This is a genomic window from Streptomyces sp. NPDC048258, from assembly GCF_043201995.1.
Taxonomy (GTDB): domain Bacteria; phylum Actinomycetota; class Actinomycetes; order Streptomycetales; family Streptomycetaceae; genus Streptomyces.
The window spans coordinates 55,181-111,400 of sequence record NZ_JBICZH010000020.1 but is presented as its reverse complement, the minus strand read 5'-3'; the positions used below and the strand labels follow the sequence as shown (position 1 = coordinate 111,400).

Genomic DNA, 56,220 nt, shown 5'->3' with positions numbered 1-56,220 from the left:
GGCTCAACTCCTGGTGTGACGCCCTGCCTTGCGCGAGGTGCGCGGCAGGTAGACGAGGGCCTCGGTGGCCGCGTACCGAAGGACGAAGGTGGTGACCAGCGCGAGGGCGGTGGCCGGCAGCACGGCCATGCCGAACTTCGCGACGAACACCGCGATCAGCGGTATCCGCAGCAGCAGATCGGCGTTGGCGAGCAGCGCGAAGCGGCCCACCCGGTCCGCCCAGTGGCGGTGGCGGCGGCGGTCCCGGAAGAGCAGGGTCTCGATGAGGACGAAGTTCCACAGGACCCCGGCCTGGTTGGCGACGATCTCCGCCGGGAGGTAGTGCATCCCGGCGTGCGTGAGCAGCCAGAGCGCGGCCAGGTTCGGTACGAAGCCGGAGAGCCCGATCAGGCCGAAGCCGATCAGCCGGGCCAGCGGGGTCGCCGAGCGCAGCGAGGCGAGGTGCGCGAGGAAGCGCATGCCCTCGCGGGCGGTGGACTTGGACTCGCCCGAGAAGCGGTCCTGGAAGACGAAGGGCACCTCGGCGACCTTCGCAGGCCGGCAGCGCACCGCCAGCTCCAGCAGGATCTTGTAGCCCAGCGGCTTCAGGGCGTCCGCGGTGACCACGGAGCGGCGCATCGCGAAGAATCCGCTCATCGGGTCGCTGATCCCGCGCAGGGCGCGCGGGAAGAGCCCCTTGGTGAGCCAGGTCGCGCCGCGCGAGACGGCGATGCGGTAGCTGCCGGCGAGTCCGGCCCGGCTGCCGCCGCTGATGTAGCGGGAGGCGACGACGAGGTCGGCGCCGGTGCGCTCGCCCTCGCCGACGAGTTCGGGCACCAGGTGGGGCGGGTGCTGGAGGTCGGCGTCCATGACGACGATCCAGTCGGTGTCCGCCCGCCTCACCCCCTCGACGACGGCGCCGCCCAGGCCGCCGTCGGCGCTCTCGCGGTGCAGGACGGCCACCGGGAAGGGGTGCTCCAGGGCGGCCTTCTCGATGACGGCCGGGGTGTCGTCCGTGGAGTCGTCCACGAACAGCACCTGGCACGGCAGGTGCTCGGGCAGCGCGTCTCCGAGCCGGCGCAGCAACTCGTCGATGTTCCCCGACTCGTTGAAGGTCGGGATGATGAGGGTGACACTGCCGGTGACCGTCTGCGGAGCGGCGAGCTCCGCATCGATCGGGGCATGGAGGGACCACAGGTCCTCGCTCATGGTGGCTCAGCTCCCACTCTGACGGTCGGCGCTGTCAGCGCGGTCGGCGCTGTCGGCCCGGTCGGTCCGGCGGATCTCGATGCGGTCCTCGCCCGAGCCGAAGACGGCGACCACCGTCGAATGCTCCAGCGCGGCCTTCACGTTCGGCAGGTCCACCGCGTCGCGGCGCACCGTCGGCGAGGAGACGACGTAGTCGATGTCCCGCCAGCCGCGCGGCAGGGTCTTGGTGACGGCGGGGTCGAGGTCGGCCTTGTAGAACCAGATCGCGCCGAGCCCCGGCTCGAAGCCTCGGTGCACGGCGTCCAGCCACAGCGCGTCGTCCAGCAGCACCCGGGTGCGCGCCGGATCCTCCACCTCGCTGCCGAGCCAGGCCGCGGCCTGCCGGTACGGGGCGTTCGCGTCGACCGTGAGCGCCGTGCGGTTGCCGTCGTACCAGCGCGGCAGGACGTACACCGCGGCGGCCGCGGCGAGTACGCCGAGCAGCGCCCAGCGCGCGTACACCAGCCGCCTGCGCTCCCCCGGGGCCCGGCGGCGGCGCAGCACGGCGTGCGTGACGCTGGCCGCGCCGCCCGCGAGGACCAGGGCCAGGAACGGCAGCGCCTGGATCACGTACATCGCCGGGAGGTAGCCGGAGGGCCGCAGCGCGACGAGGGCGAGGATGACGGCGGCGAGCGCGGGACCGGCGAGCGCGCGGGCGGTGACCGACCAGCGCAGGGTGGCCAGCAGCAGGACGGCGCCGGCCAGCCCGCCGAGCGGCAGCACGGTGTCGTAGTAGAGCCAGGAGCGGAAGACGCCGTTCGAGCCGGAGCCGGCGTCGAGGATGAAGCCGGAGCCCTCGCGGCCCATCTGGTACGTGATGCCGTCGATGAGCGAGACGTGGCCGGAGCCGGGCAGCAGCTCGCCGTTGAGCAGGGCGTACAGCGGATAGGCCAGCCCTATGAGCACGCAGGCGGTGACGGCTCCGGTGACGGCGAACTTGCGGGTGTCGCGGTGGCTGTGGCGCCACATCGTCACCAGCAGCGCCGGGAGCACCACCAGCATCGTCTCCTTGGTCAGGACGGCGGTGGCGGCCGCGAGCCCGGACCCGAAGTGGTGCCACAGGTGGCGGCTGGGCGACGCGGCGAGGCAGAAGGCGAGCAGGATCCACATCACCGCGAGGTTGTCGAGGAAGATCTCGCGCTGGAGCACGACGGAGAGCGGGGACAGCCCGAAGAGGCCCATCGCGAGCCCGGCGGCCCAGCGCGGCAGCCACAGCCGGCGCGCGAGGACGTAGATCAGCACCGAGCTCGCGGCGGAGACGACGAGCATCGAGAACCGCATGGTCGCGACGGTCATCGACTCGGGCACGAAGAGGGAGGGGACGTACGTCAGGCCCGCGACCTGGATCCAGCCGAGCGGCGGATGGTCGTACCAGTACGTGTAGTGGGCGAGGCCGTCGCCCTGCTGGACGGCCCACGCCTGGGCGAGGTAGGTGCCCTCGTCGTCGCTGAGGGTCGGGAAGTCGGTGATGTTCCAGCCCTGGACGAGGACGATCACCAGCAGCAGGGCCCCGCAGAGCAGCAGGTCGGGGCGGGAGGAGCGGAAGCGCACGAGCGGGCGGGCGGGCGCGGGCGGCTTGACGCCGAGCCCGCCGAGACCGCCGCGACCGTTGCGCTGGGCGGGGACGCGGGGCTCGGTGGCGGTGGCGGTGGCGCCGGCGGTCGCGGCAGGCTGGGGATCAGTGGCCGTGGGCACGGTGGCGGTCACTGGCGGCTGTCCTCTCGGATCGCGGTGTTCGCAATGGACGCGGTGGACGCGGTGGACGCGCTGTACGTGGGCACGGCGGAGGCAGCGGCAGGCTCCGTGGCGGTGGCGGTGGCGGGCGCCTCGCCGAGGTGGGCGCCGGTGTGGCTGGTCAGTTCCCACTCGTTGCGGCCGCGCTGCTCGCGCCAGACCGCGCGGATCGCGGCGCCCGCGAGCATCACCTGGTAGAACGGGCCGCCGACGACGAGCTTGACGTAGTGCGAGAAGCGGACGCGCAGTCCGTACTGGCGGCCGAAGTCGTGCAGGCCGACGATCTCGAAGACGAACGTCACCATCGCCGTGATCATGGGGAGGAAGGTGATGATCGCGATGCCGACCGGTACGTCGAGGAAGACCGCGACGGCGAAGTTGAGCGGGATGATCACGCCGGACGCGGCCTGCATGAAGGGCGTCATCAGCGTGTAGCGGGCCAGCCAGCGCTGACCGCGCCCGGGCAGCTGCTGCCAGTCCTTCTTCCGGTACACCTGGAGGAAGCCCTGGTTCCAGCGGGTGCGCTGCTTGAGCAGGCTCATCAGCGAGCCCGGCGTCTCCTCGCGGGTGACCATGTCGGAGTCGTACGCGACGACCACCTTCTTGCCGACCGACGAGAGCCGCACCCCCAGGTCGCAGTCCTCGGCGAGGCAGTCCGGGTCCCAGCCGCCGGCCTCGCGCAGCACTTCGGTGCGTACGAAGACGGTGTTGCCGCCGAGCGGGATGAAGCCCTTCTCGGCGTGCAGGTGCAGCCGGGAGCGGAACCAGAAGAAGTACTCCAGGCAGTTGCGCAGGCTGTACCAGCTGGAGTGGAAGTTGATGAGCTGGACCCCGCCCTGGACCACGTCGGCGCCGGTGGAGCGGAAGGCGTGGTCGACGTGGGAGAGCAGCTCGGGGTGGACCTGGTCCTCGGCGTCGAAGACCCCGACGATGTCGCCCCGGCAGGACGGGAGCGCTGTGTTGAGGGCCTTCGGCTTGTTCTTGGTCTCGTGGTGGTCGACGACGACCCGGACGATGCCCGGTGCCCGGGCGGCGGCCCGCTCGGCGACGGCGGCGGTCTCGGGGTCGTCGTGACCGACGATCACGATGATCTCGTAGTCGGTGTGGCTCGATTCCAGGAGCCGGTCGATGGTGTGCTCCAGCACCGCCTGCTCGTGACGGGCCGGCAGCAGCAGCGAGAAGGCCAGCCGGCCGCCCCCGTCGGGGCGGTCGAAACGGGTGGAGGCGAGCACCTCGGGCGTCCGCCAGGCGTGCATCTGCCACCAGAGCGTGAAGGCAGCTATCCCGAAGAGTGAAAGCGAAACGACAGAAATGAACACAGAGGTGTACAAATTGTCCCCCCAGACATGCCGCAACCCCAGGCGGCGATCGTCAAACCCCCCGGAGGCTCACGGCGGGCCCCCCGGCCCGCCGTCCCCCGTTTCCCCCCTCGCACGCACCCCCCGGTGCGGCGTCTCGGTACCTCCCGAATGGCACGAGATTAGTCAGTGAACATGACACCCAGGAGCAGTTCAGATAAAAAGCGCGTTTCTGAACTCATATGAGAGCAACCGGAATTGACGGTACTCCGGGTACTTCAGGGACGAACCGTCCCCAATTGCTCGGCCAGTTCGACCGGGTCCGTCGTAGGCCGCGCGCAGACGAAATGTCGACACACATACGCCGTCGGACGGTCGTGTACGAGTGTGCGCTCGGCCAGCAGGGGGAACTCACCCCCACCGCCGTCCGCCGAACGCGGCATTCCGGTCGCCACCACCGCCCCGGGAGCCGTCCCCAGCAACGCCGTCCGGTGCAGCGCCGCCCGAGCCGGATCCTCCAGGTGACCCACGACCGCCACCTCGCGCGGCCCGTCCAGCAGCGCCTCGGCGACCGCCAGCCCGTGCCCGATGAAGCGCGGAGCGCGCGGCCCCAGGGCGTGCACCACCCCGAGCGCCCTCTCGGCCGCCGTGCGGTGGGCCTCCGAACCGGTGTGCGCGGCATACGACAGCAACGCCCCGGCGGCGGCCGTCCAGCCGGACGGCGCGGCCGTGTCGGTGGGGTCCTGCGGCCGCCTGATCAGCGGCTCCGCGTCGTGCGCGGTGTCGTAGAGCGAACCGTCCTCGGCCGTGAACTGGTCCAGGACCAGGTCGACGAGGAACCCGGCGAACTCCAGCCAGACCCCCTCACCGGTGACGCCGGCCAGCGCCAGGAACCCCTCCGCCACATCGCCGTAGTCCTCCAGCACCCCGGCGTTGGCGCCCACGTGACCGTCCTTGCTCGTCCTGGCGAGCCGGGCCCGTCCGTCCATGTGCACGCGCACCAGCAGGTCGGCGGCCTCGGTGGCCCGCTCGATCAGGTCCGGCCGCTCGAAGTACGCCCCGCACTCGGCGAGCGCGGCGATGGCGAGCCCGTTCCAGGCGGCGACGACCTTGTCGTCGCGCCCGGGCGCGGGCCGCGTCTCGCGCTCGGCGAACAGCCGTGCCCGGATCGAGGCGATCCGCTCGGCATCCGCCGCCGGCCCGTCCTGGGGCAGCTGGAGCACGGACGTGCCGTGCTCGAAGGTACCCTCCTCGGTCACCCCGAAATAGGCGACGGCCAGCGCCCCGTCGTCCTCCCCCAGCACTTCCCTCAACTGGGCGGGCGTCCAGGCGTAGTACGCCCCTTCCACGTGCTTCCCGCTGAGCGGGTCCTCGCTGTCGGCGTCGAGCGCGGAGGCGAAGCCGCCCTGGTCGGTGCGCAGTTCCCGGACCGTGAAGTCGGCGGTCTCCAGGGCGACGCGGCGCGCCAGATCCGATCCCGTGGCGCGCCACAGATGCGCGTAGACCCGACAGAGCAGAGCATTGTCGTACAGCATCTTCTCGAAGTGCGGCACGACCCACTCCCGGTCCACGGAGTACCGCGCGAACCCGCCGCCGAGCTGGTCGTAGATGCCGCCCCGGGCCATGGCCTCACAGGTGTCGGCGGCCATCTGGAGCGCGCCCTCGGACCCGGTGCGGGCGTGGTGGCGCAGCAGGAACTCCAGCACCATGGACGGCGGGAACTTCGGCGCCCCGCCGAACCCGCCGCGCGTCGCGTCGTACTCCCGCGTCAGCCCGAGCAGCGCCTGCGCCAGCTCCTCGGGCCCCGGGGTGCCGGCCTTCCCGTAGTCCAACTGCCGCCCGGCCAGGTCCCGTACGATCCGCTGCGCGACGTCGGCAACCTCCTCGGGCCGCCCCACCCAGGCGGTCCGCACGCCTTCGAGGACCTGCATGAAGGAGGGCATCCCGTGCCGCGGCTCGGGCGGGAAGTAGGTCCCGAAGTAGAACGGCTCGGCGTCCGGGGTGAGGAACACGGTCATGGGCCAGCCACCCTGCCCGGTGGCGGCCTGCACGGCCTCCATGTAGACGGCGTCGACATCGGGCCGCTCCTCGCGGTCCACCTTGATGTTGACGAAGTGCTCGTTCATGTAGACGGCGGTCAGCTCGTCCTCGAAGGATTCGTTGGCCATGACATGACACCAATGGCAAGAGCTGTACCCAACGCTTAGCAGAACGGGTACACCGCGCTCCCTGGCCTCCGCGAAGGCCTCCGGCGCCCAGGGCCACCAGTCGACCGGGTTGTCGGCGTGCTGGAGCAGGTACGGCGAGGTCTCGTTCGCGAGGTGGTTCGGCATGGGGCCATCCTGCCGCACGAGATCACGTCAGTGACGAAGGAACGGGGCCAGGTCGTGGGTCCAGGCGTCGCGGGTGCGGGTCCAGGTGGCCGTGCAGTCCGCGCGGGCCGGGGTGGCGAGGTCCTGGTGGCGGGCGGGGGCGGCGCCGTAGACCGCGCAGCGGTGGGATTCGGCGCGGGCGGCGGGCGGGGCGTGTTCGTCCCCGGGGTCGGGGGCGGGGTCGGCCGCGGCCGCGGCCGCGAGGTCGTAGGAGCGGGCGGCGGTGAGGAGCGTCTGCTCGCCCTCGGGGTGGCCGCGCAGCAGCATCACCTGTGCGAAGTGGTCGGCGGCGTCCTCCTCGGCGCGGTCGTCGGGGGTGAGGTGCAGTGCATCCACGAGGGCGTGGCCCGCCTCGTGGTGGAGCGTCTCGCGGACGACCTCGGAGAGGTCCTCGTCCGGCCGTGGGGAGCCGGACCGCTCGATGAGCTCGCGTTCCTCGGTCAGGTCGTCGTAGCAGAGCTCGATGCGGTGTTCCTCCGGGTCGTAGCCCGTGCCTTCGCCCGCGCAGGAACGGGCGAGGACGGTGACGCGGTACGGGAGGGCGAGGTATGCGTTGAGGTCGGCGGTGACCGTCTCGGTGAGCTTCCGCCGCTTCAGGAAACGGGCACTGTCGCGGTCGGCTTCCGCCGGATTCTCATATCGCGGTACGAATCCCCTTGTGGGCCCTGCCTGTGCGCAGGCTGCCAGGCCCGGCATCAGCATGGCCGCGCACAGGACCGCGGCCGTGCGGCGCAAGGCGGTCACGCCCGGGTGCAGACGTGGGTGGTGGTGCTGCCGCTGCTCTCGATGTGGCGGATGCGGAGGGTGTTCTTCGCGTACTCGACGGACAGCTTCTGGCCGTCGTTCGTGTCGGGGTGGCCCGGAGGCCTCCACGGGAGGGTGAGGGAGACGGTCTCGCCGACCGTCGCGGGGACGGTGAGGGCCTCGCCGCCGGTCAGGCGCTGCACTCCCTTGGGGGCTTCGTAGACGTCCAGCACGAGGTGGCCGCCGCGCAGCAGGAAGCCGCCGCGCCAGGTGCCAGCGCCGCCGTCCCATTCGATGGTCCAGCCGCCGTTGCCGCCGCCGTCCGCCTCGACCGTGGCCTTGCCGCGCCCCGTGTGACCGCCGGGGGTGGTCGACTCGATGGTCCAGCCGCCCTTGATGAAGGCGTCGAAGGCGCGACCGACCACCGTGGGGGTGGCGGTGGGGGTGGACGTGACGGCTGGGGCCGGGGTGGAGGACGCGGGGGCGGTGGTGGCGGGCGCGGTGGCGGCGCCGGTGCTCGGTGCCTCCGGTCCGGGCGCCGCGGGCTCGGCCGGGTCTTTGCCGGCGCAGGCGGCGAGGAACGAGGTGCCCACGCCGATGGCCAGGTAGCGCAGCGCGTTGCGCCGCCCTATGAGGCGTGCCGCCGTGCGAATCTCTCGTACCGTCACCGGGTCTCCCGTCCTACACGTCGGATCGACAAGGGATGACTATAGGACGGTTGCGTTCCCGGTCTCCCAGGACCAACTCCCTCTGAACTAGCTCAGATTCCCTCGCGCTCGCGAGCGTCCCGACGGACACTTGTGGCACGTTGCCGGAGCTCTCTGAGGGGGATGCCGATGCGGGACAGCCATCGCGGTGAGGCCGAGCGGCTGTTGGGGCGGGCCGTGGACGAGGAGGCCCGGCGGACCGCGGCGGGCACACCGGTCGACAAGGCGGCGCTGCTGGCCCGCGCCCGGGAGGCGCTGGACGCGCTCGCGGCGAGTGCGGCTCCGGAGTACGAGGCGTACGTACGGGCCCTGGACGAGGCGGCGGCCGGGGAGCAGTCGCTCGGCGAGGCGTTCCGGCGCGGCAGTACCTCAACGGCCTTGCTCGTCACGGCGGTTGCGGCGGCGGCGGCCGTCGGGGCGGACCTGACGCTCGGTGTCGCGGCCGGTACGGCCCTGACCGCGGGGGCCGTCGCGGGCGTCGCGGGGGCGGTCGCGACGGTGGCGAAGGTGACGGCGCTGCACCTTCCGGCGGCGAACCGGCGGGCCGGTGAGCGGGGCCGGCCGGGCGGGCCGGAACAGCTGAGGCTGCAGTGGCTGTCGGCGCTGGAGGTACGCGGGATACGGCCCTTCCTGGAACAGCAGCGGGCGGTGGCCGCGGCGGCGCGGGCGCCCCGGCCGGCCTCCCGGACCGGCGCGCCGCAGCTGCGCGGGACGGACCGCAGCGCGGAGGCGCGGCGGCGCAGTGTGCTGGAGCAGTCCTTCGGGCAGCTCCCCGATCCGGCCGGGCCGTTCGCGGGCCGGCGGGCGGAGCTGACGCGGATCGCGCAGTGGGTGCAGGCGGCCCGGGCCAGTACGGAGACCCGCCCGGTGGTCGTGGTGCTGCACGGCGAGCCGGGGGTGGGCCGGACGACGCTGGCGCTGCGGGCGGCGCACGGGCTGCGGGACCAGTTCCGGGGCGCGTGCGTGGTGGATCTGCGGGGCGGCGACCCGGGCGCCCCGCTGTCGACGCGGGAGGCTCTGCTGCACCTGCTGAACCGGCTGGGCGCGCCGCGCGAGCAGCTGTTGTTCCGCGAGGGGGCTTCGGCGGAGCAGCAGGTGCGGCGGCTGGGCGAGCTGTACCACCAGCACTTGCAGGGCCTGCCGGTGACGGTGGTCCTCGATGACGCGGTGGACGCGGCGCAGGTCCGGATGCTGGTGCCGGAGCGGTCCGAGAGCCTGGTGCTGGTGACGGCGCGGGAGCCGCTGGAGCTGCCGGCGGACCTGGCGGCGTGGGTGCACCAGCTGCCGGTGGAGCGGCTGGCGGAGGCGGATGCGGCGGAGCTGGTCCGGTCGGCCGCGCCGGCGGGTACGGCCGGGGCGACGGGTATGGCCGGGGCGGCTGGGACGGCCGGGACGGCGGGTACGGCCGGGACGGCGGGTACGGCCGGGGCGGCGCCGGAGACGGACGCCGGTGCGGACGCCGACGCCGACGCCAAGGCCCGGGCCCGGGCGGACGAGGCGCTCGCCGCCGTGGTGGAGCTGAGCGGCGGGCTCCCGCTGGCGCTGCGGATGCTGGCCCCGCTGGCCCGCGCGGGCCTGACGCCCCCCGGCCCCGTCCTCACCCCGGAACCCGCCGGCGGCCACCCGGTGGAGCGCGCCCTCCGGGCCGCCGACGCCCGGCTCGCCGAGCCCGCCCGGCAGCTGCTGCGGTGGCTGCCGCTGGCCGGGCGGGCCTCCCTCGGCGGCGCGGCCGCGGCTGCGCTGGCCGACGTACCGGAGCAGGCGGCGCTGCGCACGCTGGAGGAGCTGTGGGAGGCCGGGCTGATCGAACGGGTGCGCGGGCAGCGGTTCCGGATGCACGACGCGGTACGCGCGTACGCCGCGGCCCGGCTGGCGGCGGAGGAGGACCGGGACCGGTCCTCGGCGGCCCACGAGCGGCTGATCCGCAATTACGCGCAGCTCGCGGACTCGGTGATCCGGATGGTCGACGGGAAGATGTCGACGCGGGCGAACCACTTCGGCAACCACGGTTTCACCTCGCTGGACGCGGCGCTGCGCTGGCTGGACGACGAGTCGAGCTTCATCACGGCGGCGCTGCGGCATTCGGAGGGGGTGGACCAGCAGGCGGTACTGGACCTGCTGGGGGCGCTGTGCGACTTCTGCCTGCTGCGCGGGGACCTGTACCGGCTCGGTGAGATCGACGAGCTGACGCAGGCGGTGGCGCTGGCGGCGGGCCACTCGGGCGGTTCGGGCGGGCAGCAGGGGCGGCTGGTGCGGTCGGTGCAGTGGCGTACGGGTATCGCTGCGCGCCAGCTGGGCGAGCTGGACAAGGCCCGCACCACGCTGACCTCGGTGGTGGACCAGTACATGGAGGCCCACCAGGAGGCGGGGGCGGCGATGGCCCTGGTCTCGCTCGGGATCACGCTGCACCACCAGGGCAACCTGCCGGAGGCCGCGGCCCGCATCCGCGAGGCGCTGGTGCTCCAGGAGCCGGCGGAGCTGGCGGGCGACCGGGCTTGGGGCCTGCACGCGCTGGCGGCGGTGGAGCGGGACCTGGCGCACCTGGCGGAGGCGATGCAGCTGCTGGAGCGGTCCCTCGTCCTCCACCGGGAGAACGAGAGCGTGCACGGCGAGGCGTGGGCGCACTTCCAGCTGGGACAGGTCTACCTGCGGGTCGGGGACGTGGGGCGGGCGGAGGCGGAGCTGCGGGAGGCGCTCGACCTGTACGGGCGTACGCGCGACGACCGTGGTCAGGCGTGGGCCCTGACCCAGCTGGGCCGGGCCCGGGTGGTGGACGGGGATCCGGGGCCGGCCCTGGAGAAGCTGCGGGAGGCGCTGGCCCGGCACCGGGAGGCGGAGGACGCGCGCGGCGAGGCGTGGACGCTGTACTACCTCGGGCAGGCGCTGGAGGAGGGCGGCGAGCGCGATCAGGCGGTACGGGAGCTGGAGCGGGCCCGGACGATGTTCTCGCGGATGCGGGACGTGTACGGGCTGGCGCACGCCCGGCACCACTCGGGCCGGGTGACGCGGGACCAGCGGGCGGCGCAGACGGGGAACCTGAGGAATTCCGGCTTCGCCCGTCAGCTGCTGGTGGACGCGCGGGCGGATTTCCGGCGGATCGGGCTGGCGCACGGCGAGGCGTGGACCTGCCTGGAGCTGGCCGTGGTGGACGCGGGCAACGGCAAGATCGCGCAGGCGCTCGGCCTGTGCGAGGAGGCGGTGCGGCTGTTCATCTCGTACGGGGACCGGCGCGGGGAGGACTGGGCGCGGTTCCTGCGGTGCACGATGCTGCCATACACCGACTTCACGGACCTGACGGTGCCCGGGGCTCCGGAGGAGGCACGGGCGGAGCTGGCCCGGCTGACGGCGGCGCCGCATCCGGCGCGGGACGGGCGGCTGGAGGACTGCCTGGAGTCGTACGGGGTGATCCTGGGCCGCGGGGTGGACCCGGCGGAGGGCTGGCAGGCGTGGCGGCTCGGCCTGGTCCCGAACCTGCACTCGCGGGAGATCATGGGCGTCCCGCTGCCGCCCGCGGACCCGGCTCAGGCCCCGGCGCCTGCCGTGTGACGCGCGGAGACCGCCCCCGGCCGGTCGGGCGGGAGCGGTCACACACGGCGGAGTCGGCCGGTCCGGTCAGCCGGTCCGCGGGCGGGTCTCAGCCGGTCCGCGGGCGGGTTCTCAGCCGGTCCGCGGGCGGGTTCTCAGCCCGTCCGGTCCGGGGCGGGGGCCGCGGTGCCCGGCTCGGGGGCCTCCTGGAAGTCCACCCGGCCCATGTGGCGGCTCATCGACTTCATCAGGCCCCACACGCCGAGGGCGAGGGCCGCGAACACGATGAACCCGAGGATTCCGGGGGTCACCTTGTTCTTGTCGAAGGTGTCGGCTGCCAGCGGGAGGAACTGGGTCAGTGCTGCCTGCGTAGCGCTCATAGCTACGCATTCTCCCGGATGCCCGCGAAGAGGTCGGACTCGGGGAGGGAAGTGTCGACGAGCGACTTCGCCAGCTCGTACTCCTCCGTGGGCCAGACCTCCTTCTGGATCTCCATCGGGACGTGGAACCAGCCGCCGTCCGGGTCGATCTGCGTGGCGTGCGCGACGAGCGCCTTGTCACGGATCTCGAAGAACTCGGCGCAGGGCACGTGGGTGGTCAGGGTCCGCTCCTTGCGCTCGAACTCCTTCCACCGCTCCAGCCACTCCCCGTACGGGGATTCCATGCCGCGCGAGAGCAGTGCCTCGTGCAGGGCGATGGTGCGCGGCTTGTTGAAGCCCTGGTTGTAGTAGAGCTTCTGCGGCTGGTACGCCGGGCCGAACTCGGCCTCCGGGTACTTCTCGGTGTCGGCCGCGCCGTCGAAGGCGACCATCGAGATCTTGTGGGTCATGATGTGGTCGGGGTGCGGGTAGCCGCCGTTCTCGTCGTACGTGGTGACGACGTGCGGCTTGAAGGCGCGGATCTTCTTCACCAGGCGGCCGGCCGCCTCGTCCACGTCCTCCAGCGCGAAGCAGCCCTGGGGCAGCGGGGGCAGCGGGTCGCCCTCGGGCAGGCCGGAGTCGACGTATCCGAGCCACTCCTGCTCGACGCCGAGGATCTCGCGGGCCTCGTCCATCTCCTTGCGGCGCACCTCGTGGATGTTGTCCTCGATGTACTTGTCGCCCTGGAGCTTGGGGTTCAGGATCGAGCCGCGCTCGCCGCCGGTGCAGGTCACGACCAGCACGGGCACCCCCTCGGACACGTACTTGGCCATGGTGGCCGCGCCCTTGCTGGACTCGTCGTCGGGGTGGGCGTGGACGGCCATCAGTCGAAGCTGCTCGGTCAAGACGGGATCCTCTGCGATTCGGCGCGACGGTCGACCTCTATATTGACCGAATCGGGGGATGGAAAATTCCGGGGGTGGGCCTGTGCGGCCCGGCCCCGCCCTGTCGGAAGGAACGATCGATGAGCACGGTGCGCGGAGGGCTGCCCGAGGGCCGTTACGGCCGTTCGGCGGACGAGCGTGCGGACCGGAAGCTCAAGATCGTCGGGGCGGCGCTCGGTGCCGTGCTGCTGGGCGTGATCGGCTGGATCGGCTGGGACTACGTCTCGGGGCAGAGCGTCAGCGCCGAGGTGATCAAGTTCCAGGTGGTCTCGGACACCGAGATCGAGGCGCACCTGGAGATCCGCAAGGACGCCTCGGTCACCGGGGTCTGCACCCTCAGCTCGCAGGACGAGGAGCACAATGAGGTGGGCCGCGCGGACTTCACGTTCGCCCAGCCCGAGGCGCGGGTGGACGAGGTCGTCACCTTGAGGACGACGGGCCGCGCCACGATGATCGAGCTGGTCGGCTGCCAGCAGGCGGCGTCCGCGACGCGCTGAGGCCCGGGCCGTGACACGGTCGGCGGGCAATCCGGCACGTGGGTCCTCCCCCTTTTCTTCCCGAATTGTTAGGCTCGTGGTTTCGTCCGCCGCTGGCGGCTTTGTAGTCCCCTGTACCGACGAGGAGCACCCGTGACCCAGACGAGCGAAAGCGTCACCTGGCTGACCCAGGCGGCGTACGACCAGCTGAAGGCGGAGCTGGACTACCTCTCTGGTCCCGCCCGCACGGAGATCGCCACGAAGATCGCAGCCGCCCGTGAAGAGGGCGACCTGCGCGAGAACGGCGGTTACCACGCGGCCAAGGAGGAGCAGGGCAAGCAGGAGCTCCGTGTGCGCCAGCTGACGCAGCTCCTGGAGAATGCCAAGGTCGGGACCGCGCCCGCGTCCGACGGCGTGGTGGCGCCCGGCACTCTCGTCAAGATCGCCTTCGACGGCGACGAGGACGACACCATGGAGTTCCTGCTGGCCTCGCGCGAGTACGCGTCCTCGGACTTCGAGACGTACTCGCCCCAGTCCCCGCTGGGCAGCGGTGTGCTGGGCAAGGCGATCGGCGAGGACGCCGAGTACGAGCTGCCGAACGGCAAGAAGGCCTCCGTCAAGATCCTCGACGTCAAGCCCTTCACCGGCTGATCACCCTTCTTCGTACGCCGATGCCCGGCCGGGTTCTCCCGGCCGGGCATCGGTGCGCGGAGGGGCGGTCGTACGGGCCTACGCGGTCGCCGAGCGGTACTTGCGGACCGCCAGGGTCCGGAAGACCACGATGATCAGCAGCGACCAGAGCACGGACGCCGGCACCGGGTTCTGCATCGGCCAGGCATCCGGGACCGGGTAGCCCTCCGGGAGGTTGCCGAAGAGCTCGCGGGCCGCCAGGACGGTGGCGCTGAAGGGGTTCCACTCCGCGATGTGCCGCAGGAAGGTCGGCATGTTGTCGGAGGGGACGAAGGCGATCGAGATGAAGGTCAGCGGGAACAGCCAGATCAGCCCGCCCGAGGTGGCCGCCTCCGGGGTGCGCACCGACAGGCCGATCAGGGCGCCGATCCAGGAGAAGGCGTAGCCGAGCAGGAGGAGCAGGCCGAAGCCGGCGAGCACCTCGCCGAAGCTCGTGTGGGTGCGCCAGCCGACGATCAGGGCGACGATCGCGAGGACGAAGAGGGTCAGCGTGGTCTGGACGAGGTCGGCGAGGGTGCGGCCGGTGAGCACCGCGCCGCGGGCCATGGGCAGCGAGCGGAAGCGGTCGATCAGGCCCTTGTGCATGTCGTCCGCGATGCCCGCGCCCGCGCCGGCGGTGGCGAAGGTGACGGTCTGGGCGAAGATGCCGGCCATCAGGAACTCGCGGTAGGCGGCGGGCGAGGTGTTGCCGCCGACGCTGATGGAGCCGCCGAAGACGTAGCTGAAGAGCACGACGAACATGACCGGCTGGATCACGCCGAAGATGATCATCTCGGGGATGCGGGACATGCGGATCAGATTCCGCTTGGCGATCACCAGGGAGTCCTTGACGCCCTGGACGAGGCCGCCGCGCGGGCGCGGTGCCGCGAGTTCCCGGATCGGGGTCGGGGAGGTGGTGGTCACTTCGCCGCCTCCTTCCGCGCCGCCTTGCGGCCCTTGGCATCGGTGGGGACGTCGGCCGCGCCGTCGCCGTTCTCGTCCGTCGTCAGCTCGGCCGCGTGGCCGGTCAGGGATATGAACACGTCGTCGAGGGTGGGGCGGCGCAGCCCGATGTCGTCGATCTCGATGCCCCGGCCGTCCAGTTCGCGGATGACCTCGGCGAGCAGCTTGGCGCCGCCCGACACCGGCACGGTGAGCTTGCGGGTGTGTTCCTCGACCGTGGTCTCGCCCTTGCCGAAGCCGGCGAGCACCTCGCGTGCGGTGGTGATGTGGTCGCGCTCGTGGACGACGACCTCCACGCGCTCGCCGCCCGTACGGGCCTTGAGCTGGTCGGAGGTGCCGCGGGCGATGACCTTGCCGTGGTCGACCACGCAGATGTCGTGGGCGAGGTGGTCGGCCTCCTCCAGGTACTGGGTGGTGAGCAGCAGCGTGGTGCCGCCGGCGACCAGTTCCTGGATGATCCCCCACAGCTGCTGGCGGTTGCGGGGGTCGAGGCCGGTGGTCGGCTCGTCCATGAACATCACGGGCGGGCTGACGACGAGGGCGGCCGCGAGGTCCAGGCGCCTTCGCATGCCGCCGGAGTACGTCTTGGCCGTGCGGTCGGCGGCGTCGGCGAGGTTGAAGCGCTCCAGGAGTTCATCGGCCCGGGCCTTCGCCGCCTTGGCCTTCATCTGGTAGAGCTGGCCGACCATCTGGAGGTTCTCGCGGCCGGTGAGGTATTCGTCGACAGCGGCGAACTGGCCGGACAGGCCGATGGCGCGGCGGACTTCGTTGGGGTGCTTGAGTACGTCGATGCCGGCGACGACGGCGTTGCCGCGGTCGGGCCGGAGCAGGGTGGTCAGGACGCGTACGGTCGTGGTCTTGCCCGCGCCGTTGGGGCCGAGCAGACCCAGGACGGTGCCTTCGGGGACATCGAGGTCCACGCCGTCCAGAGCCCGTACATCGCCGAAGGTCTTGACCAGGCCTTCGGCGTAGATGGCGCCTGGCATATGGATTCTCCCAGTCTGGATCGGGCCAGCAGGGTCGGGCCCAGCAGAATCGAAGCTTCCCTGGGCGAATCCTATGATCGCCGGGCAGGCCTCGCCCGGTCGGCCGAACGGATGGGACCACGCTATGGCGTCCCATCGCGTGCCGCACGGGATTTACGGGCCTGGCCGGCGCGCGCGGTCAGCCCGCGCCGAGGTACGTGACGTTCACGGTCAGCAGGCTCTCGCCCTGGCGGAGGGCGACGCCGTCCGCCTGCTTCGCGCTGCCCACCAGCAGGACCCAGTCGGTCTTCTCGTAGCTGAGGGTCGCGGTGCTGCCGACGGAGTGCGGCTGCCAGCCGAGGTGTTGCAGCTGCTCCCCGATCCTGGGCAGGGCGAAGTCCGCCTGCTGGGTGGGGAGGACGGCGGTCCAGTCGACGAGGCTCGGATTCTTCCGGCCGGTCGTCTCGGCGGTGGACTTGCCCTTGGCGGGGTCGATGCCCGCCGCGCGCAGCGCCGCCCGGACCTCCCCGTCCACGGCGTCCCGGCCGAGCGGCGCGCCCGTGCTCTTGGGGGTGGCCTTCGCGGGCGGCGACGCCGGGGCCGTGGAGGCGGCCACCGGGGCGGCGGCCGGACCGGCGGCGGTGTCGGCGGCGGCCGTGCAGCCCGCCAGGGCGAGGGCCGCCGACGCGGCCAGAGCGATGACGGCCGCTGCCTGCGGTCTGACACGTGTGTGCACCGTTGAGACTCCCACCCCATGTGAACGAGGCGGGAACCTTCACATTCCCGCCCCGAATCTGCCTCGTTCTGCCCATGAGTATCAGGTATGAGCGGGGCGGGGCCTAGAGGTGTTTCTCTTCAGCTCATCACCTTGTAACCGGCGCCGTGCAGCGTCCGGGCGACCTCCGCGCAGTGCTCGGGGCCCTTCGTCTCCAGGTGCAGCTCCACCTCCACCTCGGTGAGCCCGAGCCGCGGGTCGGTCCGTACGTGGCTCACGTCCAGTACGTTCGCGTCCACCACGGACAGCACGCCCAGGAGTCCGGCCAGGGCCCCCGGCCGGTCGGCCACCCGCAGCCGCAGCGACAGGTAGCGGCCCGCCGCCGCCATGCCGTGGCGCAGGATCCGCTGGAGCAGCAGCGGGTCGACGTTCCCGCCGGACAGGACGGCCACCACCGGACCCCCGCCGTACAGTTCGGGCTCGCTGAGCAGGGCGGCGACCGGGCTGCACCCGGCCGGCTCGACGACCAGCTTGGCCCGTTCCAGGCACAGCAGCAGGGCGCTGGAAAGCGCGTCCTCGGAGACCGTGCGCACGTCGTCGAGGAGCTCACCGATGATTCTGAACGGGATGTCGCCGGGACGGCCGACCTTGATGCCGTCCGCCATGGTGTTCGGGTTGTCGATCGACACCGGGTGCCCGACCTTGAGCGAGGGCGGGTACGCGGCCGCGCCGGCCGCCTGGACCCCGACGACCCGTACGTCCGGGCGCAGCGCCTTGACCGCGACCGCGATGCCGGCCGCGAGACCGCCGCCGCCGATGCCGACGAGGATCGTCCGCACCTCGGGGCACTGCTCCAGGATCTCCAGGCCCACCGTGCCCTGGCCCGCGATGATGTCGTGGTGGTCGAACGGGTGGATGAACACCGCCCCGGTGCGGTCCGCGTAGTCCTGGGCGGCGGCGAGGGTCTCGTCGACGACCTGCCCGTACATGCGCACCTCGGCGCCGTACTCCTGGGTCGCGGCCACCTTGGGCAGCGGCGCCCCGAGGGGCATGAACACCGTCGAGTGGACCCCGAGGAGGGAGGAGGCCAGCGCCACGCCCTGCGCGTGGTTGCCCGCGCTGGCCGCGACGACGCCGGCGGCCCGCTGCTCGGGGCGCAGGCCCGCGATGCGCACGTACGCCCCGCGCAGCTTGAAGGATCCGGTGCGCTGGAGGTTCTCGCACTTGAAGTGGACCGGGGAGCCGGTGAGCGCGGAAAGGTGCCGGCTGCCCTCCATCGCGGTGACCCGCGAGACGCCGGACAGCATCTTCTGAGCCCCCCGGATGTCGTCGAGGATGACCTGCGGGACGGGCTGCGGCACGCGGTAGTTCATGCCGCCAGTCTCGCAGCCCGCGAGGGCCCCGGCGCAGCGCGACGGCAGGGGCGAAATCTCGCCATCCGGGACGGCGGTGCGGCAGCCGTGGGGACGGGCCGTACCAGTTCTCGTACGAGGCGTACGAGCCGCCGCACGGCCGCGTACTCTGTCCCCCATCCTTGTCGGACCCACGCGAAGAGAGCCCACGGCCATGCCTTTCTCCCCGGCCAATTCCGATCTGCCCGCGGCGCCCGAAGCGCCCGCCGGAGCCGGTCTCCTCGACGCGCTCCAGCACCAGGTGGCGGTCTTCGCCCGCCGCGCCGAGCAGACCCGCCTGGGTGGTGTCGGCCAGGCCCGCAACTCGATGGACCGCGCCGCGTACCTGCTGCTGAACCGGCTCGACCTGGAGGGGCCGATGGGCGTCAAGGCGCTCGCCTGCGGCATGGGCATCGACTCGTCCACGGTCACCCGGCAGGTCGCGCCGCTGGTCGACAGCGGGCTGGTCAAGCGGACCTCGCACCCCGAGGACGGGCGGGCCGTGGTGCTCGCGCTGTCCCCGCGGGGGCTGGCGCGGCTGGAGGAGGTCCGCTCCTCGCGGCGCGAGCTGATGGCGCGCGTGACGGAGGGCTGGAACGAGGCGGAGCGCGAGTCCTTCACGCAGCTGCTGACGCGTTTCAACCTGTCGCTGTCGGAGCTGATGGCGGCCGTCGCCGAGGCCGGTCCGGCTTCCTGACCCGGGGCGCGGGGCGGGCCCCGGGCCGGCCGTGAGGTGCCTGCGTCCGACCTCTTGACCAGGGTGGTCCCGCTGCCCGCACTATGTGGGCTATGCGGGCGGTTGACCAACGGGCGGACCCCTACGCGGAGTTCGAGGCCTTCGTCGCGGGCGCGGCGGGGCGGCTGCTGCATGTCGCGCTGCTGCTGACCGGTGAGCCGGAGCCCGCGCGCCGGCTGCTGGCGGGCGCGCTGGCGCGTACGTACGCGAACTGGCGGCGCCTGCGCGGGGACGATCCGTACGACTTCACCCGCCAGGAGCTGTGCGGCGCGTTCGCCCGTACCGGCTGGCGGCACCACGGCGGCACGGGCGTACTGGCCCGGCTGAGCCCGCCGGAGCGGCTCGTCCTCGTCCTGCGGATCTACGAGGGGGTCGCGGAGGAGGTCACGGCCGCGCAGCTGGGGCTGTCGGCGGACCGGGTACGGGTGCTGTGCAACCGGGCGGTGGCGGCGCTGCGATCGCGGGAGGCGGCGTGAGCGGCCTCCCGGACCGGAAGCAGGACCAGGTCAGGCAGCTCCTGGAGGGCCCGTACCCGACGGTCCCGGCCGGGCTGGCGGCGGGCGCGGCGGCCCGCGGGGACCGCTTGCTGCGCCGCCGCCGGGTGCTCCGCAGGTTCGGCTGGGCGGTGCTCTTCGCGGCGGCGGTGGCCTTCACGGTCTGGGCCGCCCTGACCCACCCGTGGGCCACACCCCCGACGGGCGTCTCACCCCCACTGGAGGGCTGGTAGCCGTCCCGGCGCGGCACCGCTCCTGGGGATCCGGGGCGGAGCCCCCATCTTCAGCCCCGCCGGCGTTTGAGGCGCGGGGGTCCGGGGGCCGGCCCCCGGCAGCGGCGCCGCACACGCTGAGACGGCGGCGCGCCCCCGCCGGGCCCGGGCGGAACCGGCGGGGGTGCGGGGCGGCCTAGCCCAGGGCCTGGGTCAGGTCCGCCAGGAGGTCGTCGGCGTTCTCGATGCCCACCGACAGGCGGACCAGGTCCGCCGGGACCTCAAGCGCCGAGCCCGCCACCGACGCGTGCGTCATCCGCCCCGGGTGCTCGATCAGGGACTCGACGCCGCCGAGCGACTCCCCCAGCGTGAAGAGCTTGGCGCGGTTGCAGACCTCGACCGCCGCCTCCTCGCCACCGGTGACCCGGAAGGAGATCATCCCGCCGAAGTTGCGCATCTGCTTGGCCGCGATGTCGTGGCCCGGGTGCTCCGGCAGGCCCGGGTAGAGGACCTGGGTGACCTTGGGGTGACGGGTCAGCATCTCGGCGACCTTGGCCGCGTTCTCCGCATGCCGGTCCATCCGCACGGCCAGGGTCTTGATGCCGCGCAGCACGATCCACGAGTCGAAGGGCCCGGCCACCGCGCCCATGGCGTTCTGGTGGTAGGCCAGCTCCTCGCCCAGCGCCGCGTCACCGGTGATCAGCGCGCCGCCGACCACGTCGGAGTGGCCGCCCATGTACTTGGTCAGCGAGTGCACGACCACGTCCGCGCCCAGCGCGAGGGGCTGCTGCAGGTAAGGGGACGCGAAGGTGTTGTCCACGACCAGCTTGGCACCGGCCGTGCGCGCGATGTCGGCGACGACGGCGATGTCGGTGATGCCGAGCAGCGGGTTGGAGGGGGTCTCGACCCAGATGACCTTGGTCTTCGGGGTGAGGGCGGCGCGTACGGAGTCCGGGTCGGAGGTGTTGGCCACCGACCACTCCACGCCCCACCGGGAGACGACCTTCGCGAAGAGGCGGAAGGTGCCGCCGTACGCGTCGTTCGGGATGACCACGTGGTCGCCCGGGGAGAGCAGCGTACGCAGCAGGCAGTCCTCGGCGGCGAGCCCGGACGCGAACGCGAGCCCGCGCAGGCCGCCCTCCAGCGCCGCGAGGTTCTCCTCCAGCGCGGTGCGCGTCGGGTTGGCGCTGCGGCTGTACTCGTAGCCGCCGCGCAGTCCTCCGACGCCGTCCTGCTTGTACGTGGAGACCTGGTAGATCGGGGGTACGACCGCGCCGGTCAGCGGGTCCGCCGTATTGCCCGCGTGGATGGCGCGGGTCTCGAAGCTCTGGTGCTCGTGGCTGTCGTCGCTCATGGGCAGAGCCTAAGCCCCGCCTGGGGTCTGCCTCCCTATTGGCCTGGTGCCCACTCGGTCTGGTTCGCTTGGAGGCATGGAGATTCTGTGGTTCGTGTTCGCGGTGCTCATGATCGTGTTCGTGCTCGGCCCGTACATACGGCGCAAACGCGGCGGCGTCCGCCTGGTCGCGCCGGGCAGCCCCGACGCCGCCGACCCCTCGAACTACGGATTCGACCGGCAGGAGGACCTGGACATCCGGATTCCCGGGCCCGACCGGGATCTGATGGACGCCCTCGACAACGTGCGCCGCACCGGCCAGTGGCAGGCGGCCTCGCAGCTGCTGGCCGGGACCCCGAAGGAGGGCGAGCTGCGCTGGCAGCGCGTGCAGGCCTTCGGCGGGGCGGCCGCACTGGAGCTCGTACAGCAGCCCGGCGTGGGCGCGCAGTGGCTGAAGGCGTGGCGGCTGGAGGCCGACAAGGACGCGGGCGGCGCGCAGGTGCACGCGGAGCTGCTGGTGCAGCAGGCGTGGCGACACTCGGGCGGGGTCGGTTCCGAGGACCACCGCATCATCCTGGAGGAGGCCCGGGAGGCGTGCCGCAAGGCAGCGCTGCTGGCGCCCGGAGACCCGGTTCCGTACATCACGGAGCTGGCGATCGCGCGCGGCCTGGCCTACCCGGAGGCGGAGTTCGACGCGCTGTGGGCGAACGTGATCGACCGGGCGCCGGAGCACATGGGCGCGCATCTGGCGGCCCTGCACTACTGGTGCGAGAAGTGGCACGGCTCGCGGGAGAAGGCCGACGCGTTCGCGCACGCGGCCGCGGCGCGTGCCCCGCAGGGCTCGCTGCTGGCGGCGCTGCCGCTGTTCTCGCTGTACGAGAACCTGCCGGACGTGGTGCTGGTGAGCAGCTTCTACCAGAGCGCGGCCGTGACCCGGGCGGTGGAGGGCGCGCTGTACGCGGTGCACACGGCGCGGCAGGACGACCCGATGCTGGCGCACGTACGGCATCTGCTGCTGCTGTTCCTGGTCAACATGGAGCGCTGGGCGGAGGCGATGGAGCAGGTGCGGCACGTGGACGGCTACGTGGGCGCCCTGCCGTGGTCGGCCTCGGAGGACCCGGCGGCGCAGTACGCGGTGTACCGGGCCCTGGCGGTGGCCGGGTACGAGGCGAACGGCGGCTCCCCGGCGACCCTACCGAACTGACGCGGCGCGGGCGGGCGGGGGACGGGGGGGGCGTGACCGCCCCCGCCTCCACGCCCCGTCACCCCAGGCCCCTCACCCGGGCCCCCTCACCCACGCCCCCTCACCCAGGCCCCCTCACCAGCGGAAATCACTGGCCAATAAGGTTGCCGTAAGTGACCACCGGGCCGCATGATGCGGCGGTGGCGGCCGTCTCCGGCCTCGTTCCACAGCACCGTTTTCATCCCGTGGGGGGATCTGTTCCATATGGGCGCTTCACTGCGCGCCTTGCGCGCTCTCGTCCTGCTCGCCGGCTTCTATCTGCTCGGCGTCGTCCTGCTCGCCGTCCTCGTGGGCGCCGACTACGCCATCGTCGCCTCGGGCCACGGCGGCCCGGCCGCCGTCAAGATCGTCATCGTCTCCGTCGTCCTCGCCGTCCCGATCGTGCGCGGCCTGTTCATGCTGCGCACCCCGAAGGGCGACCCGCCGGCCGGCGTCCCCGTCACCGAGGCGCAGGAGCCCCTGCTCTGGCAGACCGTGCGCGATGTCGCGCGGCAGGTCGGCACCCGCGCCCCCGACGAGATCGTGCTGATCGACGAGGTCAACGCCGCCGTCGCCGAGGACGCGAAACTGCTGGGCCTGCGACCCGGCACCCGCCGCCTCTACCTCGGCCTGCCCCTGATGACGGGCCTGGACGAGATGCAGCTGCGCGCCGTACTCGCCCACGAGATGGGCCACTACGCCAACCTCGACACCCGTCTCACCCCGCTGATCGCCCGCGGGCGCGCCCAGCTGATCCGCACCATCGGCCACTTCCACGACCGCGCGGACAGCAAGGTGGCCAAGGAGCGCGCGAAGCAGGAGAAGAAGGCCGAGAAGCGGATCGCCAACGGCAAGAAGGCCAAGGAGATCAACACCGCGGGCGAGGGCGCGATGTACCGCGCCATGGCCAAGATCTACACGGCGTACGGCAAGTTCTACATGCGCGCCACCCTCTCCTCCGCCCGCCGCCAGGAGCTCGCCGCCGACCTCGCCTCGGTCGAGGTCGCGGGCCGCGACGCCGCCGCGTCCGCGCTGCGCGAGCTGAACGCCCTCGACTCGGCGCACGACTTCTACATGGGCTCGTACGCCACCCTCGGCGTCGGCGCCGGCCTGCTGCCCCGCCCCGGCCAGGTCTTCGGCGGCCTGCGCACCCTCCTGGAGGCCCGCTCCGCCGACCTGGACGAGCTGCGCCACGAGCTGTCCACCGAGCCCACCTCCCCGTACGACTCCCACCCCGCGCTCGCCGAGCGCGTGGCCCGCATCGAGGCACTGCCCGACGACGGCCGCGCCGGCCAGGCCGCCCGCCCCGCGCTGGAGCTCCTCTCCTCCCCGGAGGCCTCGCTGACCGCGCTGGAGCAGGCCGTGCTCACCCCGCAGGCCCTCGCGCTCAAGCGGGTGGACTGGGAGGACCTGGTCCACGAGTCGATGACCCAGTACGTCGGCCAGGGCGCGGAGGACATCCGCGAGGCCCTCACCGCCGAGGGCGCGGGCCCGGAGCTCGCCGTCCTGCTGGACGCGATCGACGCCGACCCGGCGGTGCGCTGGCGGATCGCGGACCGCCTGCCGAAGTCCGAGCAGGCGGCGTCCGCCACGGGCCGCGCGGCCCGCGAGTTCGCCCGCCCGGCCGTCCGGCGCGCCCTGAACCAGCTGGTCACCGTCGAGCTGACGGCGCGCGGCGCCGCCCGCTGGCAGCTGTCCTGGTCCGACTCGGCCACGCTGCGCTATCCGGCCGACGGTTTCGAGGACCAGCTCGACCTGGCCCTGGACGCGGCCGTCGCGGACCAGCCGGACACCGGATCCCTGCGAAAGCTGGTGCTCGCCCCGTGATCGGCCTCATCATCCTCGGCGTCATCCTGCTGGGTGGCGCGTACAAGCTCCTGCGGGGCGTGTACTTCCTCCGCAAGGCGAAGCGGCTTGAGGCGGAGGTGGCCGCCATCGAGGGGCGGACCGAGGCCACCCATGCCCGTACCGCCGCTCTCAAGGCGGAGAAGAAGGCGCGGGAGGCGGCGGAGGTCGTCGCCCTGGGCTTCGTGGCGGAGGAGGACCTCGACACCGAGCACGCACTGCCCGTTCCGCCCGAGCGCACGGCCGCGCTCGACGCGGTGCGGTCGGGCGACTGGGAGGCGGGGGCCGCCTATGTCGAGGCGGCCGGGCAGGACTGGGAGGAGCGCTGGCAGCGGGTCCGCGCGCTCGCGGACGTGGCCGCCGCCGACGACTCCTGGCTGCTGGCCTGGCGCGCGGCCCGGCCGTCCGACGCGACCGCGGCGCTGGTGAACGCCGACGCGGGCGTCAGGGTGGCGTGGGACGTGCGTGGGGGCCAGCGAGGCAGCCACACCACCCAAGAGCAGTTCCGGATCTTCCACGAACTGCTGGTCAAGGCCCAGGCGTACGCGCACGAGGCCCAGCGGCTGGCCGATCCCGCGGACCCGGTCCCGTACATGGTGGAGCAGCCCGTCGCGCAGGGCCTGGGCTATCCGCACGAGCAGTACGGCCGGCTGTGGGCCCAGATCGTCGAGCGCGACCCCAAGGTGCTCACGGCGCACACCAGCGCCCTGCAGTACTGGTGCGAGAAGTGGCGCGGCTCGCACGAACTGGCGCTCGCCTTCGCCCGGGAGTCCGCCGCCTCGGGCAAGCCGGGTGAGCTGTTGTCCCTGCTGCCGCTGGCCGCGTACGTCGAGCAGGAGCTCCACGAACCGGAGCTCAAGCCGGAGACCTTCTTCAAGGAGCCGGAGATCGCCGCGGCGGTGGACGCGGCCCTGGTGGACCTGGCCGCGGCCGACCCGGATGACTGGCGGGCGATCCGGCTGCGGCACATGCTCGCGTGGTTCCTGTTCTGGCAGGACAGGGACGCGGAGGCGGTCGAGCAGTTCCGCCACATCGACGGGTACATCGGCGCCATGCCCTGGTACTACTCGTCGAGGTCCCGGTACGTGTTCGCACGGAACTGGGCGGTGCGCGAGGTCACGCCGGGCCTGTGAGTCGTGGGGCGTGACGGGGGCGGGTCGGGAATCCCGGCCCGCCCCCGCCCGTTGTCATCGGTGACAAGGAGGGAACCCATGTTCTCGTACCGCCGTACGCCCGAGCTCCCCACCCGCGAGGAGGCCCTGACCGGCCGCGCGGAGCCTCTCTTCGGCCTGCCCGAGAAGCACACCGTGCTGGGCAACCCGCTGGCCGGCCCCTATCCCGCGCACCTCGAAGTGGCCGACTTCGGCCTCGGCTGTTTCTGGGGCGCGGAGCGCAAGTTCTGGCAGACGCCCGGGGTGTGGACCACCCTGGCCGGTTACCAGGGCGGCTACACGGAGAACCCGACGTACGAGGAGGTGTGCTCCGGCCGGACCGGTCACACCGAGGTCGTCCGTGTGGTCTTCGACCCTTCCCTCGTCTCGTACGAGACCCTGCTGAAGCTGTTCTGGGAGTCCCACGACCCCACCCAGGGCTTCCGCCAGGGCAACGACGTCGGCACCCAGTACCGCTCGGCGGTCTACACCCACTCCCCCGCCCACCAGGCGACGGCCGAAGCCTCCCGCACGGCCTACCAGCGCGTCCTCAGCGCCTCGGGCCACGGCGAGATCACCACGGCCGTCCTCCCGGCCGCGGACCGCCCGTTCTGGCCCGCGGAGGCCTACCACCAGCAGTACCTGGACCGCAATCCGGGCGGCTACTGCGGCATCGGCGGCACGGGCGTCTCCTGCCCGATCGGCGTGGCCCCGGCGGAGTGACCGGCAGGGCGGGCTCACCCTTTCGGGTGGGGGCCGCACATCGCGCTGGGTAGGCTCGCGGCGGGGCCCAGAATCTCGCCCATGGGAGCAACCGTGACCACGTCCGCCGCCGGGCAGCCGCTCATCCCGCAGCCGCCTTCCACCGTGACCGCGCTGCGGCAGGCCGTCGCGCAGGTCTCCCCGGCGGCCCTGCCCGCCTTCACCCGCGAGCTGGACCTGGCGGCGGACCAGTCCCGGCAGGGCTCCGACCTGGCGCCCTTGCAACGGTTCATCGCCCAGTGGGCGGCGTACGTCCACATCCAGCGCCAGCCGCAGCTCGCCGGGGAGCTGCGGCGCTGGGAGGACACGGCGGCCACCGGCAACGCCGCGCAGGCCCGGCGGGCCGCCACCGAGATCGGCAGAATCCTCGACGCGGCCCACACCGCCCTCGCCGCCCGACGGCCGTGAGCCACGACTGGCGCTGACGCCGCCGACGGCTGGTTCTACTTCCTCTCCGCTCCCCGGGACCAGCTGATCGTCGTGGTCCGGATCGTTCCGCCGTTCGACGCCCTGTGACCGCAGGGCACAGCACGGGGATCAAGTCCCAGCAGTGGTACGTCTCTCAGCCCCACTCGGACAGCGGGTGCGGCGGGCGCCGGTGGCCCGCTCCGCTTGACCTTGTCACTGGCGGCAGGGTTGTTGGCTCTCCCCATGGACACCATGGACACCCCGGACACCGTCGACACCGCCCGCCGCGTCATCCTCGTCACCGGCGCCGGCACCGGCATCGGGCGCGCCACCGCCAGGGCCTTCGCCGCCGGCGGCGACCTCGTGGTCGCCGTGGGCCGGCGGCCCGAGCCCCTCGCCGCAACCGCCGCAGGCCACCCCGGCATCCATCCCCTGACCGGCGACGTGACCGCTCCCGACGGCCCGGAGCGGATCGTCCGGGCCGTCCAGGATGCCCACGGCAGGCTCGACGTGCTCGTGAACAACGCCGGGATCGTACGCAGCGGCCCCCTCGGCGGTCTGGCCGCCCAGGACATCGGCGACCAGCTGGCCACCAATCTGGTCGCGCCGGTCCTCCTCACCCAGGCCGCCCTCCCCGCCCTGGAGGCCGCCCCGGCCGGGGTCGTCGTCAACGTCACCACCACCATCGGGCAGCGCGGCTGGCCCGGCAACTCCCTCTACGCCGCCACCAAGGCCGCCCTCGACACCCTCACCCGCAGCTGGGCCGTGGAGCTCGCCCCGCGCGGCATCCGGGTCGTGGCGGTCGCGCCCGGCGCCGTGGACACACCGATCGCCGAGCACCAGGGGCTGAGCCCCGAGCGGGCCGGGCAGGTGCGGGCGTGGCAGGTGGCGCGGACCCCGCTGGGGCGGGTGGGCCGGCCGGAGGAGGTCGCCTGGGCGGTGTGCCGGCTCGCGGACTCGGCGGCGTCGTTCGTGACCGGAGTCGTACTCCCCGTCGACGGGGGCGCGTTGGTGGCGTAGTGCCGGCCTTGGCACCATGGCCCCATGCTGATCGGGGAACTCGCTGAAGCCACCGGGACCACCCCGCGCGCCCTGCGCCACTACGAGCAGGCCGGGCTGATCTCCTCCGAGCGGGCGCCGAACGGCTACCGGGACTACGGCGAGCCGGCCGCCGTTCGGGTCCGCAACATCCGGGCGCTGCTGGACGCGGGGCTCACGCTGGCCGACGTACAGGTGTTCCTGCCGTGCCTGGACGGCGACGTGGCCGCCGGGCCACCGTCCCCGAAGGGGCTGGCGGTGGCCCGGGAGCGGCTCGCCGTCCTGGAGGCGCGGATCGCCGTACAGACCGAGACCCGCGACCGGCTCCGTACAGCGCTGGGCCGGCTCGACGAGATCGATCGGCTCGATCAGCTGGATCAGATCGTCGACGCGTCGATCACGAAGCGGTAGCGGACGTCGCTCGACAGCACCCGCTCGTACGCCTCGTTGATCTGCTCGGCGCGGATCAGCTCGATCTCGGAGCCCAGCCCGTGCTCGGCGCAGAAGTCCAGCATCTCCTGGGTCTCGGCGATCCCGCCGATCATCGATCCGGCGAGGGTCTTGCGGCCGCCGATGACGGAGAAGAGGTTCAGCTCGACCGGCTCCTCCGGGGCGCCGACGTTCACCAGCGCGCCGTCGACCTTCAGCAGCGTGAGGTACCGGTCCAGGCCGAGCGGCGCCGACACGGTGGACAGGATCAGGTCGAAGCTGCCGGCCAGCTCCTCGAAGGTGGCCTCGTCGTCGGTGGCGTAGTAGTGGGAGGCGCCCAGCTTCAGGCCGTCCTCCTTCTTGCGCAGGGACTGGGACAGGACGGTCACTTCCGCGCCCAGGGCCGCCGCGATCTTCACGCCCATGTGACCGAGCCCGCCGAGACCGACGATCGCGACCTTCTTGCCGGGGCCCGCCTGCCAGTGCCTGAGCGGCGAGTAGAGGGTGATGCCGGCGCACAGCAGCGGCGCGGCGACGTCGAGGGAGAGGCCGTCGGGGATGCGGACGGTGTAGTTCTCGTCGACGACGAGGTGGGTGGAGTAACCGCCGTACGTGGGCTCGCCGTTCTTGTCGAGCGCGTTGTACGTGCCGGTCATGCCCTTGGCGCAGAACTGCTCCTGGCCGCGCAGGCAGTACTCGCACTCACGGCAGGAGTCGACGAAGCAGCCGACGCCCACACGGTCCCCGACGGCGAACTTGGTGACGCCCGGGCCGACCTCGGTGACGACTCCGGCGATCTCGTGCCCGGGGACCATGGGGTAGATGCCCTTGCCCCAGCCGTCGCGGACCTGGTGGATGTCGGAGTGGCAGATGCCGGCGTACTTGATGTCGATGAGGACGTCGTGCTCGCCGACGGGGCGGCGCGGGACGGTGGTGCGCTCCAGCGGGGCCTTGGGCGCGGGGGCGGCGTAGGCGGCGACCTGGGTGACGGACATGGGGTGCTCCTCGGCGGTGGCGCTGGCGGTGTGCCGCCGCAGCCCTGTGCGCTGCGGTGACGTGCTCCAGCCTGCCGTGCCGCCGCGCGCCCACCCAGCCCCCTGTCCTGCCTAGGACTGCCGGACCTACCCCTGGTGGGGTCAGGCTCAGGCCCGCGGCGCGACCGGCCGCCCGGGATACTGGCTGTATGGACCAGCGTGACCAGCGCGCCGAGCTCGGCGAATTCCTCCGCTCCCGCCGCGCCCGGTTGCGCCCGGACGACGTGGGCCTGCCCGACTACGGGCGCCACAGGCGCGTCCCCGGCCTGCGCCGCGAGGAGCTGGCGCAGCTCGCGGGGGTGTCGGTCGCGTACTACACGCGCTTGGAGCAGGGTGCCGGGCACAACGTGTCGGCGGAGGTCCTGGACGCGATCGCGCGGGCGCTGCGCCTGGACGGGTCGGAGCGGGCGCACCTGACGCACCTGGCCCGCCCGAAGGCGCGCAGGCGCCGCCAGAGCCACCGCCCGCAGCAAGTGCGGCCGGAGCTGCGGACGCTGATGGACGCGATGGAGGGCGTGCCGGCGTACCTCGTGGGGCACCGGCAGGACGTCATCGGCTGGAACCGGCTCGCGGCGGCGGTCTTCGGGGACTTCGGGGGGCTGCCGGCGGCGGAGCGGAACCTGGTGCGGCTGGTGTTCCTGGACCCGGCGACGGCGGAGCTGTACGCGGACTGGGAGTGCCGGGCCTGCGAGGTGGTCAGCAACCTGCGGATGTACGCCGGCCAGAACCCGGACGACGAGCAGCTGTCGGCGCTGGTCGGGGAGCTGTCGGTGAAGAACGAGGAGTTCCGGCGGCTGTGGGCGGCGCACACGGTGGCGGACAAGACACACGGGGTGAAGCGGCTGCGGCACCCGCTGGTGGGTGAGATGCACTTGTCGTTCGAGACCCTGAGGCTCCCGGACGACCCGGCGCAGTCCCTGGTCACCTTCCACGCGGCGCCGGGCTCCCCGTCCGCGGACGCGCTGCGCCTGCTGTCGTCGTGGTCGGTCCCGTCCGCCCCTTCGACCCCTCCGACCCCCTCTACCCCCTCGGCCCGGTCGACGCCGTCCGCCCCGCCGGCCCCGTCGGCCCCCTCTACGAAGGAGGCCGACGGCCGGAATCCGTCGGCTACAGCTTGACCTGGAAGTACGCCGTGCCGCGTTCGCGGCGGTAGCCCAGGGCCTCGTTCACGGCGCGCATCGGGGTGTTCTCGTCCGCCACCGTCGTGGCGATCTGCTGCGCGGCCAGCGCCAGCATCCGCCGCTTCACCGCGCGGCCGAGGCCGTGGCCCCGGTGGGCGGGGACGACCACCGTGTCGTACTGGAGGGCGCGCGCGCCGTCCGGGTCCGGCAGGACGAGCTCCGTGTACGCCGCCACCTCGCCGGCCTCGGTCACCGCCGCGACCGTGGTCAGCTCGCCGCCCCGGTCGAGGATCAGCTGGTGCGCCGCGTGGAGCCGCTCCGGCGTCCAGGCCTCGATCTCCTGGTCCACGTCCCCCATGGGCGCGTCGTCCATCGCCCCGTGGGCGTGGGCCACCGCCGCCGCCCAGTCGTCGTCCACCAGGCCGTGCCAGGCCCGCAGTTCGTATCCGGGCGTGGTCGGCTCCTCGGCCGGCTGCTCCGTCACTTCCTGCACGTACCAGGCCATGGGCAGGACGTTCTCGAACCCGAGCGACTCGGCGAACGCCTGGCCCGGGCCTCCCAGATCCACCGTCGTCGCGACGGAGGTCCGCCCCTGCGCGAGCAGTTCCTCCCTGACCCGCTGCCACAGGGCCCTGCCGACGCCCCGCCGGCGCGCCTCGGGACGTACCGCCAGCACGTCGAGGTACGCGGTGTGCCGGTTGGCCTCGTCCGTGAACAGGAGCAGGCCCGCCACACCGTCGACCGTGCCCTCGCCCCCGTCCCCGTCCCCGTCCGCCGCCCAGAGCGCGGCGCGGCCCCGCGCCGGCGCCACGCACAGCCGCCCGCCGACCTCCACCCGGGAGGGCGGCGGCAGGTGCGGCAGGTCGGCGGCCCCGGCGGCGGCCAGGACAGCCAGCCAGCCGTCCACGTCGGTGTCGGTCGGGGGAAGGGGGAGTGATCTGATCATCATGTCCCCGACCCTAGTGATGTGGCCGGAAAGGTTTGCCGGGGCGCGGCTCCCCCAGCTACCGCTGGGAGGTGCCCCCAGGTGCGGTGCATCGCAAGGCGGAGGGCCGCGGCTCGTACTGGACGTACTTGCGCGGTCCGACAACGCGGCGAGGTGCCGTGCTTGGGGGTACCTCCCTGGGGGTCCCCCCGGACGGAGTCTGGGGGAGGTAGCTGGGGGAGCGTCGCGACCCGGTGAAGCTTTCCGGTCACAGCACTGGATCGACGCGCCCCCGCACTCAGGGGTTTTCGGTGATGGTCACCTTGCCCCGGCGGATCGTCGCCAGCCGCGGTGCCCGCCTGGCGAGCGCGCTGTCGTGCGTGACCATGACGAAGGTCAGGCCGTGCTCCTTCCAGAGCCCTTCGAGCAGGTCCATGACCTCGTCGCGCATGGACTCGTCGAGGTTGCCGGTCGGCTCGTCGGCCAGCAGCACCTTCGGCCGCTTCACCAGGGCCCGGGCGATGGCGACGCGCTGCTGCTGCCCGCCGGACATCTCGCCGGGCAGGTGGCCCATCCGCTCGGCGAGCCCCACCGACTCCAGGGCCTCGGCGGCCCGTTCGCGCCGCTCGCGCGCCTTGACGCCGAGCGGGACGAGGGCCGTCTCGACGTTCTCCTGCGCCGTCAGGGTGGGGATCAGGTTGAAGGACTGGAAGACGAAGCCGATGTTCTCCGCCCGGACCCGGGTGAGCCGGGCCTCCGAGACCCCTCCCAGGTCCAGGCCGTCGAGCACCACCTGGCCCGCCGTCGGCCGGTCGAGCGCGCCGAGCATCTGCAGCAGGGTGGACTTGCCGCCGCCCGTGGGGCCCTGGATGACGAGCCGGCCGCCGTCCTCGATGGTCAGGTCGACCCCGGCGAGCGCGTCGACTGTTTCCTTGCCGCGCTGGTAGCGCTTGGTGACTCCGGTGAGCTGGTACATCTCGTTCGTTCCCTCGGTTGCTGTGGAGTGCGTACGGGCTGACGTGCGCGGGCCGGGCAGGAGTTCGGCCTGGGCGGGCGTCCGGGGCCGGGCAGGCGTCCGGGCCGGGCGGGCATCCGGGCCAGGCGGGCGTCCGGGCCAGCGGGCCAGGCGGGCGTCCGGCCTAGGCGACGCGGCTCAGCGCGTCCGCCGGCCGCAGCCGGGAGGCACGCCAGCCGCCGAAGCCGCCCGCGACCAGACCGCCCAGGACGGCGAGGCCGACGGCCAGGCCGATGGTGGAGAGCGAGACGGGAGCGGTGAGGGCCACGTCCAGGGCCTTTCCCGCGGCCTGCCGGGCGCCGGGGCCCGCCATCCGGACCCCTCCCCCGCCGCCGCCCGCGACCCCGCCGCCCGCGAGCTGCGCGGTGAGACTGGGGCTGACGGCGGTGATCGCGTACGCGGCCCCGAGACCGATGCCGATGCCGAGGGCGCCGCCGATCAGGCCGTTGACCAGGGCCTCGCCGACGACCTGGCGGGTGACGCGGCCGCTCTTCCAGCCGAGCGCCTTGAGGGTGCCGAACTCGCGGACCCGGCGGCTGACGGCCGAGGAGGTGAGCAGGCCCGCGACGAGGAAGGCGGCGGCGAGGACGGCGTACGAGAGCCAGGTGCCGACGGTGGAGGCGAGCGAGGAGGCCGTGGACAGCGAGCCGGAGACGGTGTCGGCGAGGTCGGCGGAGGTGGTGACGGTGGTGTCGGGGACGTTCTTCTGGATGGCCTGCTTGACGGAGGCGAGGCCCTGCGAGTCCTTGGCCTGGACGTAGACCGTGGTGATCTTGTCCGGGGTCTCGGCGAGGGTCTGGGCCTGCTTGAGCGGGACGTAGACGTTGGCGGCGGCGTCCCCGCTGTCGGCGGTGGCGATGCCGACGACCTTGAACGTGGCCTTCTTGACGGTGAGTTCGGAGCCGACGGCCAGCTTGTTCTTCGTGGCGTAGGCGCTGTCGACCACGGCGACGGCCGCGTCGGTCTCGCCCGCCCCGAAGCCGCGGCCGGAGGCGATCTTGGAGGTGGTCAGCGGGCCGAGCTTCGGCTGGGTGACGTCCGTCCCGTAGACGGAGAAGGAGTTGACGTCGAAGTCGGCGCCGCCGCCCTCGACCGTGCCGCCGGGGCCGCCCGCGGCGCCGCCGGCGGTGGCGCCCGGCTTGGTGGCCGTACTGCCTTCGGCGCGCTTGAACTCGCCGCGCTTGAACTGGCCGTTGACCTTCATCACCTGGAGGCTGAGGCCGCCGACGGCCTTCGCGACGCCGTCCTGCCCGGCGACCTTGGCGACGGTGGCGGCGTCGAGGGTCTCGAAGCCCTGGGGCATCACGAGGTCGCTGCTCTGCTCGGCGGCGGCACCGTCCTCGCCCTCGGCCTCCTTGGCGTCGAACCTGAACCGGGGGCGGGCGGCGGTGGAGCCCTCCTCCGGCGGGGTCTGGGCCTTGGTGACGGTCATGTCCGTACCGAGGCCGTAGAGCGACTGGAGGACCTTGCCCTGCGCCTGCGTCATGCCCGCGGAGACGGAGGTGACGACGATGACGAGGGCGATACCCAGGGCGAGTCCGGAGGCGACGACGAGCGCGGCCTTCCGGCGGCGGCGCAACTCGCGCCGGAGGTAGGTGAAGAACATGTGGCCGAAAGTAGGCAGCACCCGTGATCGCGGGATAAGCCGCGGGTGAGAGTCACATGAGAAGGCGGACGGCGGGGAACCCGTGTGGGTTCCCCGCCGTCCGCCGGATGTTTCGCGCCGTCAGGAGGCCGCTGCCGCCGTCAGGAGGCCGCGCCGGCCTTCCACTCCGCCCAGCTCATGTTCCAGCCGTTGAGGCCGTTGTCCGGCTTGATGGTCTTGTCCGGGGAGTTCACCACGGTGATCACGTCGCCGATGAGCGAGTTGTCGTAGAACCAGGCGGCCGGCTGGTTCGGGTCGCCCGCGCCCTTGGCGTCGTTCAGGCCGACACAGCCGTGGCTGGTGTTGACGCTGCCGAAGATCGAGTCCGATCCCCAGTAGTTGCCGTGGATGAAGGTGCCGGAGGTCGACAGCCGCATGGCGTGCGGGACGTCCTTGATGTCGTACTCGCCCTTGCCCTCGTCGTTCTTGAAGCCGACGGTGGAACCGTCCATCCGGGTCTCCTTGAACTTCTCGGAGATCACCATCTGGCCGTTGTACGTCGGGTTCTCCGGGGAGCCCGCCGAGATCGGGATGGTCTTGAGGACCGCGCCGTCCCGGGTGACCGTCATCTTCTTCGTCTTCGTGTCGACCGTGGACACCTGACTGCGGCCGATCTTGAAGGTGACGGTCTTGTTCTGGACGCCCTGGACGCCGGGAGCGCCCTGCACGCCCTCCAGTGCCAGCTTCAGCGTGACGGTGGAGTTCGCCTGCCAGTACTGCTCCGGGCGGAAGTCCAGCCGCTGCGAGCCGAACCAGTGGCCGACGACTTCCTGGCCGCTGGTGGACGTGACGGAGATGGCCGCCTGGACGGCCTTCTGGTCCTTGATCGGCTTGTTGAAGGTGATCGAGACCGGCATGCCCACGCCGACGGTCTGGCCCTCGTCCGGGATGAACGAGCCGACGAAGCTGTTCTCCGGGGAGACGGTGGTGAAGGAGGCGTTCTCGTGCGCCTCACGGCCGTCGGCGTCCTTGGCGGTCGCCGACAGGGCGTACTTCGTGGAGCGCTTCAGCGCGGCGTCCGGCTTCCAGCTCTTGCCGTCCGCGGCGATCTTGCCGGGCACGGCCGTGCCCTCGCTGGTCTTCAGCTCCACCTGCGTGAGGGTGCCGTCGCTGACGGCGACGTTCGTGGCGTCGTTGAGGCCGACATTGGTGGCGCCGTCCTTCGGCGTGATGGCTATTCGGGCCTTGGAGGCGTCCTTGGCCGCCGCCGCGTCGACATCCGCCTGGGACTTGCTGCTCTCGCCGCTGCCCTTCGGTTCGCCGCCCCCGCCGTTGCACGCCGAGAGCATCAGTACACCGCCGAGCACGGCGGATACGGCCACCAGGGACCTTCTCCGCCGCTTGCTGTCCGTCCTCACACGCCACTCCATCGTTGCCGGAACCCCCGAGGCTGCCGTCCCGGGGTTGGCCGGGCAGGGGGAAACACCCCCTGCCTCGCCATGACAACGCGTTAACGACGCGGATCGGTTCCACATTCCGTTGGGATGTGGGCCACCACACGGTCAGGCGTTGTCGGTTTCTTCGTCGAAGTCCCCATCTTCCTCGTCCAGGTCCCACTCCATGGACTCGGGGTCGTATTCGACGGGCTCGCTGCTCCAGGAGGCTTGCGCCAGCTCCACACCGGGGATCTCCGCGACCAGGTCCGTGGGGTCGACCAGGTACGCCAGGGCCTCCGACTCGTCCTCCCGGACGGCGGACTCGGCATGGCCGCGCTCCTCGTCCGGCATGAACTCGTCGGCCTTGATGTGCGCGAGCGCGGCTCCGGTCAGTGCCTGCGGGTCCGGCACCTCAAGTACCAAATCCACCCGAAGGCGTACGTATCGTGATGTCTCAGAAGAGTTCATACGACGGAGAGTAAGCCCGCGGAAGCCCTGACTTTCCCACGACCCGCCCCTTTCCGTAGCATCACCGCACACGGCCAATTCGCTGCTGCCACAAGGGGGATCGCACCGTGTCCGCACGTCGACCGCTGCTCACCGCTCTCGGAGCGACCACCCTCCTCGCCGCCCTCTGGTTCGTGCCATCGGCCAACGCCACCGCACCGGAGCAGGCACCAGGCCGTTCCGGCGCGCCCGCGTCCGCGAACACGGCCCGGACGACGACCCTGACGACCACCACCCTGACGGCCACCCGGGCGGAAGCGCCGTCGGACGCGGGTCCCGCGGCCGTCACGCTCGCCGACACCGGCTCCCTGGACACCACCCCGTACCTCCTGGGCGGCACGCTCTGCCTCGGTGTCGGGGCCGGCTTCGTGGCCTTCTCCGTACGCCGCTCCCGCACCGCGTAGAACGGCGAAGGGCCGCCCCACCGGGGGCGGCCCTCCGCTGCGCTTGCCGACGACGTCAGGCGAGCGGTCCCGTCACGCCTTCCACCGCGTGGACGAGAGCACCCGTACGGACGAACTCGTCGGCGGCGGCCAGGTCGGGAGCGAGGAAACGATCCGGCCCGGGACCCTGCACACCCGCCGCCCGGGCGGCCGCGATCGCGGCCCGGCTGGCCGGGGCCGGGGTGAGCCCGTGGCGCAGCTCGATGGCGCGGGTCGCCGCGTACAGCTCGATGGCGATGATCCGGGTCAGGTTGTCGACGGCGGTACGGAGCTTGCGCGCGGCCGACCACCCCATGGAGACGTGGTCCTCCTGCATGGCGGAGGAGGGGATCGAGTCGGCGGAGGCCGGCACCGCGAGCCGCTTCATCTCGCTGACCAGGGCGGCCTGCGTGTACTGGGCGATCATCAGCCCGGAGTCCACGCCGGCGTCGTCCGCGAGGAACGGCGGCAGGCCGTGCGAGCGGTTCTTGTCGAGCAGCCGGTCGGTGCGCCGCTCGGCGATGGAGCCGAGGTCGGCGGCCACGATGGCCAGGAAGTCCAGCACGTACGCGACCGGGGCCCCGTGGAAGTTGCCGTTGGACTCCACACGCCCGTCGGGCAGGACCACCGGGTTGTCCACGGCGGCGGCGAGCTCGCGGGAGGCCACCAGGGCGGCGTGCGCCATGGTGTCGCGGCCCGCGCCGGCGACCTGCGGGGCGCAGCGCACGGAGTAGGCGTCCTGGACGCGGGGGGCGGTCTCCTCCTGGTAGTGGCGGACGAGCCCGGAGCCTTCCAGGACGGCGGCCATGTTCGCGGCGGAGGCGCCCTGCCCCGGGTGCGGGCGGATGGCGTGCAGCTCGGGCGCGAGGACCTTCTCCGTACCGAGCAGCGCTTCCAGGGTCAGCGCGGCGGTGATGTCGGCGGAGGTGTAGAGCTTGCCGAGGTCGGCGAGGGCCATGACCAGCATGCCGAGCATGCCGTCGGTGCCGTTGAGGAGGGCGAGGCCCTCCTTCTCGCGGAGCTCGACGGGCTCGATGCCGGCCTCGGCGAGCAGTTCCCCGGCGGGGCGGACGGTGCCGTCCGGGCCCTCCGCGTCGCCCTCGCCCATGAGCGCGAGCGCGCAGTGGGACAGCGGCGCGAGGTCGCCGGAGCAGCCGAGGGAGCCGTACTCGTGGACGACGGGGGTGATCCCGGCGTTGAGCACGTCGGCCATGGTCTGGGCGACGGAGGGCCGTACGCCGGTGTGCCCGGAGGCGACGGTCTTGAGCCGCAGGAACATCAGCGCGCGGACGACCTCGCGCTCGACGCGCGGGCCCATGCCGGCGGCGTGCGAGCGGACGATGTTGCGCTGGAGCTGGGCGCGCAGCTCGGGGCTGATGTGCCGGGAGGCGAGGGCGCCGAATCCGGTGGACACCCCGTAGACGGGCTCGGGCTTGGCGGCGAGCGCGTCGACGATCTCCCGGGCGCGGGCGAGCGCGTCGAGGGCCTCGCCGGACAGCTCGACCCGCGCGTTGCCGCGGGCGACGGCGATGACGTCCTCGGCGGTGGTCCCGGACGTCCCCACCACGACAGTGTGCATATCCATATTCAGCACCCTACGGATTGAATCGCCACATGTCACTAGCCTGCATTGTCACGAGTCAGAACAGCTAGGGACCCTTACCCCCGACCGCGGAAGCGGCGCCGCTCCCCGGGGGCCTCCTGGGCGGCCGCGTCGGCGAGGCGCACCACCGCGGTGTCCCGGCCCGCCACCACCGGCTTCGCCGAGCGGGCGGCCTTCGCCTTGTACTGGGCGGCGTCGGCGAGGCGGAACAGCCGCCGGGAGGACTTCACCAGCCCGATCGGGTCCCCGGTGGAGGCCACCCCGCAGGCCACGCCCTCGCCCAGTTCCAGCTCGGCGGCCCGGGTGCACAGCTCCTCGGTGACCCGCACCACCTCGTCCGCGGTCGGGCCCACCCCGAGCAGGCAGAACTCGTCGCCGCCGAGGCGCGCCACCAGCGCGCCGGGCAGCATCGCCCCGCACAGGCTCAACACCGACCCGAACCGCTCCAGGAGCCGGTCGCCCATGGCGTGGCCCAGGGTGTCGTTGACCTTCTTCAGCCCGTTCAGGTCGCAGACCACGAGGCTGACCACCACCCCGGTCCGCCGGTGCTCCTCCAGGGCCTCGTCGAGCCGCATGTCGACCGCCCGCCGGTTGGCGAGGCCGGTCAGCGGATCGGTGAAGGCGAGGCGCCGGGCCTCGGCCAGCCGCTCGTTCTGCGCGAGCCCGGCGGCGACCACGGCGGCCAGCACGGTCGCGAACTCGGCGTCGTCCTCGTCGAAGTCGGGCAGCCCCTCGTCCCTGGCCACGTACAGCTCGCCCCAGGCCCGGCCGCTGAGCACGATGGGCGCGACGACACAGGTCGCGCGGCCCCGTCGGCGCAGGGCCTCGCCGCGGCGGCCCGGCCGGTTGCCGACGGCGCTCTCGACCCAGGCGTGCGGGCCGCCGCCGCCCGCCCAGCGTTCGTGCAGGAACTCGGTGATCTCGGGAAAGTCGTGGACGGGATAGGACTCGTCCTCGGGGAACTCCTCCTCCCCGGTCCGCCGCTCCCCCTCGTTCACGAGCACCCGCAGGCGCCCCCGTTCGCGTTCCCACGCGGAGATCGCGGCGAAGGAGCCGTCCAGGGCCACCCGCGCCCCCCGCGCGGCCGCCCGCACACTGTCCCGCGGCGCGCACGCCGCGGCCATCGCCTGCGCGAGGCCCACCACGGCTCGCAGCCGCCCGTCGACTCCCATCACCCCAGGTTAGGGAGTTTTGCCCGATTTAGTGATAATTGGCGCGACTTTCGGTGGCAGCAAGATCACCAGGGGTGACGGCGGCACGCCGGCAGCGGCGTCCTCGCCGGGCTACTGCCCGGGCCAGTTCGGCTTGCGCTTCTCGTTGAACGCCGCCACACCCTCGGCCCGGTCGCCCGAGAAGGCCACCGTCCGCCAGGCCGCGTCCTCGATCTCCAGCCCGGCCGCCAGGTCCATCCCGTGCCCCAGCCGCAGCGCCCGCTTGGCGGCACGCAGCCCGACCGGAGAGTTCGCCGCCATCCGCCCGGCGAGGTCCAGGGCCTCGGCCGTGTCCGTGCCGACCGGGACCACCGAGTCCACCAGGCCCAGGGACAGCGCCTCGGCCGCCTCCACCCGGCGCGCCGTGAAGATCAGCTCGGCCGCCCGCGCCGCGCCGACCCGGCGCGGCAGCAGCTGCGTGCCCCCGCCGCCCGGGATCACGCCCACCGACACCTCGGGCAGGCCGACCACCGCGGTCTCGTCGGCGACGATCACATCGCAGGCCAGGGCCAGCTCGAAGCCGCCGCCCAGCGCGAAGCCGTGCACCGCGGCGATCGTCGGCATCGGCAGCTCCAGTACGCCGCCGTACGCCCCCCGCGTGGTCGGCCGCTGCCGCACCAGCTCGGCGTCCGACAGCGAGTTCCGCTCCTTGAGGTCCGCCCCCACACAGAACGCCCGCTCCGCGGCGGAGGAGAGCACGACCACCCGTACGGAAGCGTCCGCGGCCAGGTCGGCGCAGGCCGCCCCGATGGCGCGGGCCATCTGCGTGGACACCGCGTTCATCGCCTTGGGGCGGTCCAGGACCAGCTCCGCGACCCCGCCGTCGTGCCGGCGTACCGTCACGAACTCCGACTCGACTGGCTGTGACTGCACTGGCACAGGACCCTCCCGGTTAACGAACGTTATCCGGGGATCTTAGGGGGTCCCGGGTAGGGCAGGCCAGGCTCGCGGTGTCTGGCACCGCTCCCCGATCCGGCCTGCCCTACCCGGGACCCCCTCGCTTCCTGCGCGTCAAGGACCAGGGCTCCACGACACCCAGCCCGCGCACCGGCCGCTGCCACATCGGCTGGAGCGCGAAGCGGTACCCGCCGCCGCCCTCCTCCGACTCGGCCTCCTTCTCCGACACCGGCGCGGCCCCGGTCCGGCCCAGCTCCTCGGCCATCGCCCCGTCCACCAGCACCGCGTCCTTCGGGGCTATCGACGTCAGCCTGCTCGCCAGATTCACCGTGGTCCCGAAGACGTCGCCCATCCGGGTCGTCACCGTGCCGAAGGCGATCCCGACCCGCAGCTCCGGCATCTGCGGATCGGCCTCCATCGTCTCGATGAGCCGCAGCGCGATCTCCGCCGCCGTCGCCGCGTCGTCGGCGCAGTACAGCACCTCGTCGCCGAGCGTCTTGATCAGCCGGCCGCCGTGCGCGGCCACCAGGTCCGCCGACGTCGTCTCGAAGGACTCGACCAGCTCGCCGAGCTCCTCCTCCTCCAGCCGTCGCGTCAGACGGGTGAAGCCCACCAGGTCGGCGAAGCCCACCGCGAGCCGCCGGTCGACCATCTCCTCGTCGTCCGCCACCTGCACGACGCGCCCGGTGGCGGCGGCAAGCTGGCGCCGCCACACGTAGACGAGGAACTCCTCCAGCTCGGGCAGCAGCAGCTCGACGAGGGGGTACGTGACCTCCGTACGGGTCATCCCCGGCTCCGGCGGCTCCGTCAGCCCCTCCAGGAACGAGTCGATCTGCCACTCCGCGAGGCGCGCCGTGGTCTGCCCGGTGGAGCGCGCCACCTGCACGGCCATCGGCTCGGACAGCAGCCCGGCCTCCACCAGACCCGCGAGCCGGCGCAGCGCCAGTACGTCCGCCTCCGTGAGGGCCTTGGCCTGGCCGATGTCCGCGAAGCCCATGGCCCGCCAGAAGCGGGAGGCGAGCTCCATCGACACGCCGGCGCTGCGGGCGGCCTGGAAGGGGGTGTACCGGCGCTCGGCGCCCAGGATCAGCTGTTCGAGCCTGATCGCGAGGGGGTCCGCCGTCGGCTGGGCCGTGTGGTCCACCTCATGGTGCGGGTGGTGCTGGTCACGCCCGATCGGGGTACCGGGGCCCGTGGGCCCGGGGGCGGACGCGCTGGACGTAGAGTCGTCGACGGTCAAGGGCCGCCTCCTGTCCATTCCGTGCGCACTGCCCTGCCGAACCGGGTGATCACCACGAGTACCGGGATCGCCTAAACCATACGGCAGGTGTGCCGTAGCTCACTCCCCCTCCCCGTTTTCGGCTCGCTCCGCCCGGGTCCCGCCGGCCGTCAGTGCACCGACCGCAGGTGGACGACGTCCCCGGCGCCCACCGCCTCGTGCCGGTCTTCGGCCGTACGGATCACCAGGCGGCCGTCGGTGTCGACCGCTTCGGCCGTTCCGGTGAGCGTGCGGCCCCCGGGGAGCTCCGCGCGGACGTGACGGCCGAGGGTCGCGCAGCCCGCCGCGTAGGTCTCCTGGAGGCCGCTGGACGCGGGGTCGCCGGCGGCCGCGCGCCAGTTCCCGTACCACTGCTCCAGGGAGCGCAGTACGGCCCGCAGCAGCGGGTCCCGGTCGGTCACGGAGGCCTTGGCCAGGGCGAGGGACCCGGCGGCCGGCACCGGCAGCTCGTCCTCCGCCAGGGTGACGTTGAGCCCGATCCCGATCACCACGCCGTCTTCGACCCGCTCGGCGAGGATCCCGCCCGTCTTGCGCTCCTCGCCGTCCACGGTGACCAGCAGGTCGTTGGGCCATTTGAGGGCGGTGTCCACACCGGCCGCCCGCGAGAGCCCGGTCGCGGTGGCCACCCCGGCCAGCAGGGTCAGCCACCCCCACCGCTCCTGCGGCACGGCGTCGCCCGGCTTGAGCAGGACGGAGAAGAACAGCCCGGACCGGGCCGGCGCGACCCAGCTGCGGTCGAGCCGCCCGCGCCCGGCGGTCTGCTCCTCGGCGACGAGCACGGCCCCCTCGGGCAGCTGCGCCGCCCGGGCCGCGAGATCGGAATTGGTCGACCCGGTGGCGTCGACGACCTCCAGGGAGGTCCACAGTCCCCCCTCGGTGACCACGGCCCGCTGAAGGGCGGCGGCGTTCAGGGGCGGCCGGTCCAGGTTCGACCAACGACCGGCGGAAGCTCCAGCTGATGCATCTGATGGCGTCATGCAAGCCAATGTAGGTGTGTCAAACGCCGCACTGCCGAGCGCCATGCCCGCCGATACGCTACGCACCAGTAGCCAGCAGTAGTCAATCAATTGACCAGGCCGTTGACACCACGCAGGGAGCCGCGACCCCGATGTCACAACCGTCAGAGCCGATCGACATGCACACCACCGCGGGCAAGATCGCGGATCTGCAGCGCCGCATCGACGAAGCCACCCACGCCGGATCCTCGCGTGCCGTGGAGAAGCAGCACGCCAAGGGCAAGCTGACGGCGCGTGAGCGGGTGGCCCTGCTGCTGGACGAGGGTTCCTTCGTCGAGCTGGACGAGTTCGCCCGCCACCGCTCCACCAGCTTCGGGCTGGAGAAGACCCGCCCCTACGGCGACGGCGTCGTCACCGGCTACGGCACGGTGGACGGCCGCCCCGTGGCGGTGTTCTCGCAGGACTTCACCGTCTTCGGCGGCGCCCTCGGCGAGGTCTACGGCCAGAAGATCATGAAGGTCATGGACTTCGCGCTGAAGACCGGATGCCCGCTCATCGGCATCAACGACTCCGGCGGCGCCCGCATCCAGGAGGGCGTCAGCGCGCTCGGCATGTACGGCGAGATCTTCCGCCGCAACGTCCACGCCTCCGGGGTGATCCCGCAGATCAGCCTGATCGTCGGGCCCTGCGCGGGCGGCGCGGTCTACTCCCCCGCCATCACCGACTTCACGGTCATGGTCGACCAGACCTCGCACATGTTCATCACCGGCCCGGACGTCATCAAGACGGTCACCGGCGAGGACGTGGGCTTCGAGGAGCTGGGCGGGGCGCGCACGCACAACAGCACGTCCGGAGTCGCGCACCACATGGCGGGCGACGAGAAGGACGCCATCGAGTACGTGAAGTCGCTGCTCGCCTACCTGCCGTCGAACAACCTCTCCGAGCCGCCCGCCTTCCCGGAGGAGGCGGACACCGAGGTCTCCGACGCCGACCGCGAGCTCGACGTACTGATCCCGGACAGCGCGAACCAGCCGTACGACATGCACACCGTGATCGAGCACGTGCTCGACGACGCGGAGTTCCTGGAGACGCAGTCGCTGTTCGCGCCGAACATCCTCACCGGCTTCGGCCGGGTCGAGGGCCACCCGGTGGGCGTCGTCGCCAACCAGCCGATGCAGTTCGCCGGCTGTCTGGACATCGACGCCTCCGAGAAGGCGGCGCGGTTCGTCCGTACGTGCGACGCCTTCAACATCCCGGTGCTGACGTTCGTGGACGTACCGGGCTTCCTGCCGGGCACCGACCAGGAGTACAACGGAATCATCCGGCGCGGCGCGAAGCTGATCTACGCGTACGCCGAGGCCACCGTCCCCCTGATCACCGTCATCACCCGCAAGGCCTTCGGCGGCGCGTACGACGTCATGGGCTCCAAGCACCTCGGCGCGGACCTGAACCTGGCCTGGCCGACGGCGCAGATCGCCGTCATGGGCGCCCAGGGCGCGGTGAACATCCTGCACCGGCGCACGATCGCGGAAGCCTCTCCGGAGGAGGTGGACGAGACCCGGGCGCGCCTGATCACCGAGTACGAGGACGCGCTCCTCAACCCGTACACGGCCGCCGAGCGCGGTTACATCGACGCGGTGACCATGCCGTCCGAGACGCGGACGCACATCGTGAAGGGGCTGCGCCAGCTCCGCACCAAGCGGGAGTCCCTGCCGCCCAAGAAGCACGGCAACATCCCCCTCTAGGAGGTCAGTCCTGTGGTGATCAAGGTCGTCAAGGGAAACCCGACCCCGGAGGAGCTGGCCGCCGCACTGGCGGTGGTCCAAGCGCGCGCGGCGGTGCTGGCCTCGGCACCGTCGGGCGCGCCGCGGGTGGCCGACGAGTGGTCGGCGCCGGCCCGGGTGGCACGGCAGCGGCTGCCGCAGCCGGGCCCGCGGGCGTGGGGCCGTACGTACTGGCCCGGCTAGGCCGCGCGGTCGCGAAGATGATGTGAACGGGGGGTGGCGCCTGAGTACGGGTACTCAGGCGCCACACCTGTCTCCGGGGACAGGATCGGAGCATGCTCTGGTCCGATCCGAAGAACGAGCCGCCGAAGGACATGCGCGACGCGCAGGCGATGGTCCGGCGGCTGACCGTGGTGCTGGCCCTCGCCATGCTCGTCGTGGTCTACGTGCTCGGCGTGGGCCACTTCTAGTGGGCCACTTCTAGGGGACAGGACGCCCCTTGGGGCCGCTGCAGCCAGGGTTCCGCGAAACCACTCCTAGGGGTACCCCGCAGCGCCCCTACGATGGCCACCATGACTGTCGAACCGCGCCCGCTCGTCCTCGCCTCCGCCTCCCCCGCCCGGCTGAACCTGCTGCGGCAGGCCGGGCTCGCCCCGCACGTGATCGTCAGCGGCTTCGACGAGGACGCGCTGGACCACGACGAGCCCGCCGAGCTGGCGCTGGCGCTGGCCGAGGCTAAGGCGGCGGTCGTGGCGGGCCTGGACGAGGCCGCGGGCGCCCTGGTGATCGGCTGCGACTCCGTCCTGGAGCTGGACGGCGAGGCGCTGGGCAAGCCGGCGGACGCCGAGGAGGCCACCGCGCGCTGGAAGGCCATGCGCGGGCGGTCCGGAATCCTGCGGACGGGCCACTGCGTGATCGACACGACGACCGGCCGTCAGGTCTCGGCGACGGCCTCCACGACGGTCCGGTTCGGCGAGCCGACGGACGCCGAGGTCGCCGCGTACGTGGCGAGCGGCGAGCCGCTGCACGTGGCGGGGGCGTTCACCCTGGACGGGCTGTCGGCGCCGTTCATCGAGGGCATCGATGGGGACCACGGCAACGTGATCGGGCTGTCGCTGCCGCTGCTGCGTTCCCTGCTGGGCGAACTGGGTGTATCGATCACGGACTTGTGGGCTTGAGCTCCCCGAACGGCGGCGGCGGGGTGTCCCGCACCTCGCCCCCGGCCCCGTTCCCGGCCTCGGCCGGGGCGGCGTAGAGCATCAGGGTCAGGACGAGGAGACACAGGATCAGGCTCGTCACCGCGAAGGCGCCCCAGCCGACCAGGGCGACGGCGAGGACGCCGAGCACCCCGTGGGTGACGGCGGCGGTGACGAGCACGACGCGGGCGAAGGCGCCGGGGGCCCGGTCGCGGACCGCCGCGACGGCGGCGAGCACGGCGCACAACAGGAGGAAGGCGCCCATGCCCACCCCGAGGCCATAGGTTGCCTTGGACATGACATCCGGATCGCTGCCCGCGATCGACATCGCCTGGTTCGCGGTGGTCTTGCCCAGCACGATGTGGACGAGCACGAGCACGGCCGCTTCCGCGACAAGTACGATCGCGGCCAGTCCGGCCACGAGTCTGCGCAGCACGACGTCCCCACCCCCCACGCGTCACAAGCCTGTTCGACGCCTGGAGGCTACTAACGGGTAAACGTACGGACAAGGGGTCCGGGCCGGTTCGTTACGGGAGGCCCCCGGCGCGGCGATCAAGCAACGAAAACGTGGGCCGTTCGTAGGGACTCGACAAAGAATCACCCGGGGCCGCTGACCGGCAAGACAGAGACCTTGGCTACATGACGGGGTTACTGTGCAGTCGGGGATCCCCCTGACTTGGGGCGCCATAAGGGTTCCCCGGTAGAGCGGGCCTCGAATCACACTCTGTGTGGGCAAGGTCACCACCGGGGAAGGGTCGAAAGGCCGTGTGGACTGTCCCTAAACTCAGCTTGTTTCAAGGAGGGAGCCATCGTGCGCAAGGTGCTCATCGCCAACCGTGGCGAAATCGCTGTCCGCGTTGCTCGGGCCTGCCGGGACGCCGGGATCGCGAGCGTAGCCGTCTACGCCGATCCGGACCGGGACGCTCTGCACGTCCGCGCGGCCGACGAAGCTTTCGCGTTGGGCGGTGACACCCCGGCCGCCAGCTACCTGGACATCTCCAAGGTCCTCCAGGCCGCAGCCGATTCCGGCGCGGACGCCATCCATCCCGGATACGGCTTCCTGTCCGAGAACGCCGACTTCGCGCAGGCCGTCATCGACGCGGGCCTGACCTGGATCGGCCCGCCGCCGCAGGCCATCCGCGATCTGGGTGACAAGGTCGCCGCCCGCCACATCGCCCAGCGCGCCGGTGCGCCGCTGGTCGCCGGTACGCCGGACCCGGTCTCCGGGGCCGACGAGGTCGTCGCCTTCGCCAAGGAGCACGGCCTGCCGATCGCCATCAAGGCGGCCTTCGGCGGTGGCGGCCGCGGCCTCAAGGTCGCCCGCACCCTCGAAGAGGTGCCGGAGCTGTACGACTCCGCCGTCCGCGAGGCCGTCGCGGCCTTCGGCCGCGGCGAGTGCTTCGTCGAGCGCTACCTCGACAAGCCGCGGCACGTCGAGACCCAGTGCCTCGCCGACAGCCACGGCAACGTCGTCGTCGTCTCCACGCGTGACTGCTCGCTGCAGCGCCGCCACCAGAAGCTGGTGGAGGAGGCTCCCGCGCCGTTCCTCTCCGAGGCCCAGAACGCGGAGCTGTACGCCGCCTCGAAGGCGATCCTGAAGGAGGCCGGCTACGTCGGCGCGGGCACCGTCGAGTTCCTCGTCGCCGCCGACGGCCTCATCTCCTTCCTCGAGGTGAACACCCGCCTCCAGGTCGAGCACCCGGTCACCGAAGAGGTGGCCGGCATCGACCTGGTGCGCGAGATGTTCCGCATCGCCGACGGCGAGGAGCTCGGTTACGGGGACCCGGTCCTGCGCGGCCACTCCTTCGAGTTCCGCATCAACGGCGAGGACCCGGGCCGCGGCTTCCTCCCGGCCCCCGGCACGGTGACGAAGTTCGCCGCCCCGTCGGGTCCGGGTGTCCGCCTCGACGCGGGCGTCGAGTCCGGCTCGGTCATCGGCCCGGCCTGGGACTCCCTGCTGGCCAAGCTGATCGTCACCGGCGCCACCCGCGAGCAGGCGCTCCAGCGCGCCGCCCGCGCGCTGGAGGAGTTCGAGATCGAGGGCATGGCCACGGCCATCCCGTTCCACCGCGCCGTCGTCGCCGACCCGGCCTTCGCGCCCGCGGAGGGACCCTTCACGGTCCACACCCGCTGGATCGAGACCGAGTTCGTCAACGAGATCCCGGCGTTCGCGGCTCCGGCCGCGGAGGACACCGAGGACGAGCCGGGCCGCGAGACGGTGGTCGTCGAGGTCGGCGGCAAGCGCCTGGAGGTCTCGCTCCCGTCGTCCCTGGGCATGACCCTGGCCCGTACGGCCGCCGCGGGCGGCGCCAAGCCCAAGCGGCGCGCGGCCAAGAAGTCCGGCCCGGCCGCCTCCGGCGACACCCTCGCCTCCCCGATGCAGGGCACGATCGTCAAGGTCGCGGTCGAGGAGGGCCAGCGCGTCGAGGAGGGCGAGCTGGTCGTCGTCCTTGAGGCGATGAAGATGGAGCAGCCGCTCAACGCGCACCGCTCCGGCACCATCGTCGGCCTCACGGCCGAGGTCGGCGCCTCCCTCACCTCGGGCGCCACGATCTGCGAGATCAAGGACTGACGTCCCGTAGTACGCAAGACGAAGGCGGGGCCGGGAATCCAGCCCCGCCTTCGTTCGTTGAGGCACACCCACCCGGCAGCGCCGGGCACGATCCAGCCCCGCCGGCGTTTGAGGCGCGGGGGTCCCCCGGGACGGAGTCTGAGGGAGGGTCGGCGGAGCCCCGGCAGCCGGCCCGCAGTAACTACCGGCGCCGCATGTCCGCGACCCGCGCCCGCTCCCCGGCCTGCTGCTCCAGCAACGAGGCCGGCGCACTGCGCAGCTGCGCGGTCGGCCCGCCCCGACGCTGCACCGGCAACGGCGAGTCCCGCCGCGGCCGCCGCCCCGCCATGCCGTCCCCACCGGACGCGGCCACCCCACCACCGGCCACGGTGATCTGCACGCCCTGATCGGCCAGCGCCTGGAGCTCCGTGGCGGCCCGGTCGTCGTGCGGCGGCGGCTCGTCCGTCACCAGACGGGTCATCACATCGGTGGGCACGGTCTGGAACATGGTGTCCGTGCCGAGCTTCGTGTGGTCGGCCAGCACCACCACCTCCGCCGCCGCCTGCACCAGCGCCCGGTCCACGCTCGCGGAGAGCATGTTGGACGTGGACAGCCCGCGCTCGGCGGTCAGGCCGCTCCCCGAGAGGAAGGCCCGGGACACCCGCAGCCCCTGCAGGGACTGCTCGGCACCGCTGCCCACGAGGGCGTAGTTGGACCCCCGCAGGGTCCCGCCGGTCATGACCACCTCCACCCGGTTCGCGTGCGCCAGCGCCTGCGCGACCAGCAGCGAGTTGGTGACGACGGTCAGTCCGGGCACCCGGGCGAGCCGGCGGGCCAGCTCCTGGGTCGTGGTGCCCGCGCCGACGACGACGGCCTCGCCTTCTTCGACGAGGCCGGCCGCGACATCGGCAATGGCGGTCTTCTCCGCCGTCGCGAGATGGGACTTTTGCGGAAAGCCGGACTCCCGCGTGAAACCGCCCGGCAAGACCGCACCGCCGTGTCGGCGGTCGAGGAGTCCTTCTGCCTCCAGTGCCCGCACGTCCCGCCGTACGGTCACTTCGGAGGTCTGGACGACGCGGGCGAGCTCCCGGAGCGATACCGCTCCGTTGGCCCGCACCATTTCGAGGATCAATTGGCGACGTTCTGCAGCGAACACGAAACTGACAGTAACCCCAACGACCGTCTGCTTTCAGCTCCTTGCACCGGAATACCGAAGTTGTCCATACGGCGGGGCGACTAGTGGTATACGCGGTCGGATCGTTGTGTGAACGACCGGCCGCGAGGCGGCGCCCCGCCCCAAACTCCTTACGGCACGCGGCGGTTACGCCTCTCCGGCGGCCTTCCGCGTGTGCAGCTGCCGCGCCACCTCGGCGATCGAACCCGACAGCGAGGGGTACACGGTGAACGCGTTTGCGATCTGCTCGACCGTCAGATTGTTGTCGACCGCGATCGAGATGGGGTGGATCAGCTCGCTCGCACGCGGGGAGACGACCACACCGCCCACCACGATCCCGGTGCCCGGGCGGCAGAACAGCTTCACGAAGCCGTCCCGGATGCCCTGCATCTTGGCGCGCGGGTTGCGCAGCAGCGGGAGCTTCACCACGCGGGCGTCGATCTTGCCGGAGTCCACGTCGGCCTGGGTGTAGCCGACGGTGGCGATCTCCGGGTCGGTGAAGACGTTCGAGGACACCGTCTTCAGGTTCAGCGGGGCCACCGCGTCGCCGAGGAAGTGGTACATCGCGATGCGGCCCTGCATCGCCGCGACGGACGCGAGGGCGAAGACGCCGGTGACGTCGCCGGCCGCGTAGACGCCGGGCGAGGAGGTACGCGACACCTTGTCGGTCCAGATGTGCCCGGACTCCTTGAGCCGGACCCCGGACTCCTCCAGGTTCATCCCCGTGGTGTTCGGCACCGCGCCGACCGCCATCAGGCAGTGCGTGCCGCTCAGCACCCGGCCGTCGGCGAGGGTGACCTCGACCCGGTCGCCCACCCGTTTGGCGGACTCGGCGCGCGAACGGCCGATGACGTTCATGCCGCGGCGCCGGAACACGTCCTCCAGGACGGCGGCCGCGTCCGGGTCCTCGCCCGGCAGCACGCGGTCACGGGAGGAGACCAGCGTCACCCGGGAGCCCAGCGCCTGGTACGCACCGGCGAACTCGGCGCCGGTCACACCGGAGCCGACCACGATGAGCTCCTCGGGGAGCTCGTCCAGGTCGTAGACCTGGGTCCAGTTCAGGATCCGCTCGCCGTCGGGCATGGCGTCCGGGATCTCGCGGGGGTGCCCGCCGGTCGCGATGAGCACGGCGTCCGCGGTCAGGATCGTCTCGGTGCCGTCGGCGGCCGTGACGATGACGTCCCGGGTGCCGTCGATGCCCTGCGGGCCGCCGAGCTTGCCGCGGCCCCGTACGACGCGGGCGCCGGCCCGGGTCACGGAGGCGGTGATGTCATGCGACTGGGCGAGCGCCAGGCGCTTGACGCGCCGGTTCACCTTGCCGAGGTCCACGCCGACGACGCGCGCGGCCTGCTCGATGTGCGGGGTGTCGTCCGCGACGACGATGCCGAGCTCCTCGTACGAGGAATCGAAGGTCGTCATGACCTCGGCGGTCGCGATGAGAGTCTTGGAAGGTACGCAGTCGGTCAGGACCGAGGCCCCGCCCAGGCCGTCGCAGTCCACGACGGTCACCTCAGCGCCGAGCTGGGCCCCTACCAGGGCCGCCTCGTACCCGCCGGGTCCGCCGCCGATGATCACGATCCGGGTCACGAAAAGTCCGCCTCACGTCTACCCGGCCGGCTGCCGCCCCGGCCGGTGTTCCGGGGGGTCTCCCCGGGGGATGCATTCCGTGCCCCATTGTCCCGCACGCTTCAAGGTGCTTCGCGCCCGGTCCCTCCATCCGGTACGGCGGCCCGCGCACGGCCGGGAGAGCGGCCCGGGCCGCCCCTCCCGTACCCTCGACCTCATGTCGCTCTACGCCGCGTACGCCGGCAACCTCGACCCGCGGCTGATGACGCGCCGCGCTCCCCATTCGCCGCTGCGCGGAACGGGCTGGATCAACGACTGGCGGCTGACCTTCGGCGGCGAGCAGATGGGCTGGGAGGGCGCGCTCGCCACGATCGTCGAAGCCCCGCGCCACCAGGTATTCGTCGCCCTGTACGACATCGCGCCGCTGGACGAGGACTCGATGGACCGCTGGGAGGGCGTCGGGCTCGACATCTACCGCCGGATGCGGGTGCGCGTGCACACGCTGGACGGCGAGGAGGCGGCCTGGGTGTACGTCCTCAACGGCTACGAGGGCGGCCTGCCCTCGGCCCGCTACCTGGGCGAGATCGCCGACGCGGCCGAATCCGCGGGCGCCCCGCACGACTACGTGATGGAAATCCGCAAGCGTCCCTGCTGAGCCGCGCTCCCCGCCGGGCCCCGCCGGGCCCCGCCGAGCCCTCCGGGGACGATTAGGCGGAAACGACAAGGCAACGATCCGAACACCGTGAGCTGTGCCATCTACGCGCGTAGGCAATGAGCGGCTACGCTCTTCTGCGTGAACGCATCTGTTACCGACCCCTTCGCCGACGCCACAGCCGCAGCCGCCCGCCTGCGCGAGCTGACCGGCGCGGAAACCCACGATGTCGCCCTCGTCATGGGCTCCGGCTGGGCCCCCGCCGCAGAGGCGCTCGGCGCCCCCGAGGCCGAGTTCCCGGTCACCGAGCTGCCCGGCTTCCCGCCGCCCGCCGTCGAGGGCCACGGCGGCAAGATCCGCTCGTACAAGATCGGCGACAAGCGCGCGCTGCTCTTCCTCGGCCGGACCCACTACTACGAGGGCCGCGGCGTCGCCGCCGTCGCCCACGGCGTGCGCACCGCCGTCGCCGCCGGCTGCAAGACCGTCGTCCTCACCAACGGCTGCGGCGGCCTGCGCGAGGGCATGAAGCCCGGCCAGCCCGTGCTGATCAGCGACCACCTCAACCTGACGGCCACCTCGCCGATCGTCGGCGCGAACTTCGTGGACCTCACCGACCTGTACTCGCCGCGCCTGCGCGCGATGTGCAAGGAGATCGACGAGACCCTCGAAGAGGGCGTCTACGTGCAGTTCCCCGGCCCGCACTACGAGACCCCGGCCGAGATCAACATGATCCGCGTCATGGGCGCCGACCTGGTCGGCATGTCCACCGTGCTGGAGGCCATCGCCGCCCGCGAGGCCGGCGCCGAGGTGCTCGGCATCTCCCTGGTCACCAACCTGGCGGCGGGCATCTCCGGCGAGCCGCTGAACCACGAAGAGGTGCTCCAGGCCGGCCGTGATTCGGCCGCGCGCATGGGCAAGCTGCTGACCCAGGTCCTCGCCCGCATCTGATCGACGTACGAGAGCTAAGGCGGAAGTAGTGCAGGAACAGGCACAGGACGAGCTGATCACCCGGGCCCAGGCCTGGCTGGCGGAGGACCCGGACCCGGAGACGGCGGACGAACTCGCCAAGCTCATCGAGGCCGGCGACACCGCGGACCTCGCGGACCGCTTCTCCGGCACGCTCCAGTTCGGCACCGCCGGACTGCGCGGCGAGCTGGGCGCGGGCCCGATGCGGATGAACCGTGCCGTGGTCATCCGGGCCGCGGCGGGCCTCGCGGCCTACCTGAAGGCCCAGGGCCACACCGGCGGCCTGGTCGTCGTCGGCTACGACGCGCGCTACAAGTCCGCGGACTTCGCCCGCGACACCGCGGCCGTGATGACCGGCGCCGGGCTGCGCGCGGCCGTCCTGCCCCGCCCGCTGCCGACGCCTGTCCTCGCGTACGCCATAAGGCACCTGGGTGCCGTCGCCGGCGTCGAGGTGACCGCGAGCCACAACCCGCCCCGGGACAACGGCTACAAGGTCTACCTCGGCGACGGCTCGCAGATCGTCTCCCCGGCGGACGCCGAGATCGCGGCGGAGATCGCCGCGATCGGGGCCCTGTCGGACGTACCCCGCCCGACGGACGGCTGGCTGCAGCTCGACGAGGAGGTCCTGGAGGCCTACCTGACCCGTACGGACTCCGTCCTGACCCCCGGGTCCCCCCGGGGCGTGCGGACCGTCTACACGGCCATGCATGGCGTCGGCAAGGAGGTCGTCATGGCGGCCTTCGCCCGGCACGGCTTCCCGGAGCCGGTCCTGGTGGCCGAGCAGGCCGAGCCGGACCCGGCCTTCCCGACGGTGGCGTTCCCCAACCCGGAGGAGCCGGGTGCGATGGACCTGGCCTTCGCGAAGGCGGCCGAGGCCGGCCCGGACATCGTGATCGCCAACGACCCGGACGCGGACCGCTGCGCGGTGGCCGTCCCGGACGATTCCGCCGCCTCCGGCTGGCGGATGCTGCGCGGCGACGAGGTCGGCGCGCTGCTGGCGGCCCACCTGGTGCACAAGGGCGCGCGCGGGACCTTCGCGGAGTCGATCGTCTCCTCCTCCCTCCTCGGGCGGATCGCGGAAGCCGCGGGTCTGCCGTACGAGGAGACCCTGACCGGCTTCAAGTGGATCGCCCGCGTCGAGGGCCTGCGCTACGGGTACGAGGAGGCGCTCGGCTACTGCGTGGACCCCGAGGGCGTCCGCGACAAGGACGGCGTCACCGCCGCCCTGCTGGTGGCGGAGCTGGCCTCGGAGCTCAAGGAGCAGGGCCGCACCCTGACCGACCTGCTGGACGACCTGGCGATGGCCCACGGCCTCCACGCCACCGACCAGCTGTCGGTCCGCGTCTCGGACCTGTCGGTCATCGCCTCGGCGATGGCGCAGCTCCGGGCGGAGCCCCCGGCCTCCCTCGCGGGCCTGCGGGTCGTCTCGGCGGAGGACCTGAACCAGGGCACGGAGTCCCTCCCGCCCACGGACGGCCTGCGCTACTACCTGGACGGCGCCTACAAGGCCCGCGTGATCGTCCGTCCGTCGGGCACGGAGCCGAAGCTGAAGTGCTACCTGGAGGTCGTGGTCCCGGTCCCCGAGGCCTCGGACCTCCCCCCGGCCCGCACCCGCGCCCAGGAAATCCTGGACGCGATCAAGAAGGACCTGGCCGCGGCGGCCGGCATCTAGCCTGCCCCGCCCGGTGACGGCCCCCCGAGCTCCGGCCCCGGGGGGCCGTCACCGTACCCGGGACGTGACCCGGCCACCCGGCGCGATCGACCGGGTGGCAGCGCTCTATTCGTCGCGCGGCTTCCAGGCGCCGGCCTGGTTCATCGCGGTCATGGTTCCCCAGATCCAGCCGATCAGGGCAACGGTCAGGGCGGCTGCGCCGCAGGCGAGGACGGTCTGATCGGGGATGAGTCCCTGCCCGCCCGTGGTCTGGGGCAGCGCGATCCACACGCCGACCACGCTGCCGGCGATACCGGCGATCAGGAGGGGAAGGAACAGCGCGAAGGCGCCGATCACCCAGTGTGTGGAGCGGTTGCCCGCGAGGACCGTCAAGGGGGCGAGGGCACGGCCCTGACGGAGGAATTCGGCCAGGCCCGAGAGCAGCGCGGCGACGGCGAGGCAGCCGATGCCGAGCATGCCGAAGAGCGTCAACCAGTCTCCTTGGAGCTTGTTGACCATGGCTCCCGCAAGCCACTGGGCGCCGATCGTTCCGACCTCTGCGCCCTGGGGGAACGCCTGGTGGGCCAGGCGGGCCACTTGCGGCTCGGAGAGGTCGGAGCCGTCGCGGGAGAGCAGCAGGGACGTGGCGGTGTCACCGCCGGTACGTGAGCGTGGGTCGGCGGTTTCGACGTACAGGCGGGCGGTGCCGACGAGCGCCTGGATGCGGGGATCGGTGGGCCGCTCGGTGAGGAGGGTCTTCGTCTTTGGGCATTCGATGTGGACCACGGTCAGGCTGGTGCAGGTGCCCACCAGCGTCAGGCTCTGGTCCTCCGGGTTTCGCTCGGCCCCCAGGTGCACCATCGTCGCGGGCAGGGCTTCGAAGAACCCGGTGACGGTGCCGGGGTCGGCCGCGCGCGGAGTGACGACCAGTGCCGAGGAACCGATGCGATCCGCGGTTGCCTGCGCGGCCCTGGCCGGCTCTCCGACCTGGCCCTGCCAGGCGGCCACCTGCATCACCACCACGATGGCCACGGCCACGCCGCTCGTCATGCGGGCAATGGGCCCGGGATGGGTGGCCATGCGGCGTCCGGCCACCAGAGCGCCGGGCATGCCACGGCGCCGGGCGGTCGCGGCCAACGCCCGTCCGATGGCCATCGTGGCCATCGCGACAGCGGCGGGAAGGGTCGCCACACAGCCCGCTACGCCGACCCAGTTCGTCAGGACGTACGGCGTCGTTCCGGGCTCGAAGAGATCGGGTCCGCGAACGGCGAGCAGCAGCATCAACGGGAACGACATCGCCCAGCGCCTGACGGACCGGGGGGCGGGCCGTAGCCGTGTGCCGCCATCCCGTGGCCGGTCAACGGGCTTGTCCCTGTTGGTGACCAGCAGAACGGTCACGGTGACGGTCACGGCAGCCAGGACCGCCGCCGCCCATGCCCACCAGTGTGCGCGCAGGTCGGACGCGACCAGAACGTGCCCGGTCCAGGGGAGCGTGACGTCCGTCAGGGACGCCGCGACGGCGACGGCGGTCGCCGTCAGCGCACCCGCGGTCACCGGAATCAGTGCTTCGCCGAAGGTGACCAGGGCCCGATGGCGGGGGGTACCGCCCAAGGCCGTGATCAGGGCGATCCGACGGTCCCTGTGGTGAGATCCGGTACGGACGGCCACGACCAGCAGTGTGGCCGCAGGGACGACCAGGAGGCCGGTGATCATCCCGACGAACAGCCACAGGGGTTTGTCATAGTCCGTCTGGCCTACGGCGAAGTAGACGGGGCCGGTCGTGGGGCCGAAGCCGAGAATGGGCCGGACCGTATCACCGGCCGTCAGCGGCTTCGGGGGAACGACGTACGCGAACAGCTCGTCCGGGGACTGGAGCCCCTCGTCACCGATCGTTCCCACGACGGTGCCGTAGCGGCGCGTGATGTCGAAGTCCTCGGGTTGGGCCAGCAGTGCCGGTGACAGCACTGCCTCGCCGGGCGACGGCCAAGCTGCCAGACCAGGCGGCAGCGGAGCGTCCGGGGCGAGCGGGGTGAGGAACACCGTCGGGTAGGGCCGACCGCCGGGAAGACGATCGCCCTTTACGGCCCAGAGCGCTTTCCCTGGCACGCCGGTATCCACGTACTCGGCGAAAACCGGGCCCCGATCGAGCCCACGCTCACGTTGCCCGGCATAGGTGATGAGAGCCGTCACCAGCGCGACGAGCGCCACGGCGAGAACGAGCGTGGCCGCGTAGACGGCGACGAACCGCGTCCGTCCGGCTTCGCCGCGGCGTGAGGCAACCATCCCCAGCCCCAGCAGACGGGCCGTGGGGACGTTCCTGCGACTCATGCCCCGCCCCGCTCGAACGCCGGGGCCGACGCGGCGACCGCGTCACACAGAACCCCGTCTTTGAGAACAAGCGTGCGGTCCGCCCGCATCGCCACGACGGGGTCATGGGTGACGACCAACAGGCCGCACCCCCGCTCGGCCGACAGGGCGAACAGTGCGTCCGCCACCGTTTCCCGGGCGGCTTCGTCGAGTGCGCCGGTGGGTTCGTCCGCCAGGATCAGACTCGGCGAGTTGATCATCGACCGGGCCACGGCGGTCCGTTGACGCTCGCCGCCCGACAGCTCCGCACTGGTCTCGGCGTCGGGGACACCGAAGCGCTCCAACAGCTCCCGCGCTCGCGCGTAGGCGTCATCGGAGGCAGCCCCGGCCAGCAAGGCCGGCAAGGCCACGTTGTCGGCGGGGGACAGTTCCGGCAACAGCTCCCCGAACTGGAAGACCATCCCGATGTGCCCGGCCCGGTGTGCGGCCAAGGCGGCGCCCTTCAGCCCCGCCAAGTCCACACCCGCCACCTCGACGTGCCCCTGGCGTGGCCTGATCAGGCCCAACGCACAGGACAGCAAGGTCGACTTGCCCGATCCGCTCGGTCCCATCACGACCACCGACTCCCCGGCCGCGACGGTAAGGCTCAGACCTTGGAACAGCGCCCGCCCCGGGTACTCGTGCCTCAGATCCCGCATGCGCAAAACGTCGGCTGCTGCACCC

At 72.4% G+C, this 56,220-nt stretch carries 52 protein-coding genes (1 of these 52 running past the window's edge); 23 read left to right on the top strand and 29 right to left on the bottom strand.

Annotated features, from left to right (window positions below):
- Window positions 1–3 precede the first annotated feature (3 nt).
- The 6 genes from ACGFYQ_RS33550 to ACGFYQ_RS33525 form a co-directional block, all read right to left on the bottom strand.
- Window positions 4–1,188, bottom strand: coding sequence for a glycosyltransferase (locus tag ACGFYQ_RS33550; protein ID WP_393749953.1), 1,185 nt, complete (start codon window positions 1,186–1,188; stop codon window positions 4–6).
- Between the two features lie 6 nt (window positions 1,189–1,194).
- The gene (locus ACGFYQ_RS33545; protein ID WP_393749984.1) at window positions 1,195–2,778 is read right to left on the bottom strand and encodes an ArnT family glycosyltransferase; all 1,584 of its coding nucleotides are present in this window, start codon (window positions 2,776–2,778) and stop codon (window positions 1,195–1,197) included.
- A gap of 152 nt (window positions 2,779–2,930) precedes the next feature.
- A complete protein-coding gene (locus tag ACGFYQ_RS33540; RefSeq protein ID WP_393749952.1) occupies window positions 2,931–4,292 on the bottom strand; it encodes a glycosyltransferase in 1,362 nt (453 codons plus the stop codon).
- 245 nt (window positions 4,293–4,537) lie between these two features.
- A complete protein-coding gene (locus tag ACGFYQ_RS33535; protein WP_393749951.1) occupies window positions 4,538–6,592 on the bottom strand; it encodes a thioredoxin domain-containing protein in 2,055 nt (684 codons plus the stop codon).
- A gap of 27 nt (window positions 6,593–6,619) precedes the next feature.
- Complete coding sequence (locus ACGFYQ_RS33530) at window positions 6,620–7,375, bottom strand: DUF4344 domain-containing metallopeptidase (RefSeq protein WP_393749950.1); 756 nt, start codon at window positions 7,373–7,375, stop codon at window positions 6,620–6,622.
- Window positions 7,372–8,043 (bottom strand): hypothetical protein, encoded by a 672-nt coding sequence (locus ACGFYQ_RS33525; protein ID WP_393749949.1) that lies wholly within the window; start codon window positions 8,041–8,043, stop codon window positions 7,372–7,374. Before ACGFYQ_RS33525 ends, ACGFYQ_RS33530 begins: the two co-directional genes overlap by 4 nt.
- A 168-nt stretch (window positions 8,044–8,211) precedes the next feature.
- Here ACGFYQ_RS33525 and ACGFYQ_RS33520 point away from each other — a divergent pair, with 168 nt between their 5' ends.
- Window positions 8,212–11,628: a tetratricopeptide repeat protein gene (locus tag ACGFYQ_RS33520; protein WP_393749948.1), complete on the top strand. Its 3,417-nt coding sequence runs from the start codon at window positions 8,212–8,214 to the stop codon at window positions 11,626–11,628.
- A gap of 134 nt (window positions 11,629–11,762) precedes the next feature.
- Here the strand turns inward: ACGFYQ_RS33520 and ACGFYQ_RS33515 are convergent, their stop codons facing one another.
- Window positions 11,763–11,987, bottom strand: coding sequence for a hypothetical protein (locus ACGFYQ_RS33515; protein ID WP_393749947.1), 225 nt, complete (start codon window positions 11,985–11,987; stop codon window positions 11,763–11,765).
- A gap of 2 nt (window positions 11,988–11,989) precedes the next feature.
- Window positions 11,990–12,871 carry a mycothiol conjugate amidase Mca gene (gene mca, locus ACGFYQ_RS33510; RefSeq protein ID WP_393749946.1) on the bottom strand — a complete coding sequence of 294 codons (882 nt, stop codon included), beginning with the start codon at window positions 12,869–12,871 and terminating at the stop codon, window positions 11,990–11,992.
- Window positions 12,872–12,990: 119 nt separating this feature from the next.
- Here mca and ACGFYQ_RS33505 point away from each other — a divergent pair, with 119 nt between their 5' ends.
- Together ACGFYQ_RS33505 and greA are read left to right on the top strand one after the other, a co-directional pair.
- On the top strand, window positions 12,991–13,407 hold the full coding sequence (locus ACGFYQ_RS33505; protein ID WP_393749945.1) for a DUF4307 domain-containing protein: 417 nt from the start codon (window positions 12,991–12,993) through the stop codon (window positions 13,405–13,407).
- A gap of 132 nt (window positions 13,408–13,539) precedes the next feature.
- On the top strand, window positions 13,540–14,037 hold the full coding sequence (greA, locus tag ACGFYQ_RS33500; RefSeq protein WP_030009952.1) for a transcription elongation factor GreA: 498 nt from the start codon (window positions 13,540–13,542) through the stop codon (window positions 14,035–14,037).
- Between the two features lie 78 nt (window positions 14,038–14,115).
- Here the strand turns inward: greA and ACGFYQ_RS33495 are convergent, their stop codons facing one another.
- The 4 genes from ACGFYQ_RS33495 to ilvA form a co-directional block, all read right to left on the bottom strand.
- The gene (locus tag ACGFYQ_RS33495) at window positions 14,116–14,979 is read right to left on the bottom strand and encodes an ABC transporter permease (RefSeq protein ID WP_393749944.1); all 864 of its coding nucleotides are present in this window, start codon (window positions 14,977–14,979) and stop codon (window positions 14,116–14,118) included.
- Entirely contained in the window at window positions 14,976–16,004 is a 1,029-nt protein-coding gene (locus ACGFYQ_RS33490) for an ATP-binding cassette domain-containing protein (protein ID WP_393749943.1), read from the bottom strand. Before ACGFYQ_RS33490 ends, ACGFYQ_RS33495 begins: the two co-directional genes overlap by 4 nt.
- Before the next feature lie 178 nt (window positions 16,005–16,182).
- Window positions 16,183–16,719 carry a hypothetical protein gene (locus ACGFYQ_RS33485; RefSeq protein WP_393749942.1) on the bottom strand — a complete coding sequence of 179 codons (537 nt, stop codon included), beginning with the start codon at window positions 16,717–16,719 and terminating at the stop codon, window positions 16,183–16,185.
- Between the two features lie 119 nt (window positions 16,720–16,838).
- Window positions 16,839–18,071, bottom strand: coding sequence for a threonine ammonia-lyase (gene ilvA, locus ACGFYQ_RS33480; protein ID WP_393749941.1), 1,233 nt, complete (start codon window positions 18,069–18,071; stop codon window positions 16,839–16,841).
- A 193-nt stretch (window positions 18,072–18,264) separates the two neighbouring features.
- Between ilvA and ACGFYQ_RS33475 the strand changes: the two genes are divergently transcribed.
- The 3 genes from ACGFYQ_RS33475 (at window position 18,265) to ACGFYQ_RS33465 (ending at window position 19,552) form a co-directional block, all read left to right on the top strand.
- Window positions 18,265–18,786: a MarR family winged helix-turn-helix transcriptional regulator gene (locus ACGFYQ_RS33475; RefSeq protein WP_393749940.1), complete on the top strand. Its 522-nt coding sequence runs from the start codon at window positions 18,265–18,267 to the stop codon at window positions 18,784–18,786.
- A gap of 83 nt (window positions 18,787–18,869) precedes the next feature.
- Complete coding sequence (locus tag ACGFYQ_RS33470; RefSeq protein ID WP_393749939.1) at window positions 18,870–19,301, top strand: sigma factor-like helix-turn-helix DNA-binding protein; 432 nt, start codon at window positions 18,870–18,872, stop codon at window positions 19,299–19,301.
- The gene (locus tag ACGFYQ_RS33465; RefSeq protein ID WP_393749938.1) at window positions 19,298–19,552 is read left to right on the top strand and encodes a hypothetical protein; all 255 of its coding nucleotides are present in this window, start codon (window positions 19,298–19,300) and stop codon (window positions 19,550–19,552) included. Before ACGFYQ_RS33470 ends, ACGFYQ_RS33465 begins: the two co-directional genes overlap by 4 nt.
- 175 nt (window positions 19,553–19,727) lie before the next feature.
- Here ACGFYQ_RS33465 and ACGFYQ_RS33460 read toward each other — a convergent pair whose 3' ends face one another.
- Window positions 19,728–20,885, bottom strand: a complete 1,158-nt coding sequence (locus ACGFYQ_RS33460; RefSeq protein ID WP_393749937.1) for a cystathionine gamma-synthase — start codon at window positions 20,883–20,885, stop codon at window positions 19,728–19,730.
- A gap of 76 nt (window positions 20,886–20,961) precedes the next feature.
- On the opposite strand from ACGFYQ_RS33460, the gene ACGFYQ_RS33455 reads away from it, so the two are divergent.
- From ACGFYQ_RS33455 to ACGFYQ_RS33425, 7 genes are all read left to right on the top strand, one after another.
- Window positions 20,962–22,068: a hypothetical protein gene (locus ACGFYQ_RS33455; RefSeq protein ID WP_393749936.1), complete on the top strand. Its 1,107-nt coding sequence runs from the start codon at window positions 20,962–20,964 to the stop codon at window positions 22,066–22,068.
- 243 nt (window positions 22,069–22,311) lie between these two features.
- A complete protein-coding gene (locus ACGFYQ_RS33450; protein ID WP_393749935.1) occupies window positions 22,312–23,913 on the top strand; it encodes a M48 family metallopeptidase in 1,602 nt (533 codons plus the stop codon).
- Window positions 23,910–25,064, top strand: a complete 1,155-nt coding sequence (locus ACGFYQ_RS33445) for a hypothetical protein (RefSeq protein WP_393749934.1) — start codon at window positions 23,910–23,912, stop codon at window positions 25,062–25,064. The genes ACGFYQ_RS33450 and ACGFYQ_RS33445 overlap by 4 nt, the downstream gene beginning before the upstream one ends.
- Before the next feature lie 78 nt (window positions 25,065–25,142).
- Window positions 25,143–25,805 carry a peptide-methionine (S)-S-oxide reductase MsrA gene (msrA, locus tag ACGFYQ_RS33440; protein WP_393749933.1) on the top strand — a complete coding sequence of 221 codons (663 nt, stop codon included), beginning with the start codon at window positions 25,143–25,145 and terminating at the stop codon, window positions 25,803–25,805.
- Between the two features lie 93 nt (window positions 25,806–25,898).
- Window positions 25,899–26,252, top strand: coding sequence for a DUF6247 family protein (locus ACGFYQ_RS33435; RefSeq protein WP_393749983.1), 354 nt, complete (start codon window positions 25,899–25,901; stop codon window positions 26,250–26,252).
- A 252-nt stretch (window positions 26,253–26,504) separates the two neighbouring features.
- On the top strand, window positions 26,505–27,272 hold the full coding sequence (locus tag ACGFYQ_RS33430; RefSeq protein WP_393749982.1) for an SDR family NAD(P)-dependent oxidoreductase: 768 nt from the start codon (window positions 26,505–26,507) through the stop codon (window positions 27,270–27,272).
- A gap of 24 nt (window positions 27,273–27,296) precedes the next feature.
- On the top strand, window positions 27,297–27,701 hold the full coding sequence (locus tag ACGFYQ_RS33425) for a MerR family transcriptional regulator (protein WP_393749932.1): 405 nt from the start codon (window positions 27,297–27,299) through the stop codon (window positions 27,699–27,701).
- Here the strand turns inward: ACGFYQ_RS33425 and ACGFYQ_RS33420 are convergent.
- Entirely contained in the window at window positions 27,668–28,714 is a 1,047-nt protein-coding gene (locus ACGFYQ_RS33420; RefSeq protein WP_393749931.1) for an NAD(P)-dependent alcohol dehydrogenase, read from the bottom strand. The genes ACGFYQ_RS33425 and ACGFYQ_RS33420 overlap by 34 nt on opposite strands.
- Before the next feature lie 188 nt (window positions 28,715–28,902).
- Between ACGFYQ_RS33420 and ACGFYQ_RS33415 the strand changes: the two genes are divergently transcribed.
- Window positions 28,903–29,871, top strand: a complete 969-nt coding sequence (locus ACGFYQ_RS33415; protein ID WP_393749930.1) for a helix-turn-helix transcriptional regulator — start codon at window positions 28,903–28,905, stop codon at window positions 29,869–29,871.
- On the opposite strand, the gene ACGFYQ_RS33410 is transcribed toward ACGFYQ_RS33415, so the two are convergent.
- From ACGFYQ_RS33410 to ACGFYQ_RS33390, 5 genes are all read right to left on the bottom strand, one after another.
- Complete coding sequence (locus ACGFYQ_RS33410; RefSeq protein WP_393749929.1) at window positions 29,861–30,823, bottom strand: GNAT family N-acetyltransferase; 963 nt, start codon at window positions 30,821–30,823, stop codon at window positions 29,861–29,863. The two genes, ACGFYQ_RS33415 and ACGFYQ_RS33410, sit on opposite strands and share 11 nt — an antisense overlap.
- A 274-nt stretch (window positions 30,824–31,097) precedes the next feature.
- Window positions 31,098–31,775, bottom strand: coding sequence for an ABC transporter ATP-binding protein (locus ACGFYQ_RS33405; protein WP_393749928.1), 678 nt, complete (start codon window positions 31,773–31,775; stop codon window positions 31,098–31,100).
- Between the two features lie 163 nt (window positions 31,776–31,938).
- On the bottom strand, window positions 31,939–33,420 hold the full coding sequence (locus ACGFYQ_RS33400) for an ABC transporter permease (protein ID WP_393749927.1): 1,482 nt from the start codon (window positions 33,418–33,420) through the stop codon (window positions 31,939–31,941).
- Between the two features lie 140 nt (window positions 33,421–33,560).
- Window positions 33,561–34,829 (bottom strand): Ig-like domain-containing protein, encoded by a 1,269-nt coding sequence (locus ACGFYQ_RS33395; RefSeq protein ID WP_393749926.1) that lies wholly within the window; start codon window positions 34,827–34,829, stop codon window positions 33,561–33,563.
- 132 nt (window positions 34,830–34,961) lie between these two features.
- The gene (locus ACGFYQ_RS33390) at window positions 34,962–35,264 is read right to left on the bottom strand and encodes a hypothetical protein (protein ID WP_362404005.1); all 303 of its coding nucleotides are present in this window, start codon (window positions 35,262–35,264) and stop codon (window positions 34,962–34,964) included.
- Window positions 35,265–35,410: 146 nt separating this feature from the next.
- Here ACGFYQ_RS33390 and ACGFYQ_RS33385 point away from each other — a divergent pair, with 146 nt between their 5' ends.
- Window positions 35,411–35,746, top strand: coding sequence for a hypothetical protein (locus ACGFYQ_RS33385; protein ID WP_393749925.1), 336 nt, complete (start codon window positions 35,411–35,413; stop codon window positions 35,744–35,746).
- Window positions 35,747–35,801: 55 nt separating this feature from the next.
- Here the strand turns inward: ACGFYQ_RS33385 and hutH are convergent, their stop codons facing one another.
- The 5 genes from hutH to ACGFYQ_RS33360 form a co-directional block, all read right to left on the bottom strand.
- Window positions 35,802–37,343, bottom strand: a complete 1,542-nt coding sequence (gene hutH / locus ACGFYQ_RS33380) for a histidine ammonia-lyase (protein ID WP_393749981.1) — start codon at window positions 37,341–37,343, stop codon at window positions 35,802–35,804.
- Window positions 37,344–37,423: 80 nt separating this feature from the next.
- Window positions 37,424–38,539 carry a diguanylate cyclase domain-containing protein gene (locus tag ACGFYQ_RS33375; RefSeq protein WP_393749924.1) on the bottom strand — a complete coding sequence of 372 codons (1,116 nt, stop codon included), beginning with the start codon at window positions 38,537–38,539 and terminating at the stop codon, window positions 37,424–37,426.
- A 111-nt stretch (window positions 38,540–38,650) separates the two neighbouring features.
- Complete coding sequence (locus tag ACGFYQ_RS33370) at window positions 38,651–39,451, bottom strand: enoyl-CoA hydratase/isomerase family protein (RefSeq protein WP_393749980.1); 801 nt, start codon at window positions 39,449–39,451, stop codon at window positions 38,651–38,653.
- A 109-nt stretch (window positions 39,452–39,560) separates the two neighbouring features.
- Complete coding sequence (locus ACGFYQ_RS33365; RefSeq protein ID WP_393749923.1) at window positions 39,561–40,715, bottom strand: adenylate/guanylate cyclase domain-containing protein; 1,155 nt, start codon at window positions 40,713–40,715, stop codon at window positions 39,561–39,563.
- 149 nt (window positions 40,716–40,864) lie between these two features.
- Window positions 40,865–41,731 (bottom strand): biotin--[acetyl-CoA-carboxylase] ligase, encoded by an 867-nt coding sequence (locus tag ACGFYQ_RS33360; RefSeq protein WP_393749922.1) that lies wholly within the window; start codon window positions 41,729–41,731, stop codon window positions 40,865–40,867.
- A 131-nt stretch (window positions 41,732–41,862) separates the two neighbouring features.
- On the opposite strand from ACGFYQ_RS33360, the gene ACGFYQ_RS33355 reads away from it, so the two are divergent.
- The 4 genes from ACGFYQ_RS33355 to ACGFYQ_RS33340 all read left to right on the top strand — a co-directional run bounded on the left by ACGFYQ_RS33355 (window position 41,863) and on the right by ACGFYQ_RS33340 (window position 44,612).
- The gene (locus ACGFYQ_RS33355; protein WP_393749921.1) at window positions 41,863–43,455 is read left to right on the top strand and encodes an acyl-CoA carboxylase subunit beta; all 1,593 of its coding nucleotides are present in this window, start codon (window positions 41,863–41,865) and stop codon (window positions 43,453–43,455) included.
- Between the two features lie 12 nt (window positions 43,456–43,467).
- Window positions 43,468–43,677: an acyl-CoA carboxylase epsilon subunit gene (locus tag ACGFYQ_RS33350; RefSeq protein WP_393749920.1), complete on the top strand. Its 210-nt coding sequence runs from the start codon at window positions 43,468–43,470 to the stop codon at window positions 43,675–43,677.
- Between the two features lie 92 nt (window positions 43,678–43,769).
- Window positions 43,770–43,904, top strand: a complete 135-nt coding sequence (mmpB, locus tag ACGFYQ_RS33345) for a morphogenic membrane protein MmpB (RefSeq protein ID WP_393749919.1) — start codon at window positions 43,770–43,772, stop codon at window positions 43,902–43,904.
- A gap of 93 nt (window positions 43,905–43,997) precedes the next feature.
- Window positions 43,998–44,612: a nucleoside triphosphate pyrophosphatase gene (locus ACGFYQ_RS33340; protein ID WP_393749918.1), complete on the top strand. Its 615-nt coding sequence runs from the start codon at window positions 43,998–44,000 to the stop codon at window positions 44,610–44,612.
- Here the strand turns inward: ACGFYQ_RS33340 and ACGFYQ_RS33335 are convergent.
- Window positions 44,593–45,066, bottom strand: a complete 474-nt coding sequence (locus ACGFYQ_RS33335) for a hypothetical protein (RefSeq protein WP_393749917.1) — start codon at window positions 45,064–45,066, stop codon at window positions 44,593–44,595. The genes ACGFYQ_RS33340 and ACGFYQ_RS33335 overlap by 20 nt on opposite strands.
- A gap of 375 nt (window positions 45,067–45,441) precedes the next feature.
- Between ACGFYQ_RS33335 and ACGFYQ_RS33330 the strand changes: the two genes are divergently transcribed.
- Complete coding sequence (locus ACGFYQ_RS33330) at window positions 45,442–47,202, top strand: acetyl/propionyl/methylcrotonyl-CoA carboxylase subunit alpha (RefSeq protein ID WP_393749916.1); 1,761 nt, start codon at window positions 45,442–45,444, stop codon at window positions 47,200–47,202.
- Between the two features lie 181 nt (window positions 47,203–47,383).
- Here the strand turns inward: ACGFYQ_RS33330 and ACGFYQ_RS33325 are convergent, their stop codons facing one another.
- On the bottom strand, window positions 47,384–48,337 hold the full coding sequence (locus ACGFYQ_RS33325; protein WP_393749915.1) for a DeoR/GlpR family DNA-binding transcription regulator: 954 nt from the start codon (window positions 48,335–48,337) through the stop codon (window positions 47,384–47,386).
- 165 nt (window positions 48,338–48,502) lie between these two features.
- Window positions 48,503–49,942 (bottom strand): NAD(P)H-quinone dehydrogenase, encoded by a 1,440-nt coding sequence (locus ACGFYQ_RS33320; protein ID WP_393749914.1) that lies wholly within the window; start codon window positions 49,940–49,942, stop codon window positions 48,503–48,505.
- 196 nt (window positions 49,943–50,138) lie between these two features.
- On the opposite strand from ACGFYQ_RS33320, the gene ACGFYQ_RS33315 reads away from it, so the two are divergent.
- From ACGFYQ_RS33315 to ACGFYQ_RS33305, 3 genes are all read left to right on the top strand, one after another.
- On the top strand, window positions 50,139–50,576 hold the full coding sequence (locus ACGFYQ_RS33315; protein ID WP_030012228.1) for a gamma-glutamylcyclotransferase: 438 nt from the start codon (window positions 50,139–50,141) through the stop codon (window positions 50,574–50,576).
- A 138-nt stretch (window positions 50,577–50,714) separates the two neighbouring features.
- Window positions 50,715–51,521, top strand: a complete 807-nt coding sequence (locus ACGFYQ_RS33310; protein WP_266949447.1) for a purine-nucleoside phosphorylase — start codon at window positions 50,715–50,717, stop codon at window positions 51,519–51,521.
- A gap of 28 nt (window positions 51,522–51,549) precedes the next feature.
- Complete coding sequence (locus tag ACGFYQ_RS33305; RefSeq protein WP_393749913.1) at window positions 51,550–53,211, top strand: phospho-sugar mutase; 1,662 nt, start codon at window positions 51,550–51,552, stop codon at window positions 53,209–53,211.
- Window positions 53,212–53,316: 105 nt separating this feature from the next.
- On the opposite strand, the gene ACGFYQ_RS33300 is transcribed toward ACGFYQ_RS33305, so the two are convergent.
- Both ACGFYQ_RS33300 and ACGFYQ_RS33295 read right to left on the bottom strand, forming a co-directional pair.
- The gene (locus ACGFYQ_RS33300; protein ID WP_393749912.1) at window positions 53,317–55,518 is read right to left on the bottom strand and encodes an FtsX-like permease family protein; all 2,202 of its coding nucleotides are present in this window, start codon (window positions 55,516–55,518) and stop codon (window positions 53,317–53,319) included.
- A protein-coding gene (locus ACGFYQ_RS33295) for an ABC transporter ATP-binding protein (protein WP_393749911.1) crosses the window boundary here: on the bottom strand, window positions 55,515–56,220 show its 3' portion. Its footprint extends 2 nt past the window's final position; only the last 706 of its 708 coding nucleotides appear in the window; its start codon straddles the right edge of the window (only 1 of its three bases is visible, at window position 56,220); its stop codon occupies window positions 55,515–55,517. Before ACGFYQ_RS33295 ends, ACGFYQ_RS33300 begins: the two co-directional genes overlap by 4 nt.

Bases quoted from the DNA above. Each gene is read 5' to 3' on its own strand.
- ACGFYQ_RS33550 (WP_393749953.1), bottom strand. From the start codon at position 1,188: ATGAGCGAGGACCTGTGGTCCCTCCATGCCCCGATCGATGCGGAGCTC.
- ACGFYQ_RS33535 (WP_393749951.1), bottom strand. From the start codon at position 6,592: ATGCCGAACCACCTCGCGAACGAGACCTCGCCGTACCTGCTCCAGCAC.
- ACGFYQ_RS33520 (WP_393749948.1), top strand. From the start codon at position 8,212: ATGCGGGACAGCCATCGCGGTGAGGCCGAGCGGCTGTTGGGGCGGGCC.
- ACGFYQ_RS33515 (WP_393749947.1), bottom strand. From the start codon at position 11,987: ATGAGCGCTACGCAGGCAGCACTGACCCAGTTCCTCCCGCTGGCAGCC.
- ACGFYQ_RS33505 (WP_393749945.1), top strand. From the start codon at position 12,991: ATGAGCACGGTGCGCGGAGGGCTGCCCGAGGGCCGTTACGGCCGTTCG.
- ACGFYQ_RS33490 (WP_393749943.1), bottom strand. From the start codon at position 16,004: ATGCCAGGCGCCATCTACGCCGAAGGCCTGGTCAAGACCTTCGGCGAT.
- ilvA (WP_393749941.1), bottom strand. From the start codon at position 18,071: ATGAACTACCGCGTGCCGCAGCCCGTCCCGCAGGTCATCCTCGACGAC.
- ACGFYQ_RS33475 (WP_393749940.1), top strand. From the start codon at position 18,265: ATGCCTTTCTCCCCGGCCAATTCCGATCTGCCCGCGGCGCCCGAAGCG.
- ACGFYQ_RS33470 (WP_393749939.1), top strand. From the start codon at position 18,870: ATGTGGGCTATGCGGGCGGTTGACCAACGGGCGGACCCCTACGCGGAG.
- ACGFYQ_RS33460 (WP_393749937.1), bottom strand. From the start codon at position 20,885: ATGAGCGACGACAGCCACGAGCACCAGAGCTTCGAGACCCGCGCCATC.
- ACGFYQ_RS33455 (WP_393749936.1), top strand. From the start codon at position 20,962: ATGGAGATTCTGTGGTTCGTGTTCGCGGTGCTCATGATCGTGTTCGTG.
- ACGFYQ_RS33450 (WP_393749935.1), top strand. From the start codon at position 22,312: ATGGGCGCTTCACTGCGCGCCTTGCGCGCTCTCGTCCTGCTCGCCGGC.
- msrA (WP_393749933.1), top strand. From the start codon at position 25,143: ATGTTCTCGTACCGCCGTACGCCCGAGCTCCCCACCCGCGAGGAGGCC.
- ACGFYQ_RS33430 (WP_393749982.1), top strand. From the start codon at position 26,505: ATGGACACCCCGGACACCGTCGACACCGCCCGCCGCGTCATCCTCGTC.
- ACGFYQ_RS33425 (WP_393749932.1), top strand. From the start codon at position 27,297: ATGCTGATCGGGGAACTCGCTGAAGCCACCGGGACCACCCCGCGCGCC.
- ACGFYQ_RS33420 (WP_393749931.1), bottom strand. From the start codon at position 28,714: ATGTCCGTCACCCAGGTCGCCGCCTACGCCGCCCCCGCGCCCAAGGCC.
- ACGFYQ_RS33415 (WP_393749930.1), top strand. From the start codon at position 28,903: ATGGACCAGCGTGACCAGCGCGCCGAGCTCGGCGAATTCCTCCGCTCC.
- ACGFYQ_RS33410 (WP_393749929.1), bottom strand. From the start codon at position 30,823: ATGATGATCAGATCACTCCCCCTTCCCCCGACCGACACCGACGTGGAC.
- ACGFYQ_RS33405 (WP_393749928.1), bottom strand. From the start codon at position 31,775: ATGTACCAGCTCACCGGAGTCACCAAGCGCTACCAGCGCGGCAAGGAA.
- ACGFYQ_RS33400 (WP_393749927.1), bottom strand. From the start codon at position 33,420: ATGTTCTTCACCTACCTCCGGCGCGAGTTGCGCCGCCGCCGGAAGGCC.
- ACGFYQ_RS33395 (WP_393749926.1), bottom strand. From the start codon at position 34,829: ATGGAGTGGCGTGTGAGGACGGACAGCAAGCGGCGGAGAAGGTCCCTG.
- hutH (WP_393749981.1), bottom strand. From the start codon at position 37,343: ATGCACACTGTCGTGGTGGGGACGTCCGGGACCACCGCCGAGGACGTC.
- ACGFYQ_RS33375 (WP_393749924.1), bottom strand. From the start codon at position 38,539: ATGGGAGTCGACGGGCGGCTGCGAGCCGTGGTGGGCCTCGCGCAGGCG.
- ACGFYQ_RS33360 (WP_393749922.1), bottom strand. From the start codon at position 41,731: ATGACGCCATCAGATGCATCAGCTGGAGCTTCCGCCGGTCGTTGGTCG.
- ACGFYQ_RS33355 (WP_393749921.1), top strand. From the start codon at position 41,863: ATGTCACAACCGTCAGAGCCGATCGACATGCACACCACCGCGGGCAAG.
- mmpB (WP_393749919.1), top strand. From the start codon at position 43,770: ATGCTCTGGTCCGATCCGAAGAACGAGCCGCCGAAGGACATGCGCGAC.
- ACGFYQ_RS33340 (WP_393749918.1), top strand. From the start codon at position 43,998: ATGGCCACCATGACTGTCGAACCGCGCCCGCTCGTCCTCGCCTCCGCC.
- ACGFYQ_RS33315 (WP_030012228.1), top strand. From the start codon at position 50,139: ATGTCGCTCTACGCCGCGTACGCCGGCAACCTCGACCCGCGGCTGATG.
- ACGFYQ_RS33300 (WP_393749912.1), bottom strand. From the start codon at position 55,518: ATGAGTCGCAGGAACGTCCCCACGGCCCGTCTGCTGGGGCTGGGGATG.